The organism is Staphylococcus sp. SUC_1.2 (genome assembly GCF_026222585.1).
Genome location: NZ_JANJPM010000008.1, coordinates 1 through 57,671, shown reverse-complemented (window position 1 = coordinate 57,671; position 57,671 = coordinate 1). Strand labels below are relative to the sequence as shown.

Below are 57,671 nucleotides of genomic sequence, written 5' to 3'. Positions count from 1 at the left end.
GCAATGTTTTAGCATAAAAAGCGAAGTCTTCAGATGGCGGTTGAGGTTCGCATATTTCTACGCCTTTAACATCAGCTAATTTTGCTTGTTTAATGGTTTCTGCAACATATTCAGTAAAGTCAGGATCATTATACAATGCAGGATAATCTTTACTAAATGTAAACTCACAATTTACACCAAACGTTTCTTCCAAACCGTGAACTATTTGTTTTAAAGCCGTTTCAATACGATCACGTGTAGCATCTGTCAAAGCGCGAACGTCACCTTCAATGGTTACTTTATCTTTAATCACATTAAATTGACCTTTACCATCAAATGATCCAATTGTGACGACACCCGTTTCAAATGGATTAAGACGACGTGAGACCACTGTTTGAGCAGTAGTAACGAAATGAGCTCCCGCTACAATCGCATCATTTGCAGTATGCGGAGAAGAACCATGTCCTCCTTCACCTTTTACAATTAATTTAAAGTAAGAACGTCCTGTTTGAACGTTACCCTTATGATAATAGACTTTACCAGGCGCCATATTAGTCATCACATGGGTACCTAAAACATGATCAACGCCATCCAATACGCCATCTTCAATCATACCTTTAGCTCCACCAGGTGGCATTTCTTCAGCGGGTTGATGAATAACAATTACTTTGCCACTGAACTGAGATTTCATTTCTATCAATGTTTCTGCCAAAATAAGCATATATGCTGTATGTGCATCATGTCCACACGCATGCATGACTCCCTCGTTTTTAGAAACAAATGATAAACCAGTATCTTCTTGAATGGGAAGCGCATCAAAATCTGCTCGAATAGCAATCGTTTTCCCAGGTTTACCACTATCTATCGTCACTTTTACACCATTTTGTCCTATATTTGTTTCTACCTTACAATCTTTATCTTTATAAAAATTAGCAATATATTTGGGTGTCTCAGTTTCATGAAATGATAGCTCAGGATATTCATGTAAATGTCTGCGAACCTCGATCATACGTTTTTCCTTATCTTGTAAACGTTGCACTAATTCTTTAAACATTTCATTTCACTCCTTCTCTTTCATTCATTATATGCCTTTACGTATTAAAAATGTTGTAGAAGGGGATATTTAAAATAAAAAGGTCAGAATCATCTTTGATTCCAACCCTTATTTCATATAACTATCTTATTAATGTTTATAGTATGGATCGAATTCCATTGCTCCAGCATTCTCATCACTAACACCATGTTTATAGTAATCAACATATTGTGGTTCTAATGGTTGTTTACCACGAATGATATCAGCTGCTTTTTCAGCGAGCATTAAAACTGGTGCGTGAATATTACCATTAGTAGTGCGAGGCATAGCAGACGCATCCACAACACGTAAATTTTCCATGCCATGTACTTTCATAGTTAATGGATCTACCACTGCCATTGGATCTGACGCTGGCCCCATTTTAGCACTACAAGAAGGATGTAAAGCAGTTTCGCCATCTTTACGTACCCAATCAAGAATTTCTTCATCTGTTTGTACAGATGGTCCTGGTGAGATTTCACCACCATTATATGGATCCATCGCAGGTTGAGATAGAATATTACGTGCTACTCGAATTGCTTCAACCCATTCTTGTTTATCTTCTTTTGTTGATAAATAATTGAATACAATACTTGGTTTTTCAAATGGATCTTTTGATTTAATTTTTAAACTACCACGTGAATTTGAATACATAGGACCAACATGTACTTGATACCCATGCGCCACTGGTGCTTTTTGACCATCATATCTTACAGCAATCGGTAAGAAATGGAACATTAAATTTGGATATGCAACTTGATTGTTAGATCTAACAAAAGCGCCACCTTCAAAGTGGTTTGAAGCTGCTGCACCTTTACGTGCAAATATCCATTGTAATCCAATCCAAGGCATACGTTTTACATCTAAGCTTGGTTGTAGTGAAACTGGCTGCTTACATTTATGTTGAATATATACTTCTAAATGGTCTTCGAAGTTTTCTCCAACACCAGGTAAGTGCATGCGTGGTTCTATACCCTTAGATTTTAAGAATTCAGAATCACCGATACCAGACAATTGCAATAACTGAGGTGTATTAAATGCACCACCTGAAAGAATCACTTCACCGGCATTCACAGTATGAAGTTTACCATTACGTTTAAACGTTACACCAGTAGCTTTCTTACCTTCAAAATGTATTTTAGTAACAAATGCACGTGTTTTAACTGTTAAATTTTTACGCTTCATTGCAGGACGTAAATAGGCACGTGAAGCTGAAACACGACGACCATTATGTACTTGGCTATCAAATGGACCAAAGCCTTCTTGTCTATATCCATTGACGTCGTTTGTTTTATGATAACCTGCTTCAACACCTGCATCGAAGAATGATTTAAATAATGGATTTGTGGCTGGCCCACGTTTTAATTTAATCGGACCATCATGTCCTCTATATTTATCATATGGCGCAGCTCCAAATGTTTTTTCTAGTTTTTTAAAATAAGGTAAACAATGTGCAAAGTCCCAAGTTTCCATTCCTTCTGGTTCAGCCCAGCCTTCATAATCCATTGGATTACCACGTTGATAAATCATGCCATTAATTGAACTTGAACCACCTAATACTTTACCTCGAGCATGGTCTACCTTACGTCCCATATGCGGTTCTTCTTCAGTTTGGTATCTCCAATCGTAAAATGGATTTCCTGAAGGAAACATCAATGCTGCAGGCATTTGTATAAATAAATCCCATGGATAATCACTACGTCCTGCTTCTAGTACAAGTACTTCTTTATTTTTATCTTCTGACAAACGATTTCCTAATACTGATCCAGCGCTTCCGCCGCCAATAATTACATAATCATATGATTGATTTTTACTCATATATTGTCGTCCTCCCATAAAAATATAAATCTTCTATTTAAATACAATTTAGTTTGATTTGATACATCTTTATACTTCAAAATAAATGGACCGTAAAATAATACGCCTACGGTCCTTTATAGTTAAATTGTAAAAGTTATTTACTAAAGAAATTTACAGGTTCTGGATTTCTATTTGTAAGAATATGTTTAGAGATTAAATATTCTTCTAATCCTTCTTTACCTAACTCACGTCCAATACCAGATTGTTTATAACCACCCCATGGCGCTTGAGCGAAGTAAGGATGGAAGTCATTAATCCAAACTGTGCCTAGTTTTAATTTATTAGCTACACGTTGTGCTTTTCCTATATCTTTAGAAAATACTGCACCTGCTAAACCATAAATTGAATCATTAGCGAGTGCAATCGCTTCTTCTTCATTATCGAACCCTTCTACTGTAACAACAGGACCAAATACTTCTTCTTGAACAATTCTCATATGAGTATTGCAATTAGTGATTACAGTTGGTTCAAAGAATAAACCATCTTTTAAATCTTCATCGTCTGGACGTTTCCCACCGATAGCAATTGTTGCACCATCATCTTTAGCAACTTTCATATATTTTTCAATTTTATCTCGATGTTCTGGAGAAATCACTGGACCCATTTCTGTATCACTATCAAATCCATTACCTAATTTAATTTTTCCAACACGTTCAATTAATGCTTTTTCAAATTTATCTTTAATATCGTTATGCACTAAAATTCTTGAACCTGCTGAACAAACTTGACCTGCATGGAAATATCCGCCATTTAATGCTTGATCTACAGCTAATTCAAAATCAGCATCATCAAAAATAATATTTGGATTCTTTCCGCCAAGCTCTAATGCAATATTAGTTACATGATTTGCAGCATTCTTCATAATGTGTTTACCAGTTTCAATTCCACCCGTAAATGATACTAAATCAACTTCTTTATGACCTGATAATGTATCTCCTACTTCTTCACCACTACTTAATATTAGGTTGATAACCCCTTTAGGGAATCCAACTTCTTCCATTAATTCAAATACACGAATTGTTGTTAATGGCGTAATTTCACTTGGTTTCATTACTAATGAGCAACCAGTTGCTAATGCAGGTGCAATTTTCCATGAAGCTTGTAATAATGGATAATTCCAAGGCGTAATTTGTGTAACTACACCTACAGGTTCTTTGACAAGTTTACTTTCAGTGTTAGGTATTGGAGAATCAATAATTTCTCCTCCGTCTTTATCCGCTAAACCTGCAAAATAATTAAACACATTTGCAATATCATCCATATCTGCATAAGATTCCTCTAATGTCTTACCAGTATCTAGCGTTTCTAATTTGGCTAATTCATCACGATTTTCTGTAATTTTATCAGCAATTGCTCTTACTTTTTTACCTCTGACTTCACTTGTTTCTTGTGACCACTCACCATTTTCAAATGAACGACGTGCTGCTAAAATAGCCTGTTCTGCATCTTCCTTAGTCCCTTCAGTAACAGTAAAAATCACTTCTTGATTATATGGATTAATAATATCTCTAGTATTTTTGTTAGCGCTCTCTACCCATTCACCATTGATATATTGGCGATTAGACAATGCTTTTACAAGTTCCATCATACTACCTCCGTTAAGTTTGTTAAATTTTTATTTAACGAATTTTACAAAAGTAGCTTATCATATTTCTTACGTCATTGCAAAAATCATCTTTATATATTTTTTTATATTATTTTTAATATTGTAGAGATTAAAATTGACTTTTGAAACTCTTAAGAAAAAATCATATAATGAGTGAGAATGTAAAATTTGTGTTAATATTTCACATCTTATGCAGATGAAAATAAGTGAGGTGCAATATGAGCAATTCTTATAATATTAATCAAAAAATAGAGGAAGCGAAAGATTTAGTTATCAACTCAATTGGTGAAACCATGGATTTATATGGTACAAATCGTAGTGTTGGTAATCTTTACGGTACGATGGTTTTTGAAGGTAGTATGACGCTTGATGAAATGCGTGAACATTTGCAAATGAGCAAACCTAGTATGAGTGCGGGTGTAAAAAAATTGCAAGAATACGATATCGTTAAGCAACAATTTACCCGTGGCAGTCGCAAACAACATTTTATAGCCGAGAAAGATTTTTTTAATTTTTTTCGAAACTTTTTCACACAAAAATGGGAACGTGAAGTCGATACAAATTTAGAAGCGACGAAAAAAGCAGAAAACATTCTTCAAAACATAATACAAACTAATAATTTAAGTGAAGAAGAAAAAGAAAAAATAGATAGCATACAATCCCAATTGAACCACACAAAATTATATTATAAATGGTTAGAAAATTTAAGCTCTGCGATTGAATCTGGAGATATTTTCGAACATTATCCTATACCAAAAGAAGAAGATTTATAACTTAATTTATTATCAATATGATTCAAAAATCCTCAGAAATTAGATTTATTATCTAATTTCTGAGGATTTTTAAATGTATTATCATTTTTACATTATAAATTATCGTCTTCAGGGTCTGATTTAACTTGAACAATACGAAGTGAACGTCGTTCTACTTCTTTTAGTTTATCTGCTCTTGTTTCCAGTTTAATCCGATCTTTATTAAGTGTGATAATAAAGGATATCATCATAAACGTAAATATAAATAGAAGTGGTACACTTGCTAATAATGAAGCAGTCTTTAATACTTCAAGAGCTCGTTCTCCACCAACTAACATAAGGGAGAAAGGTAATAGACATAAAGCGAAAGCCCAGAATAAACGATTCGCTTTTAACGGTTCCCCTATTACCTTCTTCTGAGACGCAGCCGCTAAAATATAAGAACCTGAATCAAAAGTCGTTGCTAAGAATAAAAATGCAGATATTAAGAACAACACTATAATTAAAGAACCCATTGGCAATTGATGCATAACTTCTATAATTGTTGCTTCAGTACTATGTTTATTTAAAAAGTCAACAACATTAAACTGTCCACTAATTTGTAAATAAACAGCATAGTTACCAAAAATACCAAAGAATAAGACACATCCCAATGTACCATAAGCAATTGTTCCTAATATGACTTCTTTGAGACGACGACCTTTTGAAATTCGAGCAATAAATAAACCAATAAATGGTGCGTATACAAGCCACCATGACCAATAAAATATCGTCCAATCTTGAGGGAAATTTGTTTCTTTACGATTTCTAATTCCACCAAATGGCTCCATCCATGTTGCCATATGGAAGAAATCTCGCATCATATTCCCAAAGCCAGTTAACGTTGTTTCCATAATAAAGATGGTTGGACCTACAATAAATACAAATGCAAGTAGTAAGAATGATAACCATACGTTAATATCACTTAATTTTTGTATTCCTTTTTTTAAACCCGTATAAGAACTAATGGCAAAAATGACTGTGATTGTGAAAAGTATAATTGAGCGAATAACCATATTGTCTCCATCTATACCTGTTAATCGTTCAATTCCAGAAGAAATTAATGGCACACCTAATGCTAAAGAGGTTGCCGCTCCTCCTAATAGTCCAAATATAAATAAGATATCTACTAATTTACCTAAAAATTTATCAGTTTGTCCTTTCAGTACTGGACGACAAGCTTGACTAATTTTATATACTGGTTGTTTCTTTACAAATACTAAATAGCCAATAGGCAAAGCTGGTAATACATAAATTGCCCATGCAATAGGTCCCCAATGAAACATGCCATATTGCGTTGCATATGTAAGCGCCTCATCAGTCATTCCTTTAGCTCCATTTGGAGGTACTTGATAATAGAAGGCCCATTCGATAACGCCCCAATAAAGAATATCTGAACCAATGCCTGCACAAAATAGCATTGCAGCCCAACTAAAATTATTAAATTCAGGTTTATCACTTGCTTTTCCTAAAGTCACATTACCATATCGGCCGAAAGCAATATAGAGTACAAAGGATAAAACAGCTAAACCTATAAATAAGTAAACAGATCCTATCGAGTTAGAAATAGCACTATTTATATCAGTAATAACTTTCTCACTTGCACTTGGAAAGACCATCATAGGTATAACTGCTGCAAGCAAGACAATCACAGTACCTATAAAGGTGGGCCAATCCATTATTTTTTCTTTTTTCAACTAAGATCCTCCTTTGAATATTATATGTACGACTTATAATGTATTTACGTGAATGAACCACATGATGACAATATCTAAAATTAAATAAAAATGCAAATTACATTCATAAAATTATTTGAGCAAAACTGAATATTTATATATTTTATTCCATTGAAACTATCGAAAAATTTAACTATATCAATAGTGTTAAATTAAAAATAAACGTTTTAAACAAATATTAAATTATAAATATTGAATTTTTATTCACTTTTAATGAATATATATTTTTTTGACATTTTCTGTTTTAAATTAAAAATAAGAGAAAAATGCAATTCATAATAGAATTCACATTCTTCTCTTCAATATTCAAAAAGGCACAAAAGGTCTTCTCAATCTATTAAATTTTCATGAAACTTTACATTGTTTATATGACTAATACTCTATTATAAACTAATATCCTAATATTATTTTTATTATAAAACCAACAATAACTGAAACACCTATTGCAAAGAATCCTGGAATAATAAAGCTTGTAGGTCGTGTACGTCCTGTTTCATCTAAATTAACTGCGAATAATAACGTTGGTTGTGCAGGTATAACAAAGTTAACATTTAATGTTTGTACCATTGCTACAAAATACATGGGTGGAATTCCCATACTCATGACGATAGGTACCATAATCGATGCTGTTGCTGTTTGTGAAATAACAATCATCGCTACTACAGCTACAAGAATGATCACAAGCCAGGGCATGTGTTGAATCGTTTTACCTACATCATTTTGTATGATATGTAAATTATGAGGTGCGTTAAATACTGTCGCACCTAACCAACCAGGTCCGAGTACTGCAAATAATGCACCAATAGCAGATTGTGTAATATTAGAAGAGAGAATATCACTCGTATTCACTTTTAACATTAACAAATTAATTGCTGCACTTAAATACATAAAGAATTGTACAATTTCTGTCATTGATACAGTGACCTCTTTTCCATTGACATTAAACGAAGGCATGAATTGAGGAAAAATACCAAACGTAAGAATACCAAACACACAAAAAATAAATGCTAAAACACCTATCTTTACTCTAGTAGAAAAAGCATGATTTACATCAACGTCAGGTGTATGAGCAATTTCACTTTTAGTAATTGTATTTTTACGTCCTACAAACGTACAAAATATACTTAACATAAACATAGTGATTAATGATGTAGGTAAGACAATACTCAAATATTGACCCATTGAAATGTCATGACCTGCAAGTACTGAAATAATATAGGCTGTTGCGGATGCAGCTGGACTACAAAGTAAAGCCAAATTAGCAGTTAATACTGAAGCAATGAGTGGTCGCTTAGGTTGGATTTTAGCTTTTACTGCGGTTTGAGCAATAATAGGTTCTAGTGATAAAGCAATGTTTGCAGTCCCTACTCCAAATACGAAGACAAATACAATCATCGGTGCAATAAAAATAATTGATTTTGGAAACCGTTCAATGATTTTCGAAGCAAGATAGACAAGATAATCAATTCCGCCTGTAGCTTGTAACGTTCCTCCAGCTATACCAATTGCCAGAATAATTAGGACTGCTGTAACAGGGGCAGAACCAGGAGGAAGTTGAAAACCAAATATCATAATCAGTTGGGCCACAATAGCAAAAATACCACAGCCTAAAGCACCTGCTGTGCGCAATCCTAGCATAATGGCTACAATCATTATGATAATTTCTACTATAAACAGTAGCATTATAATAACTCCTAACTTTAAATAATTCATGTGAATTTTTTAACATATCTATTTTATCACTTTTATTTGTTAAAAGTATATATTTGCATAAAGTTAATTAATATAAATATTTTGATAAGAAAAAACCTTTAAAAATCAAACAGATTCTTAAAGGTTTATGAATATTTATTGTTTTTTATCATCTTCGTTGAGTGATGCACGACCTTCTTCATCATATGCTACGTCATCATCGGTATGGCCTTTTGCCATTTTAAGATTTTTCTCAATACGTGCTTCTTCTTCTTTTTCAGAACGACTTCTATAAAAGCGTTCCTCAAAAAGCGAACCCCAAATGAGACCAAATATGACGCCAATCGTAATTACCACAATTGCGATCACTAGGATCCATTGAAGTACTCCTAACGCCATTGTGAATCACCACCTTTATATTTGAACACTATAAGAACTAGTAGTTATATATTCCCTTTATAAAGCGATTTAAATCATATTAAATATAATTTTTAAAAATAAAAAAGAGCAAGGTAGAATTCGTTTTGAATTCATATACTTGCTCTTTTAAACATCTTAGTCATTATTTTAAACCAATTTTTTAATAGTTCATTTCCTTAAATTATGAAATGTAATTGTATGAACTTGCTTGACTTGCTGAAATTGTACGTGTAGATACTACACCTACGCCTTGATAGTTCATTTCAGATACTGTAACAGAACCATCACTATTTACACTTTCAACATATGCAACGTGACCATAACCACCTTGAGTCGTTTGCATTACAGCACCTGCTTTAGGTGTATTGTTTACAGTATAACCAGATTGCGCTGCTGCGTTAGCCCAGTTATTTGCATTTCCCCAAGTATTACCAATTGTGCCACCAACTTTGTCATATACATAATATGTACATTGACCCCAAGTATAGTAATTCGCACCTGAATTTGTTTTACCTAAGAATGCTTGAGTTAAAGCAGTTGATTGTGTTCTTGGTGCACTTTGAGTTGTAACTTTTACATTACTATCTGATGTTGACGCAGTGTTAGCGCCTAATCCACCTGTCGTATTATTAGTTGTATAAGATTGATTGTTGTTTGTTGTATATGAATAATTGCTATTGTAATTATAGTTATTATTATTGTAATTATTATAGTTAGATTGACTATTATTTGAATCATTAGTGTGATTTAAACGATCAGGACTCCAATTACCTTGCCATGTGTAATGATAGTTACCTTGTTGATCAATTGTATAAGAGTAGCTATATGAAGTTGGGTCATTAGGGTTATATCCATTATTTTCCGCTGCATGTGCGTCATGATGCGCAAATCCAACTGTAGCGATTCCGGCTGTGGCGATAGTTACTGTAGCGATTTTTTTCATAATTAAATATCCTCCTAGAATTTTAAAACATTCTTCTTTTATTTATCACGTGGCTACTTTCAAATGACATCTCAATATTAAATTACTTCGAATTATTTTTTCTCGTTAATTAACGACAAGACATACTTTATCAGATAAACAAGCGTTTGTGGGCGTTGTTAATACCTTGTAATTGAATCATAATAATACGACGGTTTTTGTAATTAAATCTCTCTTTTGTTACATCATCAAAACACTTTAATATCAATCTTTTTATCAATTTAATCAACAGTGTCATTACAAATGATGTAATATATCTGATTATTTTAAATATGTTTTATTTCATAACATAGGGGAATATTATTTATTATTTTCAAGAATGTATAGCAAAAAACGAGTGAGATAACATTCATTTTGAATTCGTTATCTCACTCGTTTGGTTATTCATTAAATATATTGGTGTTCTTTTAAGTAATTAAGAATATGTTCAACTGATTCATCTATACTTTGTGTTTCAGTATTAATAGTTATTTCAGGATGTTTTGGCGCTTCATAAGGTGCACTAATTCCTGTAAATTCTTTAATTTCACCTGAACGTGCTTTTTCATATAAACCTTTAGGGTCTCGTTTCTCACATTCTTCTACACTACACTCCGTATATACTTCAATGAATTCTCCGTCTTCTAGAATGTCACGTACTTCATCACGATCTTCTCTATATGGAGAAATAAATGCAGTAATTGCAATTGTTCCTGCATCTACAAGCAATTTACTTACTTCACCGATACGACGAATATTTTCTTTACGGTCTTCTGGACTAAAACCTAAGTTTTTATTTAAACCGTGACGGACATTATCGCCATCTAATCGATATGAATGTTTGCCTTCTTCAAATAAAGCCTTTTCAAGTGCCACAGAGATTGTTGACTTACCAGAACCAGATAAACCTGTAAACCAAATGACAGCACTTTTATGATCATTTTGACGTTGTCTATCTTCTTTAGTTACTTCTGAATCATGCCATGTAATATTTGTTGATTGACTCATTTTATATACTCCCCCAAATTACTTTTGTCTTAATCCTTTAATTAATACTTCTGCAACTTCAGGTCTTGAGAATTCTTTTGGTAATGATTCGCCATTACGTAATTTTTCTCTTACTTTCGTACCACTTAAATGTACATGGTCTGATGCATCATGTGGACACGTTTTAGCTGTAGCCATATTGCCACATTTTTCGCAGTAAAATGCATGTTCAAATTTTAAAATATGAATATCTAATTCATCTTCAAATTGAGAGATAAGCTCTTGTGCTTCATAAGTACCATAATAATCACCAACACCTGCGTGATCACGTCCAACAATAAAATGTGTACAACCATAATTTTTACGAACTGTAGCATGTAAAATTGCTTCACGTGGACCTGCATAACGCATCGCTGCAGGATAGATAACTAAACGTGCTCTATCTTTAGGAAAGTAATTTTTCAAGATAGCTTGATAACTTTCCATACGTACATCTGCAGGGATATCATCCGCTTTAGTTTCGCCAACTAAAGGATTTAATAATAAGCCATCTACAATTTCTAATGCAGATTTTTGAATATATTCATGTGCACGGTGGACAGGATTACGTGTTTGGAATCCGACTACTGTTTTCCACCCTAAGTCTTTGAATAATTGACGTGTTTCAGCAGGATCTAAATGATAATCTGAAAATTCATCATGTTTAGGACGATTTACTAATTGAATAGGACCTGCTAAATAAACATTTCCTTTTTCATATACTTTTTTGACACCTGGATGGGCTTCTTCAGTCGTACCGTAGACATTTTGAGCTTCTTTTTCTTTATCATACGTATATTTTTCTTCAAGTTTTAAAGTACCATAAAGTATGCCATCTTCACCATATAAAGCAATATCATCACCAATATTAAGTTCATTCGCTTGTGTCTCAGTGACAGGTAAAGTGATAGGAATACTCCATACTAGTCCATTTTCAAGATGTGTATCTTCAACAACTTTTTTATAATCCGCTTCCCCCATAAATCCAGTAAGTGGACTAAAGCCACCAATAGCTATTAATTCTAAATCTGAAATTGACCAAGGATTTAAAGTTAATGATTTAAAAGCGTTCGCTTTTTCAATTAATGCTTCTCTTTCTTTTCCTTCTACAACTCGATTAATTAACTCTCCACCATGTGGCTTAATTGTATAATTGATAATATCTTCATTTGTTGGCATCGTTGATAACTCCTTTTCTAATTATTTTGATTAGTTTACTCGGCTTTATTTATAAGAAAAAGACAATTTTTTGTTACGAATAATAGTAATAATAACTAATACAATAATCGCACAAATAATTGCGAATCGAATAACATTTGTCACTGTAGTGTCTTGGATGAAATACGTCATTAAAGCATTACTATTTGTAAAAATAATAAGACCACCTACACAAATTGCTAAAATATTAATGGGTAATATTTTAGTTAAATAGGCTGAAATTGGTGCGGCAATCATACCGCCTATACTTAATGCAATGACAAACCACCAATTAATTTGGGTAAATCCTAAAAAGATAATAAAACTTAATGATGTTGAAAGTGTTACAAAAAACTCACTTGCAGACACTGTACCAATGGCATAGCGTGGTTGAATTTTACGACTTGCAAGTAACAACGGTGTATTGACTGGTCCCCAGCCTCCACCACCAATGGCATCTAGAAAACCAGCAACGGCTCCTTGTGGAACAAGTTTCGCACTACTAAGTGTGCCTACGTGTGTATGAATGGCTTTGTGACGTTTAAATAAGAACTGATACAAAATATAAAAACCCATTGAAAGTAAGAATAGTGCTATATAAGGTTTAATATAGTCACCATGTATTTGAGTTAATAATGCTGCACCGATAAATCCACTGATTGATCCTGGTATTGCGAGTTTCAACATGGTTGGCTTATGTACATTTTCAAATTTCCAATGTGATGTACCAGATGCAGCAGTCGTTGCTATTTCTGAAAAGTGTACCGTTGCTGAAACAATCGCAGGTGCTATGCCGTATGTTAATAATATGGATGATGAGGAAGCACCGAATCCCATTCCGAGTGATCCATCAACAAGTTGTGCTAAAAATCCAGCTAATGCAAATATAAACAATTTTCTCATATATCACATATCCCTTCATACCTAAACTTGCAAATGAAGCCATCGTGTGAATTCTCGTTGCTTAACCTCATCTAAATACTCATCAGATAAAATGTGTTGTAATAACTCCTGTTTCCTAGATGGCTCGATTGATAATCGTTTAATTAGTTGTCTACTTTCATATAAAAAATCAATATACATTTCATATGATTCATCGTACATATCGCTTATTCTTGAAATAATTTTTTTATTCAATTTAGGACTTGCTCCATTGGTTGACACGCTAATAGAAAGTTTTCCACGTTTTAAAATACTTGGAATCGTAACATTTCCAACTTGGGCTTTCGAAGCATGATTACACAATGCATGATGAGGAACACTTTCTAACACCTTTGTATTGACGTCGTTATTATTTGTGGCAATCACTACAAGGTCGGCATGTTCAACATCTTGTGGCTCAAATTCTTTTTGACTCCAAGTGATATTTTCGTTATCTAATAATTCCTTTAAAGTTGTTGAAATATTAGGACTAACAATATGAACATCAGCACAATATTCGATTAAAGTTGAAGCTCGTTTCGTTGCAACTTTCCCGCCACCTACTATGACAATCGATTTCTGGTTTAAATCAATCATGAGCGGCATATGGTTCATATTGTCGTCCTCCTATATTAGATATTTTTCAAATTATGGTAATGTCATTTCAACATCTGATACTTGTTCTTTGAACCAGCTAATTTTTTGGCGCATATTTACAACATCACCAATCACAATCATTGCAGGATTTTTGATTTCAGATGCACGTTGTACAATGCTACCTAATGTTCCAGTGACTGTTTTTTGAGAAACTGTTGTCCCTAAATGTACTAGCGCTACAGGTGTATCTACTGACTTACCATGACGCACTAATAGTTCACAAATTTCAGGCAAACGTTTTACCCCCATATAAATACACAATGTTTCAGGACCATGCGCTAAATGTTCCCAATATGCTTCTTTCGTCATACCTGGTTTATTCACAGCTGTAACAAACGCAACTGAGGAACTATAATCTCTATGAGTAACAGGAATTCCTGCATAAGCAGGAGCTGCAATTCCTGATGTAATACCAGGAACAACTTCAAATGGAATTTGATTATCCGCTAATATCTCTGCTTCTTCACCACCACGTCCAAAAACGAAAGGATCGCCACCCTTTAATCGTGTAATGGTATGACCTTTTTTCGCTAAATTCACTAACATACGATTTGTTTCCTCTTGTGGCAATGAATGCTTATTTGGATCTTTACCACAATAGAAGAACTTTGTGTTGGGTTTTGCAAAATCTAAAATCTCTTTATTTACTAAGCGATCATATAAAATCACATCTGACGCTTGAATCGCTTTCATACCTTTTACAGTTATTAAATCAGGATCACCAGGTCCTGCACCTACAAGATAAACCTTTCCCATCTTATCACCCCGTTCGCCTTCTATTTCTTTAAAAATCAGCTGTGAAAATCTCTACCATCATGAACTTTAGCTACTACACCCGAACGAATAACGAAGTCGCCAAAATGTTCACCTTCGAGACGTGATTTTCCATAATCCATTAAAATTGGTCTTAAGCTTTCAAGGATTTCCTTTTCATCGATGTTTTCTTTGTATAGTTTATTTAAGCGATCACCGTTAAAGCTTCCGCCTAAATACATATTATATTTGCCAGGCGCTTTACCAATAAATGCAATCTCAGCTAATGCAGGTCTTGCACAACCATTAGGACAACCTGTCATACGTATAGTAATCTCTTCTTCACTAACACCAGCTTCATCTAATAAATCTTCAATTTTAGATAATAGCGTTGGTAAATAACGTTCTGATTCAGCCATTGCTAAACCACAAGTTGGAAATGCTACACAAGCCATTGAATTACGTCTTAAACCACTATAATTTTTACCATCAGTTAAACCGTATTTATCAATAAGAGATTGAATATCTGCTTTTTTCTCTTCAGTTACGTTAGCAATAATTAAATTTTGATTTGGAGATAATCTAAAATCACCAGTATGTGTTTCTGCAATTTCTCTTAACGCCGTTTTTAACTTATAGTCTTCTGTATCTTTTACACGTCCATTTTGAATGAATAATGTATAATTCCATACACCTTTTTCACCTTCAATCCAACCTAAACGATCGCCATTATGTTCAAATTTAAATTCACGAGCTTCACTGATTTCCCAGCCTAGACGTGTATTTAATTCTTTAACAATATTATCTACACCAAAACGATCTACTGTGTATTTAAAACGTGCATTTTTACGATTTGAACGATTACCAAGATCACGTTGAATTGTAAGTAATGCTTCACATACATCTATGACTTTATTTTTAGGAATAAATCCAGCAATGCGTCCTACTTGAGGGTATGTATCTGGATTACCATGCGTCATACCCATGCCGCCACCAATAGCCACATTAAATCCAACGAGTTCATCATTTTCTACAATTGCAATTAAACCAATATCTTGTGAAAATACATCAATATCGTTTGATGGTGGTACGGCAATACCAATTTTAAATTTACGTGGTAAATATTTTTCCCCGTACATTGGTTCTACTTCTTCTTTAGAATCAAGCACTTTCTCTCCATCTAACCAAATTTCATGATAGGCATTCGTTTTAGGTAATAAATGATCACTGATAGCTGTAGCATAATCAAGTATTTCTTTATTAATATTTGATTGATATGGATTTGGGTTACACATTGTATTACGATTAACATCCCCACATGCTGCAATCGTATCTAACACTGATTCATTAATTTTTTTCATAGATGATTTTAAATTTCGTTTTAAAATACCATGAAATTGGAATGTTTGACGTGTTGTTAATTTCAATGTATGATTCGCATAATTATTAGAAATATCATCCATTGCAATCCATTGTTCAGGTGTTGCTTTACCTCCAGGTAGTCGCACACGAATCATGAAAGCATATGCAGGTTCTAATTTTTGTTTACGACGTTCATCACGTACATCTCGGTCATCTTGTTGATAGCTCCCATGAAACTTAAGTAATTTGGTATCATCATCAGAAATAGCACCAGTTAAAGGATCTGCTAAACCTTCTTCAATCGTACCGCGTAAATAATTACTTTCAGTTTTTAAATGTTCTAACGCATCAAGGTTTTCATTTAACTCATCAGCAATTTGTTTAATCGTTTTAGCCATTCACTCTCCACCCTTTCTTTAGTACACGTCACGTTGATAACGTTTATCTTTTTTCATTTGTTTTAAGTAGCTTTCAGCATCTTCTTCAGTTAAATTTTGTTCTTTCACTAATACATTGCGAATAGCTTGATGTACATCTTTAGCCATATTTTTTTCATCACCACAAATATAGATAGATGCACCTTTTTCTAACCACTCATTAAATTCTTTACTATGTTCAGCAATGCGATGTTGTACATATACTTTTTGATCTGTATCACGGGAGAAAGCGACATTCATTTTTTCAAGAACACCATCTTTTAACCATTCTTGCCATTCTGTTTGATATAAGAAATCAGTAGTAAAGTGTTGATCGCCGAAGAATAACCACGTATTACCTTTATAACCATATTCTTCACGTTCTTGCATATGTGCTCTAAATGGCGCAATTCCTGTACCAGGTCCTATCATAATAACAGGCGTATCTCCATCTTTAGGAAATTTAAAGTTTGGATTACGTTTAAGATAAATTGGAACAGTATCTCCTGGTTGAATACGTTCAGCAAATTGAACGGAACATACACCTGAACGATCTCTACCGTGTGTATTATATCTTACTGCACCAACCGTAATGTGAACTTCATCAGGTAATGATTGATAACTACTTGATATAGAATATTCTCTAGGAGGTAATTTTCTAAGGATTTGATATAAATCTTCAGGTTCTAATTCTTCAGGTGGGAAATCATTGAGTAAATCAATAAAATCTCTACCTTCAATATAATTTTGTATCCACTCACTATCTTGAACTTTGTCTTCTAACGCTTCATTATCAAAATATGCTGCTGCATTTTGAAGTAATGGTCTCGTTAATTTTGTAATTTCAAAGTAAGATGTTAATGCTTCTTCTAAAGAAATCGTATCTCCATCTTCTGAGATTTGAATTTGATCTCCCGGATCCCATCCTAATGTACTCATCAGTAATTCAACTAAAGCTGGATCATTTTGTGGTAAAACGACTAAGCAATCTCCTACTTCATATTCTTCACCAAAATTATCTAATAAGAATTCAATATGACGTGTTTCTTTATTAGATCCTCTACCATTTAAATTAATATTTTCTAATACTTCAGCTTGGTATGGATTCGCTTTTGAGTATTTTTTCTCTTTCGCAGATTTAATTGATTCACTTACAACTTGTTCACTTTGTGTACCTTCAGGTGCTGAGTCAATAGTATTAATGACATTAGCCATCCATTTTTCGGCATCTTCTTCATAATCCACATCACAATCAACACGTTCATATAATCGTTCGGCACCAAGTTCTTCAAGTTTTTTATCAAAATCTTTACCTGTTTGACAGAAGAACTCATAAGTTTGGTCACCTAATGCAAGTACTGAAAATCTTACTCCCTCTAATTTAGGGGCTTTTCTACCATGAATAAATTCATGTAATTCGGCTGCATTATCCGGTGGATCTCCTTCACCTTGTGTGGAAGTAATAATAAATAAATCTTCAACATTTTTAAGATTTTTAGGTTTAAATTCATCCATGGCTTTTAACGTTACATTATGTCCAATATTTGAAAGACGTTCTTCAAATATTTCTGCTAAACCTTGTGCATTTCCTGTTTCTGAACCATATAATAATGTAATCGCTCGTTTTTCAGGTTGAATTGTTGGTTCATTTTGTTGAAGCATTGTTTCAGTATCCTTTGAAACAGCTCCTATTTGTGAACCTTGTGTGTCAGATGTTCCTGATGTAAGTTGTTGATTTGCGACTAAATAGCCACTTAACCATACTTTTTGTTCTGGTGTAAGTGTTTGTAATAATTCATTAATTTGTGTGGCTTGTCCTTCAGTAAAAGGACTATTGGTAACACTTAGATTCAATTCATCCACCTCTATCATTTCAATCTTTATTTTATTTTAAAATACTTACTATCTCTATATTATGTAATCTATATTCGACTTTCCAGTAAAAATCGAATATAGAATATTTTTTAAATCCTTATCAGAATACTATGTTTTTTGTATAAAATTTTTTAAACCTTACATCACGGTTTATCTGCAACATGAAGTCCACATTCTGTTTTTTCAAAACTTGACCAACGTCCTGCTCTGGAATCATCTGAATTGAATACTGGCGCTGTACAAGGAATACAACCAATACTTGGATAATGTTGGTCATGCAGTTCATTATAAGGTAAATCGTGCTGTTTAATATAATCCCAAACGTCATCTTCCGTCCAATAAATTAAAGGACATACTTTAATCGATTTAAAACGTTCATCTTTATTAATGAAATTTGTTTTAGCACGAGTCGGAGATTGATCTCTTCGTAGTCCCGAAATCCAGGCAATCGCCCCACCTAGTACCTCTTCTAAAGGTTTAATTTTACGAATATAACAACATTGATTTGGATTATTTTTCCATAATGCAGGATTGTATTTCTCAGCTTGTTCTTCAAGCGTCAATTCTGGTTTCTTCATTTCAATACGTAACTTAGGAAAACGTTCTTTTACTCTATCAATTAAATCGTATGTTTCTTGAAAATGTAAATCTGTATCTAAAAATACAATTTGAGCATCTGGTTTAATTTGATAAATCAAATTAATAAGTACCATGCTCTCTGCCCCAAAACTACATGAGTAAACGATATCTTCACCATACGTAGTATAAGCCCATTTTAAAATTTCATAGGCACCCTTTGTCGCGTCGTCAGTAGAAATGGAGTCAATAAATGGATCACCATCAAAACTCTCATACGTTATCTTTGATACTGACATAAACCTATGGTCCCTCCTCAGTATTTACAAATTTATTAATCTAATACCTATCAGAATTGTCAGAATAATATGCTAATACTTTAACGAGTTTTGAGGAGAAAGTCAAGAAAGTTTAGGGAATATTTGCTTTAAAATAAAAATACATTTTTTATTCGAACTAAAAAAATAATATTAATAAAAAAAGTGCAATATCCTATTATGGACTCGCACTTTTTTATTAATATTCTGGAACCGCAAATATAAGTCCCACCTTATCTCCATCTAAATATACTACAATTTCATAACCATTTCCTTTGATATTGTTATAAACAATATCTCTAAAATTTCTTTTATCATAATTATTGTAATGACTTATAAATTCTTCTTCACTTATATTATTTGGAGCAATTCCCACTGAAGTGACAATCTTTTCTTTAGAGTGTGGATCGTAATTAACTGCCAAATCTCCATACTTAATAGATTCATAATCCATACCATCAATATGAATTTTTCCTGTTGATTTTCCAACTATCCTCTCAACTTCCTTTTCAGTCATTCCTGGCTTTATCCCCATATATCCGTTCAATGTATTTTTATGCATGAAATTTTCTAAGAAATCATCACTCATTACATTAATCTGTGGTGATTTCTTATTCTCTATCGTTTCTTTCCCTTCCTTATCAGGATCATTTGGAACTTTACCTTCTTCACTATCTTTTTTAGATACTTGATGCACTGGTGTATCTTTTTTAGGTGCATCTACTGGTCTGACAAAAAAGTAATAATACGTTGAACATGCTACGACAATCATTGCAATAACTAAAATGACAATTACAATAAAAGACCATTTTTTTCGCTTTGAATTAGTGATCATTTGATTTCTATATTGCTCAAATGCTTCTAGATCATTCCCACATTGATTACAAAAGCGTTGAGTTTCATGAATATGACTCCCACAACGTGGACAATATTTCATTTTATTACCTACTTTCACTTCTTGAGGTTAAATTCTTAGATGCTTGTGAATATGTTGATATCTGTTTTTATCTTTCAGCTAAGCACTGAATTTTTGCAATATGATTGCCATCAATATCAACTGCAACTAAATATCCGTTACTTTTATCATTGTTATAAATAATTTCAGTAGGTGTATAACTATCATATGAATAATAGCGACTTAAAAAATCATCTACTTTTACATTATCTGGGCTTACGCCTACTGCTATTACCTTACCTTCTTCATTATTAGGGCTATAATCTACTGTAATATTTCCATATTTCGTTGATTTCCATTTGAACCCTTGCACTTCCAATATGCCTGTAGGTTTACCTATTAATTTTTCAACTTCATTTTTTGTCATACCTACCTTAATACCATAATAGCCGTCTCTACAATCACTCTTTAAATATGTATTTTCAAAATCTTCGGACATCACATCAATATTTGGAGACTTCATACGTGTCTCTTTATCATTTTTTTGTTTAGATTTTTTCTCTCCTTGTCTCACTGTCTTTTTGATGTCTTCTTTAGTTTTATGATGTGTGCTTGTCACTTCCTCACTCTTTACCATTTCTGGTTTCACAAAAAAGAAATAGTATGTTAAACCTCCAGAAATTAAAATAGCTACTATAAGTATTACGAATAAAATATATGACCACCTTTTGTTTTTTTGAGATGCCGCACTTTCATATAATTGAGTCTCTCTATATTGTTTAAAAGCTTTTAAATCACTACCACATTTATTACAAAATGATTGACCTTCTTTAATTTGATTTCCACATTGTGGACAAAATTTCATGATGTTACCTACTTTCTTTCTTATGATGCACATAATTCTGTTCGTGTTGTAGGTTGTCTGTGTCTTAGTTTAATCCATTCACACTTATATTTATTCATTATTTTAAATGACTTTAAAGATGTTTTCTATAAATTTATTATATTATATAAAAAAATAATAATGAAGTGTTTCTCACTTCATTATTACTAATTAGTTATTCTTTTCATAACGTACTTTTTGACGGTAACCATATGTGCTTTCTTTAATTAATTGATCATTAAGCAAACCTGCACCTATTGCTCCTGCAACAGTAGATATTGAGGTTGCAAACCAAGGAATACTTAAATAAAGTTGAACACTGGCTGGTCCTTTTAAACCTACTTGTTGTCCTAAGAATCCTGGAGGTAATAAAACAATCTCTGCTATTAAGAATAATGAATATAAAATCATATAATATATAACAATGGCTATAAATAAAGTCATGATAGTTGTTAAATTATATAACATTACAATTCTTTTATGCTTAGCTTCTTTTGTAGATTCCCATAAACCATGGGATACCATTATCCAAACGAGCATACCTAAAATTGCCATGATGGAAATTCCAAATAATCGCCATACAGAAAAATCAAGACCCATATTCCACATGGTTGAAAAAATCAATCCGAATGCACCTGTCGTAAAAGCAATCGCTACAATATTACTTAAACTTGCCATCATATTCAGTGGGTTATTCGCAAAGGTCATCCCACTGACAAGTCGCATCATTCCAAGACTACGTGAATTTGATAAATATCTTAAATGATTGTTTCCTGTTTCTTTTAAATGTACTTCAGTTTTCTCAATACGTGAAAAAGGAAATTGTTTATTAATTTCTTTCTTAACTCTATTATTGTCATCATAACCCACATGCGCTCTTTCAGAATAATGAAGTTCATTAATAATGGTTACGATAGCATGTTTAAAACGATTCTTTACAGGACGCCATCCAAAAGCAGGATATGAAAATATGGCAGCGCCATTTTTTTTATTAATATCTAAAGCAAGTACGTTTTGATGATAGAACATAGGTAAGTCTGTAATTCCTACAATATAATCCCATTCTCTTTTATCATGATAATCTTGAATTTTTTTGAATATTTCTTCCACACTTTCCGCAAAACCAGTAAGAGGATCCACCACGAGATCAACTTGCCAGTCACGTTGGTGATTATCTTGTTCTGATAATATATTGGGTATGTCATCAATTAAACTTTGTGCTAATTTCTCTGTCACTCCTGGCGCCACCACGAGACCAATTGTTTTCTCTTCACTCATGTTGTTTCCTCCTCTCTATGATCTTGTTTTTTATGTTCATCTTGTTGATTATCATTATTTTGTTTATTGGATGCACTTTCTTCAACTTGTTGATTTGACGCATCATGAGAAGATGATTGAGCTTGTTCTTTTTCTTTCTTCTCTTGTTCTGCTTCTTTATAACGATGATATTGTCGATACGAATAAGTAATCTGACGAATCTTCTCTTCATTCTCTACAGTAGAACCCATTGCCCCAGCAAGTAAACCTAGTGAAGATACAAACCATACTAATTTTACATAATTTATAAACGTAAAATGAGGATGTGCACTAGTCCATTGATTAAATAAACTTGGTGGAACAAACAATGATACACTTATCGCTAATAAAAGATATAAAATAATATAATTTAAAAGTGTAATAATAAATAATGTGAATATGGTAGTGAAATTATAAATATAGCGATACACACGTTGCGATTTAGCTGTTTTACGTTCAATCAATTGATGTGCATAGAGTAACCAGCCTGTCATACCTAGGATAGCAATAAGCATAAGTATAATAAATCTTACTATGGAGTACTGTATACTCAGTTCCCAAGGCATGGAGAAAATCGATACATAAGTCCCAGTTGCAAAAGCAACTGAAATAATCTTTTTGAAATTAAAAATATTTTTCCATGGTTCATTTGCACGTGTTAACCCTAAAATAAGTTGAATCCAACTGAGAATAAACCATCGATGAATATAACGTTGCTTTGGCGTTTCATCTTCATTTGGTTCTACTGCTTTAGGATGTATAAGCGGATGAATCTTGGGAGCCACTCTTGAAGTTGAATAATACAATTGTTCAATAATAGAAGTTAAACTATTTCTTAATTTTCGTCGTAGGTCTATCCAACCTAATGAAGGTAAAGATAGCATCGCTACTTGTTTATCATTATTAAAATCACTAATCACTACTTTATTTCCAGAAATACTTGGTAAATCTGTAATACATACAACAAAATCCCAATCATGTTTCTCTTTCATTTTTGCCGCTTTATCAATACTTTCATGTACATCTTCAGCTGAGCCAATCATTAAATCAACGTGGAGCTGAAATACCCATTCTTGTTGATCATTCACACGTTGATTCAGCTGTTCTTTTACATCTGGAATAACAGCTTCTACGTGTTTATGAGATACACCCGGTGAAGGTATCAAACCGATTTTGTGCATTGTGTTATCCTCCTTTCTTTATAAATATATAAAGTAAGGTGTACGTCGAAAAAGTCTACTCTTTTCAAACGTACACCTATTTATAAATAATTATTTAGCAAGTACAAGTGGTGAAAAGATAATGTAAGCAAGTACTACTAAACCTAGAACAATACCGCCTGTAATATATCGATATTTCCAAGGTGTCAGATCCACTTTAGCTTTATTAGTATTTAAGTCAAACGTATTGGAAGGTTTAAATTTATTAAAGACAAGTATAATAGCTAAATCAATAAAGAACATAAAACTAAAAGTATATAGATAATTTAATTGTGGCACCATAAAACTAATTGCAGCATATAACACAATGTGTGTAACTAAAGCTACTTTAGCGCCTAGTTTAGATGTATGCTTAGAATAAAATGCAACTAAGACCAATGCAAGTACTGGCATACTATATACACCATTGAACTGTTGCACAATCGCATATAATCCACTTGGGAAAAGGGCAATAAGTGGAGATATACCTACTACAATAATGCCAATCACAACTGTCGCGATATGACCGACACGTGCAATATGTTGATCTGAAGCACGCTTACCAAAAATAGGTTTATAAAAGTCTAAAGTAAAGAGTGTTGTTGTACTGTTTAATGATCCAACAAATGAACTTAATATGGCTCCAAAAATAACTGCTCCGAATAGACCATAGCCCCAATCAGGTAAAATCGCCTGAATCAATGCAGGATAAGCATTATCATTAGATGTTATACCCCCATTGAAATAATTATATGCAATAACACCAGGAATCACCGTAAAAATAGGACCAAATACTTTAAATAAACTTAAATATATCGCACCTTTTTGTGCTTCTTTTAAATTCTTACCAGCTAATGCTTTTTGTACAATCATTTGGTTCGCACACCAAAAGAATAAATTATTAAAAAACATACCAAAGAATAACGTTGGCCATGGAACAACATCTGAATCAATGGCCCCAAAAGCGTTTAGTTTTTCAGGCGTACGTTGGACCATATGGTCGAATCCTTTTACAAAATTCCCATCACCTAAATGATGTAAACCTAAAATTGTAATAATCAAACCACCTATAATTAATCCGACACCATAGATTGAATCACTAAATGCACTCAGTGATAAACCACCAATGAATAAATAGATAACACCTACTGCACCAATGACAAATGCAATAATAATTGTTGCTGTTGCATCACTTACTCCTAAGTATTTCCCAATATTAAACATTTTATTAAAAATTAATGAACCAGAATACAAGACAACGGGTAAAAATGACACAACATAAGTAAAAATAAACAATATAGAAACGAAGCGTTTAGTAAAGGTACCATAACGCATTTCAAGTAATTCAGAAATGGTATCCACACCGTACCTTAAATATTTGGGTAAGAATATCCATGCAAGTAAGACAACGGCTACAGCAGCTGTGACTTCCCAAGCCATAACTTCCATACCCTTGCCATAACTTTGACCATTCTGTCCTACAATTTGTTCTGTAGATAGATTGGTCATAATAATTGTTGAGGCAATCGTAAATCCTGTTAAACTATTGCCTCCCATAAAATAGCCACCTGCACTATCAGTCTTTATTTTCCTTGAACGCCAAAATGCATAAAGGCTGACTCCAATAACAACGGCTAAAAATAAAATAATTGCTAACCAATTCATAATAAATGTCGATCTCCTTATTTTTTAAAATAAAAAAACGTTAAACTTTCATTTAACGTTGGATAACTAATCTATTCTATGATGTACATGTCTTGTGCCTTATTTATTTTAAACACAGAATATCTAATTTTCAATTATCATATTTAAATTTATTATATAAATAAATTATATAAAATATTATCTTTAAATTTGATGATATTTTTTATGTTGTTGAATATTATATGGAAGCGCTTGACTTCTCATAATAGAAGTCATAAAGTGAAACTATAGTTAAATCATATGCACTAGGGGTGTTTTAAAACTGAGATGAGGTGTAACCTCAAACCCTTTGAACCTGAACTAGCTTATACTAGCGTAGGAAAGTGTCGTATAAAATAAGATAACCTGTTGAGATGTGTCAAACTGTTCTCAATAATGATATATCTATTTTAATGCAACTTTCCTAATGTGAAGGTTGCATATTTTTTTGCTGTAAATGAAGTAAATGGAGGCACGATATTTATGACGAGAACAGTATTAGTAACTGGAAGTAGCCGTGGTTTAGGTGCGGTCATTGCAAAAACATTAGCTAAACAAGGATTTGAAGTTATCATTAATTACAATCAAAGTCGTGAAGCAGCTGAACAATTAGCACATGAGATTGGTGAAAATGCCATTGCTTTACAAGCAGATGTCACACAACGTGACGAAGTCGATCGTTTAGTTAATGAGGCAACACATCATTTTGGAAAAATTGACATTGTTGTCAATAATGCATTAGTTAATTTTAAATTTGATCCAAATGCGCAAAAGGCATTTAAAGACTTATCATGGGAAGACTACCAACAACAAATTGATGGTACACTAAAAGGCGCTTTTAATGTTACTCAAAGTGTCATTCCACAATTTATAGAGCGTGGTTCTGGCACCATTGTAAGTATTGGCACAAACTTATATCAACATCCTGTTGTACCATATCATGAATACACAACAGCTAAAGCTGGGTTGATTGGGTTCACACGTAATATTGCAGCCGAATTAGGGCAATATGGTATTACTGCTAATGTAGTGTCAGGAGGATTGCTTAAAACAACTGATGCTAGTGCCGTCACTACACCAGACGTTTTTGATTTAATTGCACAGACTACGCCATTACGTAAAGTGACTACCCCACAAGATGTTGCTAATATGGTTGCTTATTTAAGTAGCGAAGCAGCAGATGGTATGACTGGTCAAAATATTACTGTCGATGGTGGTTTAACCATGAATTAATATATAACTGGTCTTCCTTATCTTAGAATAGAAATAAAATGAACATTGGAGTGAGAAATTAAATTGACTCATCAACATCAACTTCATCTCGGTGTATTAATCTATGGATGTGGTCATCATCAAGCTGCTTGGCAACTTCCCAATTCAAGTATTGAACGTATCGGTGATATTCAATACTATCAAGAATTAGCTCAGTTATCTGAAAAAGGGTTGTTAGATGTAGTCTTTTTCGCAGATAATCAGTCTTTTATCCCTAGCTATACTTCTATGCCAAGTTTTTGGTTTGATCCACTGATTAACTTAACTGCTATATCTCAAGTCACACAACATGTTGGATTAGTTCCTACCATTTCAAGTACATTTTCTAATCCATTCACTGCAGCACGTCAGTTACTTAGTTTAGATCATATTAGTGGTGGACGAGTGGGATGGAATTTAGTCACTTCCATGACAGATGCCGAAGCTCAAAATCACAGCATGGACCATCTACCCAATCATGATGAACGCTATAAGAAAGCAGAAGAGTTTGCTCAAGTCATGAATGGATTGTTTGATTCTTGGCATACTGAAGATTTCAAACCAAATCGGCATCATCATACAATGATAAATCGCAATATCAAACCGCTTCACCACAATGGCAAATATTTTCAAGTTCATGGACCATTAACAACACCAAGTAGCATTCAAGGAAAACCTGTGGCGATGCAAGCAGGTGCATCTAAACAAGGTATTGCATTAGCTACAAAATATGCAGATGCAGTATATTCTGTTTCTTGGAATATGAAGCAAGCAAAACGTTATCGCGAGCGCTTAGATAGTGAAATGGCACAACATGACCACAAGCGTTATATTAAAGTCTTTCCTGGACTAGTCACTTATGTAGGTCATACACATGAAGAAGCATTGAAAAAGAAAGCAAAACTTGATCAACGACTTCCTATCAAAGCCGCTTTAAAGCAACTCAGTTTTTTCATTCAACAAGACTGTAGTCAGTGGGAATTAGATGCTCCTGTGCCTAAACTACCTTCTTTAGAAGAGTTTAACGGTCCCGTCGGTCGATATGAAACCATCTTAGAAATTATTCAAGATAAGCAACCTACTGTCAGAGAACTGCTAAGTTACCTTAATGCGGGGGGTGGACATCTGACACTCATAGGTACGCCAAAAGAAATTGTAGATGAAATGGAACGCTGGTTTAATGCGGGTGTTGCAGATGGATTTAACTTAATGCCACCTTCTTTACCAGATAGTTTAGACGACGTGGTTACACTCATTGTACCTGAATTACAACGTCGTGGCTTATATCGACATCAGTATAAAGGTTCTACACTAAGAGAACACTTAGATTTAATTTAATATTAAAATCATTTATCTAATATATTTTATCCAAACCATATAGTAGAAATTGTAGAAATTAACGTAAAAAGCGATGGTATTAACTTAGGAATACCATCGCTTTTATATATCATATTATTAATATTTGTATGGATCGTTATCTTTTTCTTCTTGAAGCTTTCTTGCTTCATCTTGAATAAAATCATTACTTCGTTTATTCGTTTTATGATTTGAATAACGTTGATCACGATAGTCGTCATCATTTGAATCATTTACGTGTGTATCGTGGTATCTTTCATTATTATTGTCCGCTGCTTGATTTTTATTTGAATAATGATCTTTAATATAACGTTGTTGTTGTCTTTCTTCTTCTTCATTCAAAATGAATGCATTATTATTTGCATTTACATCATGATGGTCTCTTCTGTAATGATCATTATAACCGCCATTGCCATACATGTCATGCTTAGGTTTACGAACAAGTAACATAATACCAGCAATTAACCATAAAATTAAACTAATCCAGTTTGTAGCAATCGCTAAAATACCTGCAATAATTAATAAGATACCTGCAAGTTTAGGTTTTTTATTAATTAAAATACCGCCAATAATTGCAAGAATTAATGGGATGAACGCGCCCCATGTAAAGAAATTAAATAAACCACCTAATGCATCCATACCATTATTTATTTCTGTTATAGAAACCTCATTGCCTTGTTTTTGTGTTTCATTAATAATTTGTTCTTTAAAATCAGCATTACCAATAAAGGGTTTAATCATTAAAAACATAATTGCAACTAATGCTTGAATCGCAACACCTATCCAAGTAAGAACGTGTTCCCCTGTACGTTTAATGTTATTGTTACTATTTCTATTTGTTGTATCATCATATTGTTTTACCATTATTCCGCCTCCTTTTTTTATCCTTATACCCTACTGCCTAAAGTCTTACACTCATTTATATATAAGAATGAGGATTTCTTTTTACTAATATATCAACGATGAATGAGACGATAATATACACGAGACGTCATTACATACATCAAAGCATAGATTATCATTACAAACACTAAGACACCGATATAAGTTGTTAAAAATAATTTTATATCATTAACATCTAAAATACCAAGCAAAGTATAAATCATTTTAGAAGCACATAGTACATGTATCATAGATATTATAATAGGTAAAGTAAAAATAATAACTACTTGGTCATTAATAACAGATTTAATTCGTTCTTCTTCTAAACCTACTTGACGCATAATTCGATAGTTTTTTCGATCTTCATATCCCTCAGCAATATTCTTATAATACATCATCGTAAATGTGCCAATCATTAAGACTAAAGAAACAATAGTTCCAACAAAAATGAGACCACCATAAATATCAAACATTTCCTTATTTAATTCATCTTTTTTATCAATTTGAATATCATATTGTTTCATTAATTGAGACTCAATATGGTCTATGGATTGTGTATCTTTTGTTTTAAGATTAAAAGCAATGTATGAGTTAATATCTGCTGTTGTTTGATAATAATGAATCAATTGACGTTGTTGATTTACATTATGAGTAACAAGTGTGACTGCACCTGGAACTGGAAATGAAAAATGATCACCTTTTAACTGATTTGTTTTAAATGTTTGATTCATTAATTTGATATGGTCTAATTTTTGAAACATGAAATGATTCGCTAATATTCCCATTTCATTATGTTTCAGTCGCAGGTGCGTATGATTGATTGTATTGTAATCTTTCTGATTCATTACAATTAAATATACACTATTTAAATCCAATGGACTGTTCTCATTATCTCGCTTTACAAATGAACCCTTCTTATAAGTGACTGCAACACTTCCACTTGTATATTCTCTGAAAGCATCAACATCAGCATGTCTCTTAATCTCATTTTCTAGCTGACGTACTTTGTGTTTGCTCGTAGTACTATGATGCACATCTCCACTCAATTCAATACGATATTGTGTTGGCATTAAATGATTCGCACGTTGGTCTACACTACGATATGTAGCAACGCTCATTCCTAGAGTCACAATAAGAAAAGTACATAGCATGGTTAAACTAGCCAAACCAATAGAATTAGAATTCATTCTTGAACTTAAACCAGAAATAGTAAAAAAATATTTAGGTCGATAATAAACACTCGGAATCTTTTGAAGCCAATCTATCACTAAAACACTCAATGATATAAATAAGCAATACGTTCCTATTGTCACTAAAATAAGAGCAATAAAAATATTACGTAGAGAAACCAAAATAAGTGTATCTTTTAAGGCAATCATATAACTATCAACAACAGTTATGATCCCAACAATCAATAAGACATAGAGTAAAGGTTTGGGCCATTGTTTTTCCGTTGGATGTTGCTGCTGTATTAACTTAATAGGACTTTGAAAAGTGATTTTTATATTATTAACAATAAATAAAAATAGCATCATTATTGCTAACATCAACAAGGTGTATCTCATTGCACTTATATCAAATGGATATTTTTTTAAAGAGACCTGCGTATAACCTAATATTCTATTTAACGACATATAAGTTAATGCACCAAATAAATAACCACCTATAATACTCAGACACCCAATGATAATATATTGATATATTCCTTCTATAAACAGCATTAACCTAAAATGCTTTTTTTCCATACCCAAAATCATATTCATGGCCAGCTCTTTTTGACGACGTCGCATAATAAAACGATTAGCATAAAGAATAAAAAGTAGTCCAAACAGACACATAAAAAAATTTCCGATACCAATAAAAACTGGAATAACATCACTATGCTTATGAATCGAAGCATTCATGTTTAAGGATAATAAAATAAATTCAATACCAAATAATGTACTGATTACTAGAATAAATGGAATCATAATATGTCGCTGTGTTTTAAAATTCTGAGTGACTAATGTCCAAAGCAAGCGAAAGGTCATTTTAATCACCTCTTTCGTGAAGCATTGCTAAACTATCAGCAATACGTTTTTGAAACTCTGATTGTAGTTCCTCCCCTCGATAAATTTCATGATATAAACGGCCATCTTTAATGAACAAAATACGTTTGGCATAAGAAGCATCCACAGCCGAATGTGTCACCATTAAAATGGTTTGCTCATTTTTATTAATATCTCTAAATAGTTCCATAATCGTTTTAGATGTTTTAGAATCAAGTGCACCTGTAGGCTCATCTGCGAGTAACAAATCCGGTTCATTAATCAGTGCTCGACAGATAGCCACGCGTTGTTGTTCTCCTCCTGATATTTCAAAAGGATATTTATTAAGCAGTGGTTCAATATGTAATTGATAACTTAAGCGATAGAGACGATGACGCATCATCTGATGTGAGCGATTCGCAAGTACAAGCGGCATTAAGATATTATCTTTATTTGTCATTGTCGGCAAAATGTTAAAGTCTTGAAAGACAAAACCTAAATGATCTCGACGGAAATATGCGATTTCTTTATTACGCAATTGACGGATATTTTGCTCGTCAATCGTTATCGTACCTTCAGTAGTTTTATCATAAGTTGCAATTAAATTAAGTAAAGTGGATTTCCCAGATCCAGATTCACCCATAATTGCTACAAATTCACCCCTATCCACATTAAATGAAATGCCATTTAATGCGGTAGTAGCATTCAGACCTCTCCCAAATGTTTTTTTTACATTATTCACGTCTAACAACATGATATCCATGCTTCCTTTCTTTTCATTAAACTCTTTAATTTATCACTTACTACTATCATAAAACAAAAAGAAACCAGTAACATTAATCATTTCTTAAAAATGTTACTGGTTGTCCTTACATTATTGAAAGTTTAATTATTTTCTGGGAAATGTATGTCAAATGTAGTTCCTTCATTGAGCGTTGAAGACACTTCTACTTTATGATGTAAATGTGCCGATATATGTTTAACAATAAATAATCCAATGCCACTTGAATGTTGATTAAGTCTTCCGTTATAGCCCGAGTAGCCTTTATCGAAGATTTTGGGAAGATCGGCTTTACTAATTCCTACACCATTATCTCGTATAGATAGCACACGATTTTCGTTGTTAAACGTAATCCAAATGTCTTTACCACGTGCATATTTCAAAGCATTATTAAGAATTTGTTCTATCATGATTGTACACCATTGAACATCAGTAAGTACTTCATCTTCACAACGTGTGTAATGAATGTTTGTTTTTTGGTCGATGAATTGAATCGAATATTTCATAATAAGAGGTTTAACGAGATCATTAATGACTACTTTCGAAAAGGACATATCCGTTTCTTGATTCATTAATTTTAAATAGCTAAGTGCAAGACTCGTATAGTTATCAATTTGTATAATTTCTTGACGCACGCGATTCACTACATTATCTTCATTTCTTTCTAAAAGGAGTTTCGAAGCGGTAATAGGTGTCTTCATTTGATGCACCCATGTTAAAAAATAGTTCTCAACATTGACTTGGTATGCAGATTGTTCATTTTTTACACGTTGTAATTCATCTTCTAAGTCAGCAACTTCTTCTTTTAAAGACACTGCTTCTTGAAATCCACTAAGTTGAATCAACCAAAAAATAATCATTATGAAAAGAATAATTGCCATACCTAGAAAGAAGGCATTGAAAGGCAAATTAAAAAGAAAGAAAATCACCAAAAAAAGTAATAGAAATAATGCTACTATCATCATTTGATGACGTATCGATTTTATAAATGCTTTTAACATCATATTTACACCTTATATCCTACATTTTTCTTTGTCTCAATGAAATCAACAATACCGATAGATTGCAGTTTTTTACGTAGGCGTGTCATATTTACTGCTAACGTATTATCATCAATAAAATTCTCCGATTCCCAACATTTTTCAATAATTGCTGTACGATTGACATATTTTCCTTCATTTTGAAATAATTTATTCAAAATTTGTAGTTCAGTAAACGAAAGTTGTACAGAGTCATTGTTGTAGTATAGTGTGGCTTCATCAACAACGAGCTTACACCCTTTAACAGTCATCTCATTATTTGAAACCGTTAAATCATATGTTCTACGAAGCAATGCTTGAATTTTCGCTATAGTAAGTGACAAATTAAATGGCTTTTCAATAAAGTCATCTCCACCCATTTGAATTGCCATAATTTGATCCATATTATCAGTACGCGAACTAATGAAAATAATTGGGACATTAGATACTTTACGTATCTCTTGGCACCAATGATAACCATTAAATGTAGGTAAATTAATATCTAATAACACAAGTTCAGGTTCTGCAGTTTTAAATTCTTCAAGAATATTATCAAACTGCTTAGCAATACTCACTTCATAGTTCCAATGTGAGAGTTCATTCCCTAGACTTTCTGCAATGACGACATCATCTTCGACAATCAATACTTTCATTTTTTTCATCCTTTATTTTGCGTCATGATCATTATTGTCATTAGGATTAGACATTTTATTTTTTTCTTGTTCAAATTTATTTTCTTTATGTTTTGTTTTTTTCTTACGTTTTCTTTCTTCCATAATAGATAATGCGATAAATACAACTATCAGTAAAGGAGATAACATTACGAATATCATTATTGATTCACCTCTATATATTTATTAATGACATGATTTCTTTAACTTTATTTTAACGCTTTTTCTTTAAATTGAATATATTCGAGATTAACTGTTTCATAAAAAAGTAAGGAGCGAGATTCGAATTCATTTTGAATACGCCGTCTCACTCCCATGCTTCTTTTACTTTTAATCTTCTTTATTTAAAATATACTTTCTAATATCTTCTATGGTGATCGCTTCTTTAATTTGTCTTTTGATATCATTGATTTTTGCTGTTCTTCCCATACTTCCTGCCCAACTTTTAGGACTATGCTGTTCCCAATTATCTAATTCTTTAAATAGTTCTTGTAATGTTGTCATATGTTTACCACCTTTTTTTAATTTGGGTAAATAAAATAGCCCTCCTTAAATAAGAAGCGCTTGTCGACATCTTCTTATCTTTCAGGAAATCCTGTTGGATGTAGCACCTCACGCAAAGCGCAGTTGCTGAAGTTTCATAGGGCCAATTCCCTCCACTTACTCTTAATAAGATTAAACTATTTTATTTAATACTATTATAACATACATTTTCAATTCTTTATATTAAATTAATTTATTAAATCATAGAATAGGATAAGTTAATAATTTTTTACAATACCTTAAACTAAAGTTTACTAAATACTTACTTCAAATCAAATAAAGTTTCTTAATATAAAGATGTAAGTAATCTATATTTTACATATTAGGGGGCTTTTTTAATAATGAGTTTCATCAATAAATTTGGAAAAACCACAGTAGCAACTTCAATTCTAGCTGCTTCAGTATTAGGTACAACACATGTGTCATTCGCATCTGGTGCTGGACAAGGTGCTCAAGATCAACAAGGTCAAAATGGCGATTACATGGCCATCGGTAACACTAAAAATCCTAAAAATGTGATTTTCATGGTTGGAGATGGTATGGGTCCTTCTTATAATTCAGCTTACCGTTATTATGCAGATAATCCTAATACCAAAGAATTAGATCAAACTGCTTTTGATAAATATTTAAAAGGAACTAACCGTACTAATCCTAACGATCCTAAAGAAAATGTCACTGACTCAGCTGCAGGTGGCACAGCTTTCGCTACAGGTCATAAAACATATAATGGTTCAATCTCTGTAGATAATGATAAAAAACCTTTAAAGTCAGTATTAGAATATGCTAAAGAACAAGGCAAATCAACTGGTTTAGTGACAACAGCAGAAGTCACTGATGCAACCCCAGCTGTGTATGCGGCACATGTAGATGATCGTGATAAAAAAGATGAGATTGCACAACAATTTTATAATGATAAAATTAATGGCCAACATAAAGTAGACGTTCTTTTAGGTGGAGGCTCTAAATACTTCGGTAAAGAAAATGGTCATTTAACTGAGAAATTTCAAAAAGATGGGTACGACTATGTAACCAATAAGACTGACTTAGCTAACTCAAAAAGTGACCAAGTATTAGGTTTATTCGCTGAGAAAAATATGCCGTTACAAATTGATGCACCACAACAAAATCCATTATTAGCAGATATGGAAGAGAGTGCATTATCTAAATTAGAAAAAAATGATAAAGGATTCTTCTTAATGGTAGAAGGCGCTTCAATTGATAAATCTGGTCATCCTAATGATATCACTGGTGTCATGTCAGAAATGAGCGGTTTCGATAAAGCATTCCAAAACGCTATCGACTATGCAAAAAATCATAAAGATACATTAGTTGTCGCAACTGCTGACCACTCAACTGGCGGTTTATCCATCGCTAAAGGCAAAGATTACGTATGGAATCCAGACGCTATTCATAAAATGAAACATTCTGGCAGTTACATGACTGAACAAATTGCTAAAGGTAAAGACCCTGAAACAGTGATCAATGAAGGTTATGGTGTCGACTTCCCTAAAAAACAATTAGATAAAGTTAAAGATGCAGCGAAAGAATTAAAAGACGTTAAAGATAAAGCTAAAAATGACGATGATCCAAAAATTGCAGAAGCAACAACTCAATTACAAGATGCAATTCAAAAACCAATTAATGACGAATCTCATACTGGTTGGACAACATATGGTCACACTGGTGAAGATGTAAATACTTATGCATATGGTCCAGGTGCTGATAAATTCCGTGGTAACATTGATAACACAGATAGTGCGAAAAATATCTTCGACTTCTTTGGTCAAGATGTCACTTCTAACCAAAATCAACAATAATATTTAGCTCATAGATAAGACGCTCTCTATAATTGAAGAGCGTCTTGTTTTATAGTCAGATAAAGCACTTTAGCGATTCAATCATCGCTAAAGTGCTTTTAATATATGATTATTTAATTTCTAAATTATCTTTAATTTTTTGTTTTACTTCATTTAAGCTATCTTTATTGGAATAGAGCTTAAAACTGGTATATTAAGGTCTCGTTTGATATCTTTTTCAATTATGTATTTTTTTACTTAGTAATATTTTTAGTTGTAAATGATTTAATTATAATTAATTCTTTCGTATATCAATACATTAAAACAAAAAACCGAGATATTTCAATCTTAGAAATATCTCGGTTTATATGATTAATATTCAATATTTGGCATTTCGTTTACTTTGTTTTGGTATTTTTTGAAAGCAATATAGCCTACAAAACCAATAATAGTTGTAACTAAAAGTTTTTTCATTATTGTCACTCCTTTTAATTTTTAGCGTAAATTAGATTTGTTTTGTCAAAAAACAAGTCTAGACTAAATATATTATACACTCAATTGCTATTAATTTTAAAGTCAATCGAACAAATTGCATTATATTTATGTCATTTTAGAGAATGTACTTACAATAATATTTAATTTTTCATCACAAATAAACAAATATATATTGCAACAAATTCTAAGAAAGTAAAAAGATAAATATATTTTAAATTCAACTTTTCTTTAAGTGGTACCTCCCAATGTGGATACTGACGTTCATAATATACATTTTGAACAAAAAACAATCCTAAACCTAATGGTAAATAAGTAATCATATTTTTATACTTTGACTCTAACTCTATTTTATTAAGAAAATATCTAATTAGCACTTGCAATATAATGACAATGACTAAGAGGAGTAGTATGTGAATCATTTTATTAATCGTACTCCTTTCACAAATAATATCACAATGGTTTGTAATAATACCACAAGCATAATAAAAATAACACTTTTTAAATCGATGGCATCAAAAACGTGATACGTAATGGTTAACGAGTGTGTGAATAAATAAATCGTATGAAATCTCAAAACATGTTCTACAAATATTCCTATTCCATTTAGAAACTTTAAAAACAATACTAAGTAATGATTAAGGTCATATATTAGAAGTATAATATGATAAAGTTATAAATATAAAGATTATACAATTTATTTTATTGCAAAGGAAACACTTATTAAGTAACTATGTAAATACTGCTCATCTAATTAAATTTATTTCATGTAATTAACTAAATTTAATCAATAACCATATAAATGTTTCCTTGCAATATATCAGTCCCACTTTCTTTCTATAAATAAAATAAGGTTAGAAAATTAAAATGCTAATAGGTGATATCTTAACATTCTACTTTACTCTAACCTCTTTTATATTAAAACATATACTTTCGAATTGCATTCTTTATAACTGTTGTAAAGGAAGACATGGCTAGCGCTCAATTGTTTTCATTTTTTATGTACTTTTCACAAATAACCGTTATGCGTGAAAAATATTTATTGACAGTCTAGTGTTAATTTTAATTGAACCACTTAACATTTTATAATGTAATCTACAATATTATTTGGTTTTATTACAGTCAAATATCCTATCGTACGTTGTACATTAAATGTAAATATCTTTATTTTGAAATAAGTTGAATTAACTTTTCATTGTTATTGATCATAGTCAGTATATTTTCTCCTTAAAATGGTATAGAAACAGCTGAACTTTCAATATACATCAGTTCAGCTTCTTTTTTAAGATTCTTTTTCATCTTTTAAATGTTTAATATCTTGAAACCCTTCTCGATAATTCGATAATTCTTCCATAATCGCATACCAATCTTTTCCAACTTTTTGGAACGTTTGTTGCATTAATTCATCTTGAGCTTTGTTTAATTTTTCTACTAGTTTACTTCCTTTAGGCGTTGGAAATAATTGTTTTACTCTGCGATCTTCTTCAGATTGTTGTTCGATAATTAATGCCTCTTCTTTTAACTTTTTCAATGTTGCATGAGACCCTTGCTTTGATATTTCTAACGTGTTTAGTAACTGCTTAATCGTAATACCAGGCAATTTATTGATAAAAAATAAAAAGCGATGGTGTTGTCGACTCATACCATATTTTTCGATAATTTCATCTGCAGTCGTCACAAACGTTTTATAAGCGAAATAAAATAGCATGTGTTCATAATCATTTTTATTTCGATCCATATTCACTCGTTCCTTTTCAAAGTCATTATTAATTATTATAGTAAATTTTCTAACGACTTTCATCAAAAGGTCAATAATGTTGACTTTATTTATAACCAGGCTTATCCTATATATGTAAACAAAAGCAATACAAAGGTGGAATTGAATATGAAACAACGTGTAGGACAATATTTAATGGATGCAGTACATGAAGCAGGAGTTAATAAAATATTTGGTGTGCCAGGAGATTTTAACCTAGCATTTTTAGATGACATCGTAAGTCACGAAGGCGTTGAATGGGTTGGAACAACGAATGAACTAAATGGTGCTTATACCGCTGATGGTTACGCACGTATGAACGGACTAGGCGTACTCGTAACAACATTTGGTGTTGGAGAATTAAGTGCCGTCAATGGTATTGCAGGCTCATATGCAGAACGTGTTCCGGTCATTGCTATCACAGGCGCACCAACAAGAGCTGTTGAAAAGGGAGGCAAATATGTGCATCACTCTTTAGGTGAAGGACGCTTTGATAGTTATCGACATATGTTTGAACCGATTACAACAGCACAAGCCTATATCACGCCTGAAAATGCAACAACTGAAATCCCTAGAGTAATCAATGCTGCAATTCAAGAACGTCGACCTGTACACATTCACTTACCAATCGATGTAGCAGTGTCAGATATTGAAGTTGAACAACCATTCAAAGTTGAAAAAACACCTCAACAAGATGTATCTCAATATGTAGATATGGTGGCTGATAAGTTACGTTCAGCTAAACAACCATTAATTATTACTGGTCATGAAATCAATAGTTTCCATTTACATGATGAATTAGAACAATTTGTAAATAAAACGAATATTCCAGTTGTTCAATTATCGTTAGGTAAAGGGGCATTCAATGAAGAAAACCCACACTATATGGGTATTTATGATGGAGAAATTGCTAAAGATGACATTAAAGACTATGTCGATCATAGCGATGCTATTTTAAATATTGGTGCCAAATTAACTGACTCAGCTACTGCAGGCTTTTCATATAAATTTGATATTAACGAAGTGGTCATGATTAATCATCGTCTATTCAAATTAAACGATACGATTGATAAAGAAATTATATTGCCTGAATTCTTAGAAGCGTTAAGTACGATAGATTATACAAATAAACATTCATTCCCTTCTTACCAACAACCAGAATCAAATGACTATGAATTAACTGATGATATGTTAACTCAAGACACTTACTTTAAAATGATGCAAGACTTTATTGGTGGCGATGATATATTAATCGCAGAACAGGGAACATCCTTCTTTGGGGCTTACAGTTTAACTTTACCTAAAAATATGTCATTTATTGGTCAACCTTTATGGGGTTCAATTGGTTACACATTACCAGCTACATTAGGTTCCCAATTAGCTAATCCACACCGTCGTAATATCTTATTAATTGGTGATGGGTCATTCCAATTAACTGTTCAAGAGTTATCAACGATGATTCGTCAAGATATTAAACCTGTGATTTTTTTAATTAATAATGATGGTTATACTGTTGAACGTCTCATTCATGGTATGGAAGAGCCCTATAATGATATCAACATGTGGGATTACAAAGCATTACCAAACGTATTTGGTGGAGATAGCGTGAAAGTCCATGATGTTAAGACTTCAAAAGATTTAAAGGCTGTCTTCGATGAAATAAACGAAGATCAAGAACACATGCACTTCACTGAAGTGACAATGAAGTGGGATGATGCACCACAAACATTGCGAGATATTTCCAAAGCTTTTGCTAATCAAAATAAATAATGTGCCTTGATAGAATATTTAAATAGATAAATCAAAAGCGACTGTACGTACCATTTGCACATGTACAGTCGCTCTTTTTTATAAACTTCTTTCATTTAAAAATGTTCGATCGATTACATCCTTTGTAATCTCCTGTAAATGTTTGATATTCCATTCACTGTCTGAATCATACTGTAATCCATGTTTCTGTGCTAATTGTGGTGTGTAATCATCAAGATTATAAATTTTAAAATGTTGTCGTGTTTGTTTGTTGGTAGGACGTGCTTGTTCGTAATGATTGACCATGCTTGTCCATTTAACATTTTCTAAATGTACACCTTTAGGTTCTTTTACTACATCGAAGTTTATCCTTCCTAACAATTGATTATTTTCATCTCCACTATACTGTCCATTTAAAAAATTACCTAAAGAATAGGCTACCAACGTTTTATGATGATGGTTTTTTGCTTTAACCCACTTTACTGGTTGAATCACATGTGGATGCGTACCAATAACGACGTCTACACCCTCATTTGCAAATAATTGAGCGTACTTTTTCTGTGTTTTATTTGGTGTATGGTGATTTTCATTTCCCCAATGTGCCGACACCATCACTACATCGCTTTGTTGTTTTGCCTTTCGTATATCCCGTTTAATAGTTGCTTCGTCAAACGTTTTTACTGTATATGGATAATTTGAGACCATATCATTTGTTCCATATGTATAACTTAATACACTGATTTTCACGCCATTTTTAGAAATGGTATGTACACGATTCGCCTCTTTTTTCGAATTGTATATTCCTGTAAACAATACGTTATGATCAAATTTTTCCCAAGTCTGTATATGATTTGTAACCCCTTGATCTCCTTGATCTAAGGAGTGATTATTTGCACCATTAATCACATCGAACCCTGTTGCAACAATGTCACTTGCTACCTGACTAGGTGTGTTGAATCGTTTAAATCCTGAAAATGGAATATCATCCCCACCAAGTGGAGACTCTTGATTGACAAAAGCTAAGTCAGGTCTAGCTATGTCTTTCTTTATATTAGAATACATTGGTTTAAAGTTATATGTACCATCTGAATATTGTGCATCATGATAGACGACAGGATGAATTAAATTATCTCCTACTGCCACAACGGAAACTTTTGTACTATTGTCCTCAACAAGCGCCATGCCACATATCAGCGAAAATACTAGAAAAATAACGATCGAGGTTATGTAATATTTGTACACTAAACTTACGCTCCTTATTGGGTTAAAGTGATATTTTTTGCGTTTATAAAATACTTTTTAATAAATAATTTTTATGTTATATCTTTACAAAAAGTGCCAACTTGTTAGATGAGTTGTTTAAGTACTATTTCCAAACCAACTAATTAATTACATTAAAAACGTAAAATCATATTTAGATTATATAAGTAAAGAAGTTCATTTCTATACATTAATTAAAAAAGAAATCATCGATATCTTCCAAATCTTCAACTATTTCATTTTCTTTGACATTCATCGTAGAAGCATAAATGGCTGTATTGGTCAATCTTTCATTGGCGCTTATTTTCATGTCAAATGCCTTTAATGTTATCTCATTTAACTTCAAATATTCTCTTCTGATTCTTTTCAGAATAATAGTATATTCTTCATCTATTTTATTCAACAATTCTTCAAATTTAGCTTTCAATTCTTCTTGAGAATATTCATCTTTCTTAAATATACCTTTCAAAGAATCTATAAATCCTTTGAAGTCATCAATCATATACATAGTTGTTGCAACAGTCATTCCTGTTAAAATACCACCTACAGTTGCACCAATTAACTCTGCAAAAATTGAAAAAGGTGTAGTTCTTAAGTAGGTAATTAAACTTTCTGTCATAATTCCACCTAAAGCTCCAATTACAGTAGCAGTAAAAACTTTGACTGCTTCTTTATACTTTGTTTCATCATTTTCAGCCGTTAGTAATAACTTAACTGATTTAACTACCCCATTAAATGTCTCACCGATTAATTTCGCTAATCGTTTATAAGTTGTTTTGAATGTATTTATAATAACTGTTAATATATTGCCTAGAAAACCACTAATAAATCCTGTACTAAATCCTACAAAATAAGATTTTGCTCTATTAAATACTTTATCTTTTATTCTATTGAAGCATAATGTTAATTCTTGCCATTTAACTTTATTTTTATGAAAATTTTTAAAATTATTAAAGTAATACTTCATCTCTTTAAAAAATTCATTTTGCAAATCATAAAGTAGCATTCCTAGCATTTCTTTCATGCCCATTTTAGCACCTGAACTAAAACTAGTTGTAACAACTTTACTTTGTTTTTTTAATTTATTTACTTTTATTTTTTTATTTAAACTTTTTTTTGCTCGCTTTTCTTTTAATTCTATTTCTTCAATATTTTTATTAAATCTTTCTGCATTTGTTCTTCCATCTTTATTAATTTTATTGCCCCATTTAGTACCCTCTAATTCACCTTTTGACTGATTAGCAGGACCAGTGGTAAATGTTAAATTTTGAGAACTATTTACAAATTTCTTTTGTTCATCTCTAGGTAAGTAGAAATTAAATGCATCATCAGTACTTAATTTTTTCAAACTCAGAATATGATCATTATGAACGTTGTCTTTGTTATTTTGTTTAACACTTAATAAATTTTCACTATTATATCCATCTTTAATTATTCCTTTACCAACCATATGATTATTAACTAACCCATTAAGTTGATTTTTTGAATTCCTACTCTCCTTGTATTTTTTAGATGTTTCTTGATTACCGTTTATTTCTTGGTAAGCTCTTTTATTAAGATTTGATAAACTTCGAGAGATAATTACATCTTTCCCAAACCTTTTCTTTTTAATTACATCTTGATCGTAATCACTTCTTTGAAAATTTGTTTTATTTTTCTGTTGAAATTCATATTTTTCTTTACTTTCTTTATCGCTAAAAATTTTATTTTTATAATTATGAAAAGTAGTTACATTACCGCCATCTTTATAAATATTTAGTATTTTGTCTAATCCAAAATTTTGAATAACTTGATTGACGGCTATTTCTTTGTATTCTTCTAGTAGTTTATTTGTAGATTCATTAACATTTTTAATTTTAAATAGACTATCTTCTGTTAAATAGTTTAGGTCTAGAAATTTTTCAAAACTAATCGCTTCTTCCATAATTATTCCGCCTTACCTATGGCTCTATTTAATAATTCAGTAGCACCTTTTGCTTGATTTATTAAACTACCTAAGTCTTTAATTAAATCTGTATCGCCCGCTTCTTTAATCAGTTTATAATCGGCTTTATATTTATTAGTTCTATTTAATACATCATCATAGAATGGGTCGATTAACATATTCGTAGTTTCTGTTAAATCTGTAGTTTCAATAATTTCTTCACTTGTACCTTTTAACATTTTAATTTGAGCTTGAACTTCTACTTCTTTTGTTCTTGCTTCGTTAGCTACTTTTTTATTTTTTGAATTTCTAAGCAAGCCAGCTGTAGCTATACTAACTCCTCCAATTGTCCATCCTATTGGACCCGATAGAGCTAACAATGCTGATCCTGCAGCAGTTCCCCCTCCACCAGCTGCTAAAGCGCCTCCACCTAGCCATGCTAGAGCAGCATTAGTTGCAGCAGCACCACTTAAAGTAGAAATTGCTGTACCAGTAGACGCTGTACCAAAAGTTGTAGCAATAGCCATAGCTGCTGAAGGTCCAAAAGCTGCTACACCTACACCAGCCGCTATACCACTTCCAGCTCCTCCAACTGTCTTTTTCCTTGAAGCTTCTACTTCTTCATTAATTTCTTGAACAAAGCCTTCAAATTTTTTAAATTCAATCTTTAATTTTTCAACTTCCACCTTTATTTCTTCAGGTTTATTTCGCATATTATTCAAAAACTGCCAAACTTTTTTTATATTATCTTTTAAAATTAATCTTTCAGCATATAATTTCTCTGATTGAGTTACCATATTAGCTTTTTCTTCTTCAAATTTTTCTAAGGCTTTTTCTAAACTTTTAACTGCTTCAACTCTGTTTTTTTTATTTAACATAATTTTTCTTCCTTTTTAATTTATTTACTCATCAAATCTGATATCGTCTTTTTGCTTTCTATAAAATCTTTTATATAGATAAATCCCAACTCCAATTAGTAAGAAAATTACTAAATATTTAAAAATAGCTACTATTATAAAAAAGAAAATAATCATCATAATTGCTATTATTATTGCTAAATATAAATTGTATTTTTTTGAATTTTTGAATTTTTTAAATACAATTATCCCTAAAGCAATTATAAATAAAAATATAAATACTCTCATATTCTTCCTCTCTCCATAACTTTTTACTTTACCCCATTAATTCTTTTAATTTATCCCATCGTGGGTCTTGTTTTTCTTTTTTGTATGTTTCGTTTTGCTGTTTCATTTTTAGTTGTTTGCTATCAACTAGTTTTTTTGATTGGATTTTTTCATTAAAGCTTTTACTGTAGTTATCTAGAATGTTTGTCCAATTAACAAAGGTAAAGTCTTCGTCAATGAAATCTTCTACTTCAACCTTAAACTTGTGATCATTTGTTTTAAATCTATGTATATCTTTGTGTAAGGCGTAAAGTAAGCTTGTAAATTCGCCTTTGTTTTTTTCTAAAATACCAACTTCTTTTAGTCCAAATTCACTCAACGTATGATTAATACTCGCTTGATCTAAGCTATCAAAACTATCAAATTGAATGATTTTCACATTTCCTTTTGCTTTTAACTCCGAGAACTTGTTTGCAATCTCTGAAAATTCTTGCTTGTTTTTCTGCCAATTCATAATTTCTTTTTCTACTACATCTGAAAATTGCAAATATCCATAATACTCAATAATCCGTTTATAGTACCCTGATAAGATTAGATACACCCATATATCTGTATCTACAATTGGTGGCGTAATAACGTTATGTTTCATTATTAAGCACCTCAATTCTCTGAATCATTTCATTAATTTTAGCGCCAGTTGTTAACCCATCATTATAATTTTTTTCTAGAATTGTCATAATATTTTGTGAAATTTGTATATCATTTGTCGGCTCTAAAATGCCAGTTTCTAAATTATTTTCTGTGTAAATTGCATATAACTGTTTAGAATGATCCTTTCGAGATAATGCTTTGAGTTGTTGATATTTTTCGTAAGGTATCGGATTCAATTGCATAGCACGAATCATCACTGCATTAAAACTCATCTGATAGTAGACACTCATTCGTGCAAGTACTTCAGGTCTCATAATGCCTTTTTCTTTATCCATCCATTTTTCAATTTCTGAATTAGGTAAAAGCACAATACCTGCAAATATTTCCGCTTCACGTTCTACTAATGACTCGGGATTAAACTCACTAATTCCATTTTGATGCCCCATATAATGATGATAGACTTCATGCCACAAGGAAAAATTCTGACGTCCTTTACTATGACTTGTATTCACAAAGATAAATGGATATTTATCTTTCTTCATATAAAAACCTGATAAATTATTTGGCGCTTGTGCTTTAATAATGTAATAACCCATATTAGACAGTAATTCTACGCTATCTTTAATCGGATATTGAATGTTATAGTTTGAGATAAATTGCTTTGCAATTGGAAGAATACGTTCAATCGTTTCTTTATATGCCTCAGTCATGAGTATCACTTCCAATCTTCAATTGATATGTAAGTAGTTGAAAAATTTGATCTAGTTGTTGTACTTTATTGTTGATTTCTTCCGTATTCTCTAAGGCGCGAAATGAAATGCTATCTAATTCCTCTTGAGGTAATGATGCTAAGAGTTGCTTAGGAGTAGTGTGAAGTATCGTAGCTGCGAGTTGATAATCTTTTGCAATCCAAATTAGTGTCGGATGTAAAAGTCGTTGGAGTCTTGTGATGTCATAACAATATTGTTTAGCATATTCATCTATATTTAAATGGCTCGAATCAATTGTAGATTGAATACGTTTACTGATTTCTATTTGCGTATATTTTGGTATCAAATTCATTTCCTTCTTTCACATGATTGATACATTTTTATTATAAAATTTTTATAAATATTTTGCTATACCTTTTAATTTAAAAATATAGTTATTTATACAGTTATTTATTCACTTTTTTAAATATTTTCGGTTTTTATTTTTAATGTATCTTTCGTTTTGATACAAATATATATTTACTTGTTCTTCTAGCGTGCTAAATATACTCGGTTTCAATAATGCTTTCACCGCTTTTTTTCTTGCTACTCGATCTAATTTAATCATAATGTAGCCACCTTTTTGTATGTTTTATCTTATTGTACATTTAGAGTTGGTCAATTTTTGTCTACCTATAATTCTCTATTATCTTCTCAACTTCATTAATATGTTTTTGTTTTAAATCTGTAGGAGACAATACTTTAACACGTGCGCCCTGAGATAAGAACCACATTAATATCCCATCTCCTATCACTTCTATTTCTACAGTAAAACGATTATTAATATAATCTTTTTTAATCAACTTTGCAGTCGGAAAACGATCTAATACCGATTCAATAATCCCTCCATTAAATTCGAATGCAACTTTCTTCCATTCACCGCCATACATAAAATAAATCCGTTTTTTCAACTCTCCTTCTCTTATATATGGAGAATGCGGCACCTTAAATTTATCATCCGTAACCTTAAATTTGTCATCCGTAACTTTAAACTCTTGTATTCGATCTACTCTAAAAATAATAACTTGCTCTTTCTTATTGATACCTACAAGGTAAAAATAGAGTTCTGAATAAGTAATATACATAGGTTTAATTTTATGTATTCTACCGCGATTCATCGCATTAAAATATTCAAATTCAATGATTTTCTCTTGTTGAATCAATTCATTTAATTTCCATAACTTGTGAAACAATGGTTCTCCATGATTCATAGGCACATAATGTATCATTTCAGACTTAATCGCCTTTTCAATAATTTTATAATTTTCATCAGAAACCTGTTGTTTGAGTCTAGTAATAACATACTGAATTTCTTTTTTAGATAAACCACGAGAAGCAATAAGAATTTTTAAGATGGCAAGAAGCTGCTCTTTATCAAAGGATACATTATCATCCCGTATCAATTCATATTTTTTGTCTACTTGATTCATAACAATTTTTTTATTTTTATCTTTAAAAAATGTATTAAGATCAGCAATATAGCGTTGAACGGTGCGTTCTGATTTATTTTCAAGTATATCCTTGATTTCTAGTTTCGTTAGACGTTGACCTGCCATGAACTTTAAATATAGGTCAAGTACATCTGTTGCTTTAGTCATTGATACCCCTCTTTTACATAGTCGTTTCTTTCATTAAACAATATTTTAATTAAAAATGTAAGTTGCAATTAAATGATGCGACAAAAATTGTCGTAATGTCTCGATATACTATGCTTAAGTATTTTAAATTTCTAAGAAAGTTGGGACAAAAAATTATGAATTTACAAAATCAATCTAAACATCCTCATGCATTTACAAATGTATCGCAAAATGAAAAAACGATGGGCATGTTAATGTGGTTACTGTCTTTAGTTACTGGGTTTATTGCAGCACTTGTCATCTGGATTATGAAGAAAGATGAATCTGAATATTTAAATCAACAAGGAAAAAATTATTTAAATTATGCGATTAGTTATACAATTTATGGCATTGCAAGTTTAGTTTTAACTGTAGTGTTAATTGGTTACTTAACTTTATTCGTTGTAGGTATTGCTGGTTTTGTCTATACTATTTTAGCTATTCTTGCAATGAATAAAGGCGAAGATTTTGTTGTTCCATTTACGATTGAAATCATTAAATAAAACGAAACATCCCTTTGTGACGTATCATCACAAAGGGATATTTTTATTTCTCTACTAACCATTCAATTGTACGTTCAATTGCTTTGTCCCAAAAAGCATAATCATGTTCCCCAGGTCCCTCTTCATATTTATAATGGATACCTTTTTCATCTAAATATTTCATAAATCGTTGATTATCATCATATAAGAAATCTTCTGTGCCACATTGAATAAAGAGTTCTGGAAGTGTTGCGTCTTTATCAACCGCTTCATCCACTAAGTGATAGGTATCTAACTCTGTACCTTTAACTTTTAAAGCTTCACCGACAATGGCTTTGGGGTCAAAGTCATTCCACTCAATATCGAGTAATGATTGTACATCAAATACCGCTGACAATGGCGCTGCTTTAGAAAATAAATGGCTTTGAGTTAAAGCGAATTTTATTGTTCCGTAACCACCCATTGAATGACCTGCAATAAAATTATCTTCTCTTTTTTTAGATACTGGTAACACTTGATGTGCATAATTGTAAATTTCTAATATATAGTCATAGTAGCTATGACCAAACGCCATATTCGCATAGCCACTGTGATCTGCATTCGGCATAATCACTGCCAACTGATGTGCTTCTGCATAACGTTCAATACTCGTTAGTCGCATATACGATGTCGCATCACTTGATAGACCATGGAGCAGTAATAACATTTTTAAAGGTTTTACAGGTTCATGTTGTTTAAAAAAGCTATCGTCTTCTGGAACGATGGCTGTAAACGATTGATTCATCCCAATCGTAGGTGATTTATAATTAATAGTCATAAATGCCATATTGTTTCGTCCTTCCATTTTATAAGTATGATATCTATTTTACACTTTTTGTAGACTAATGGAACGTTTTTTAATATAAAAAGACGCTAGCCAAATGACTAACGTTTTTGATTATAAATTGTTTCACGTGAAAACATTATATATCTTCTCTAAATAAAGGTTGACTCATACATCTTGGACCTCCACGACCACGTACCAATTCACTACCTTTAATTTCAATCACTTTAATACCTTTGTCACGTAATAATTGATTAGAGACATAGTTTCTATCGTATGTCACCACAACGCCTGGGCGAATACATAATGTATTAGATCCATCGTTCCACTGTTCTCTAGCACCGTCTATGACATCTCCATTACCAGTAGGTATAAATTCTACGTTATCTACACCTAATGCATTGGCTAACGTTTCTCGTAGCTGTCTAGAGTGTGTGATTTTAATATCATCTTTCATTTCATCTTGCTCAATTGTAAAGATATTCATGTGATTCTCTTCTTTAAAAATAGCTGCATGCACTGTAAATTTGTCATAATCAATCATTGTAAATACAGTATCTAGATGCATAAATGTACGACTATTAGGTATTTCAATCGCAAGTACTTTTTTAAATGTAGTGTATTCGTCTTTAAATATATTTCTTGCTAGCCGCTCAATGGCTTCAGCTGATGTACGTTCTGAAATACCGATAGCTAATACTTCTTTAGAAAGCACAAGCTCGTCTCCGCCTTCAATGTTAAACGGTGAAGTACGATCAAGCCACACCGGTATATCTGCATCTTTAAAACGAGGGTGATATTTTAAAATATACGTCATAAAAATAGATTCACGACGTCTTGCGCGCCAATACATACGATTGATCGACATACCTCTACCAATACTTGCTTGAGGATCCCGTGTAAAATATAAATTGGGCATCGGATCTAAATAGAATGGATAACGATCATCTAAATATTCCACTAGATGCGTTGTTTCAAGTTGAATGTCCTCTTTACGTATCCCAGACATCATTGTTTCAATTAATGCTTGATTTGATAATGTTGAAAAATATGTTTTAATTTCTTTCTCATGACCTAAAATTGTTTTTTGAGATTCTGATAAAATATCATCAATCAATTGCTGTCTTACATCTTCATTTTCAATCGCTTCAGCAGCAAGTTGTTCTAGATAAACGACTTCTACCCCTTCACTTCTAAGTGTTTCTGCAAATTGATCATGCTCTTCTTGTGCCACTTTTAAATATGGAATGTCGTCAAACAACAATCCACTTAAATGATCAGGTACTAAATTTTCTAACTCTTTACCTGGTCGTTTTAATAGCACTGTTTTTAATGTACCGATTTCATTATTAACTTGAATTGGCCCCTTTGTCATTTGTATTCCTCCTTCAAGTAAATGGTATATTTATTGTAATTATCATGAAGCAGTGGTTCATAATATACATTTCATGTATATAATTCTATCGTAGCACTAAATGTTAATTTCCAATAATAAAACCTTTTAATTATCGATCAGAAGACGATTTTAAAATTTTAACTTGAAATACCTTTATATAATCATTTAATATTTATTCGCCTATGTGTATAAAAAATGATTGAAGCGAATACGTTCACTTCAATCACCCATTTAATTCATTGCTTTTTGTACTGTACTATAGCCTAATACGACGCGGTCTACTTTACCTTTATTAACATCAAACCAAACTGTCATACCATTTTGTTTAGGTTGATAGTAATAAATACCTGTTGTGTTGTTGTTACCATTATCAATTTTTTGTAGCTCTTTACTATATACTTTTTTTAGTTGTGTTAATGAAAGTTGACCTTTGACTTCCATATCTAATAACGAGGCAGTTTTACCATCTTTAGATACATTTCTGAAGTATTGATCATATTTCAATACCGATTTATTAGATGTTGTCGATTTAATTTTAATGCCATTAAATTTAACATTTTCAGCTTTAATCGCATTTTTAAAATTTTTATCTAATACGAATGAAGCATTTTGACCCGCATAACCATTATAGTTGTAATATGATGACGTTGCTGCGTGTGCAGTCGGCTGTTGAACAAGTGCACCTGTGACGCTAGCACCTAATAGTGTACTAAACGCTATTGTTGTAGCTACACATACTTTTGTTGTCTTTTTCATATGCGTCTTCCTCTTTCTCTTTAAACTACTCATATCATACTTCATTACTCTTATCTATACAATCTTTATAGTAATTAGCCATCTATTTAAATATTTTTTTATAAAATTGTGGTATACTATAATTAGGAGTAATAGTCCTATTCACTCCTTCATAAAATGTTATATTACATAACAATACTAGGCCACGAGTTTACTTCCCCTTTGTTAAACTTGTGGTCTTATGATATATAAATTCATTATTTTAATTTTTAAATATAAAATTTACTTATATTAGGAGAAATCACTTCAATAATACGAACGTATGTTCTATAATATTATCGAGGTGGTTTTAATGATTCTTGATCAATACAAACATGAAACAGATTATCGCAAAATTCCTAGAGAATATTTAGACGCTAATATACCACAAGGACGTGGCATGATTAAGTGGGCGCCTTTTGCAGTGATGCCTGAACAATATGAACGAATAAAAACTTTTATCGAAAATCAAAATAAAATAACGATGCCCTCTTTGTCGGATGATCAATTCAATATTCTGAATAGACGATTAATTGAAAAATATACAACGCATCAACTCGCTATGATTAGTTATTTTAAAAATGGTACGATTCATTCTATTGCAGCTTATATTAAACGTATTGATACATTAAAGCGGTATATTACAATTAGTAATGAGAATGGCTCACAAACAATGCAACTCGAATTTGCAGTATTATGTCACATTGAATAATAAAAACGAGCGAGAATTGAACTCAATTCCGCTCGTTTTTTTCATTTATTTACTTGTTGTGACACCTTCATAGCCAATATCTACTTCTACTGTTCTTCCATGTGTTATAACAAAAGAAACAATTAATCCATCTTTCTTAGGTTGATATTCGAAAATACCACTTTTTTTATCACTTGGAGTACCCTTTACTTTTTTAAAATCTGAGCCATACGCTTTTTTCAATTGATTATATGTCAAATCCCCTTTAACACTAAATTGAACTTTATTCGCCTTCTTGGCATCTTTACTTACACCAGTAAATTTTTGGTTATATTTTTCAAGTTCTTTATTACTGTGCACTTTTTCAAATTTTATTCCATTCATTGTTACATTTCCATATTTAACTGCTTTAATAAATTGTTTATTTGTTACAAATTTTGCGTCTTTATCTACATATCCGTTATATACATAATATGGCTTTGTAGCTGCATGAGCTGTATCCTCGATTGGTAAAACAGTTGTACTTACGCCTAATACTGTCCCAAATGCTAAAGTAACTGATGCTATAGATTTAACTATTTTATTCATGATTGTCCTTCTTTCTCTAATGGATTTTTATTTCACTATTATTATCTCATACTCTTTATCTTAATTCACTGTACTTTAGATGTATCTATCACAGAATTATGTAAATAAAATGTAATATGATTTGGTTATATAAATACTACCTATTTGTTGAACTTTGATTATAATAAACTAAAGAAATGAATTAAAAATGGAGGACTATAATTTGAAAAAAATATTAGCAACTATAGTCATTATATTACTTGTTGTGGCATTAGGATGCTCAATCTTTTTTGCAGCCACTCATTCTAATCAATCTGACCCAAATCAAACACAATCTACTAAAAAGAAAGATAAAAAAGAAACTACTTCTGAAAATCATGCAGTTCAATCTAATGAAACAAGTCAGTCTGACAATGGTACCACGGCGCAATCTGAGTCAACAAGTCAATCAATACAAGAACACCAACAAACGACACAACGTCACTCTACTGTTCAGACTACACAACCAAAAACAAGCGAATCATCAACTACATCACAATCACAACATAGTTCAGAAAGTAACACATCAAAACGCCCTACATCTCAAAGCACAGAAGAAAAACCATCTTCAGAGCAAACATCAACTGAACAACCTTCAACAGAAGAAAAACCTTCATCACAACAAAGTACGAAGTCTTCTACTGAAAGTCATACTAATCGTAGTAGTGAATCTAATAACAAATCTAATTAAAAATAATAGCCTGACTGATAATGATGTTTCATTATCAATCAGGCTATTTTATTTTCTATTCTGTTACTTTACTTTCTTCTACGCGTTTTGCAATCTTAGTCATAATTGGATCTAAGAATGGTTTAGCAATAAATCCAATTAAGAAGAAACCAAGACCGAAGAGTCCAAATATGATTAATTTTGTAATTAAAATTTCCGGTACAATACCACCGACTACTTCACGTAAACAATCAATTAAATACGTAAATGGTAAGTACGGCGAAATGTTTTGGAAGAACTTAGGTAGTGTAGCCACTGGAAAGGTACCACCGCCACCTGCAATTTGTAATACTAAAAGAATAATGGCTACAGCTTTACCTGGGTTACCCAGTATAGACACACACGTATAAACAATGGTATTAAACACAATGGCTCCAAAAAGTGCCACAAGGACAAAGAGCAATGGTGATTCTACTTGTGCACGAAGTAAGAATAAGTCACCTGTTGTAACAATAAGTGTTTGCAATATTCCCATTGTTATAAAGAACATCCCTTTACCAAGATATTCTTGACGTTTTGTTAATTGATCAGCAAGTTCTTCATGTTTGTTGTGTACCGTTAATAAACTTACTAATAATAAAGCCCCTACCCAAATAGATAATGCTGTATAGAACGGTGTCATACCTGAACCATAATCTCTGACTGGGAAAACATCAACTGTTTTCTTATTGATTGGGTTTGCGATAACATCTGCTTGTTTTTTCAAGTCGTTTTTCAGACTATTAACAAGCTTATCTACTGCATCATCATCGTCCAATTGATTGAATATATCATTAGCCTTATTTAAATCTCTTTCGATGCCAGGTAATTTTGTTTGTGCAAAATTCGCTAAATTCGCTAAAGCTTCTTTTGCTTTTGGCTGATTCTCATCTAATAAATCTACTGCGTTATCGTATTTATCAAATAATGTTGGTAAGTTAGCATTAACAGTAGCTGTTGCATTTGCAAGACGTTGTTCTAAATCAGGTAAATCATTACGTACAAAGTCTGCAGCTTTTGCTACATTTTTTCGTACTGTTGGGAAGTAATTTTTAGCAGTTTGAGTTGCTTCAATATATCCCGCTTCAAGTGATGGTAATTCACTTTGAAGTGTTGCAATACGAGTTTGACCATTACCTACAATATCTTGACCTGCTTGAATCACTTGATTAATCGTATTTAATTTAGATTGCACATCTGATAATACAACTTGGCCTTCACTTAATTGTTTTGTAATATCATTAGAAACTACAAGTAAACGATGATTTAAATTATCTTTAATGTAATCTCTATAACTACCTAAACCAGAATTTAAAGCTGGCAAGCTTCTTAATACATTAATAGACTCCGCACTACCTTTACCACCACTTGATAATGCATCAATCAATTGGTTAGTAGAACGTAACGTATCATTAATACGGTTATTGGTACTTTCGATTCGTTTAATTTGTGGTGCTAAATTCACATGTTCACGTTGTTGTAATTCTTTTAATACATCAATCAATTGTTGATTGTATTTTGAAGTGTTTTCTAAACGTCCTTTAATATTTCGAAGCATGTCATTATATTCTGTTGGACGATTAGAGGCAATGACACCATACGTTATATCTCTTAATGCTTTTACATCAGATTGTGATGCCTTAGCTTGCTTATCCGCATTTGAAGATAATGCAAGTAATGCTTCAGCAAGTCCACTATTCATTGATTTAACATCTTCATTCGAAAGAATCTGACCATTAGGTAATTGATCATTATTCGAACTATTACTTAGTTTTTGAATCGTATATTGAGGCATACCGTTGTCATTAGTTGTCGCACTTTGTTGTCGTAAATTATTATTCACATTACCATTAACTGCTTGTGCTCGCCTAGTTGCCTCTTGATAATCCCCAACACGTTGCTTAGCCATACCTAAATAACCTTGCGCATCATTAAGTTGTTGATTCGCTAAGTCTAATCCTTGACTCGCAATCTCTACCCCTCTATTAATTTTAGGGAATGTCTGAGGAATATCATCTGCTGCTACATTCACTAATTTCTGAATGTTAGGCATATATTCATTCAATGCGAGAATTAGTTTTGCTTTTTGATTTAAAGAAGGAATCGCTGCATTGACATCATTTAATTTTTGTTGAGCATTTAAAATATCATCTTTATAGGTATCTAAATCACGGAATTGATTCGCATATTGATCAAGCTGATCTTGATGATCATTAAGATAAACAATTCTATCTGCAATTTTATTCAATTTAGGTAAAGATTGATGGGCAGTATAGACTGCATTTTTAATTTTATCGATAGTTGGTACTTCGTCTTCAATTTGAAGACCTACTTTATTTGCTGCTTTCAATAATGCTTTCGTTACAGTAGTATTAAATTGTTTATTGGCTTCATCAACAATAATTGTCGAACCGGTATCAGTCATTTTAGGGGCGACAGCATTAATTTTTTGGTTCACTTTATATGTAATATCTGCTTTTTCCGGATGTTTACGAAGTGTTCCCGTAATTTGATGTGTAAATTTCTTAGGTATATAAATTCCTGCATAATATTTACCCATTCGTATTTCATGATCTGCTTTCTCCCGACTGACAAATTGCCAATCAAATTTATCATTGTTCTTCAATGTGTCTTCGAGCGTATTACCTACATTAATTTTCTTACCTCGAATTTTATCGCCTTGGTCTTCGTTTACAACTGCCACTTTAATATGACCTGTATTACTATATGGATCCCACATTGCCCATAAATTAAACCATGCGTAAAATGAAGGTAAAATTGCCAAACCGCCTAGAATTACCCAAGCAGCAGGTGTTTTAGCGACACGCTTTAAGTCTGTCAAAAATAGTTTAAACGCGTTCTTCATTTTCACTCTCCTAAAAATGAAATATTAAGAATTTATATCAATATGATTTAAAACATTGTTTTTTATATCGTAGAATTAGTATAATACTTTTATCACGAATGCCATAATTAGTTGATATACGTCAACAATTAAAATGGTACTCATGCATTATAGCAGAAAATAATTTTAACGACAAAGCTAATGCTACGTTAAAATACGATAGAAATCGTCTGACTTAAGACGGATTTATAAAATATATTATACAAAAGTAAGGAGCGTTTATTGATGTCGAAGCAAAAATTCATGATATATTTGCTAACTACAACTCTGGTTTTACCAACATTTACGTCTAGTGTTGCTCAAGCTGAAGAGACTACAAAACAAACTAAAACATCTGAATCAAATAATGAGGATTCAACTTCTACATCAGAAACAACACGTACTGAAAGCAATGAAATTCCATCTTCAGAAGATTCAACTTCTGATAGCTCTGATAATAATAAAAAGCAAGACTCTCAGTCAAAAGAAAGTCAATCAGACACAGTTTCAAATGAAGATGCCGCTTCTCATTCTAAACCATCATCAACACATTCGAAAAATAATCGTTCATCTAATACTAAAGATGAAGACACGTATCATACACCATTATCTGTATTTAGCATGAATGGTTCAAATCATTCATTCTCATCAAATTTTTTAGATCCTAGTCACTTTGAAAATGGCTTTAGTTTAACAAGTTTGATTTCATCTTTATTCCATTTTGATGATGATATTTCTAAATATGAACATGTTGAAAGTGATTCATCTTCATCTAATACTAATGATGACAAAAATGCAACGAATATAACTTCTTCAGATGAAGATCGTACTGAATCATCACAGCAACACACAACAATCGATGCATCACCTCAAGACTCATCTGACAAGTCAAATAGTCATACCACATCATCAAATCAATCTGATGTACTAACAGAAAATAATCAATCAGATCAACCGTCTGAGTCATCATTTAAATATAGTAACAGTAATAACAATCATTCAACTGATGATTCTAGCGTAAGCAAAGCTTTAGATTCATTGAATCAATTAGCTTCCGATTTAAATGATTCTAATAATAATGAGTCATCGACATCTGAAAGTAGCAATCAATCAACATCACAGCAAACAACAAACAACACAACATCTCAAACCGCTCAGGAAGATCAAGCAACGTCTAACAAAGATCGTCAACAATCAGAGGATGTACTAGATGCGCTTCTTGATAAATATAGTGATAAAGCACAACAAACTCATAAAGACTATACATCATCTAAAAAAGACAGCACATCTCAAGCATCACAAAATGAAGATTCAAAAAAAGATACATCAACAACTCAAGACCAACTAGACACAAATAAAGACAATCCACAATTACCAACGGAGAAACAACTAAAACATAAACAAGAAGCACCACAATCATTTGAAAATGATTTTAAACAAAGTAATACACGCGCTATAAGTTTATTCCAAGACGTACCACAATTAGATGGGAACAATGTTACTAATGGAAACATGGCAGTGGTAGAAAATAAAGCAACACGTGAATTTATTACATCTATTGCTAAAGATGCGCATAAAATTGGGCAAGATAATGACATTTATGCTTCTGTCATGATTGCGCAGGCCATTTTAGAATCAAGTTCAGGTAATAGCGCCCTTGCACAAGCACCAAACTACAATTTATTCGGTATGAAAGGTAGTTATAAAGGCGCTTCAGTTAACTTCAATACACTTGAAGCTAGTAGCGATAATAATATATTTAGTATTAATGCTAGTTTCCGTAAATATCCAAATCTTAAAGCTTCATTAAAAGATTATGCTGATTTAATCAAACATGGTATTGACGGTAATCCTACAATTTATAAATCATCTTGGAAAAATATTGCACCAAGTTATCGTTCAGCAACACGTCATTTAAGCCAAACTTATGCGACTGATCCAAACTATGCAACGAAATTAAATAGCTTAATTGAACATTACAATTTAACTGATTTTGATAAGAAACACATGCCTGATTTAGATAAATACTCAAAATCAACAGGAAGTAGTGGCACAGATGTTTCAGGAAGTGCATTTAAGCCATTTTCAATTTCAGATGTTTCTTCACCATATCCATATGGTCAATGTACTTGGTATGTGTACGAACGTGTTCAACAATTTGATAAACATGTAGGTGGTCATTGGGGCGATGCACATAACTGGGATAATAGCGCTGAAGACGCAGGTTATAGTGTAAGTACAACCCCTAAAAATCATACAGCTGTTGTATTTGAAGCAGGTCAATCTGGAGCAAGTGCGTTATATGGTCACGTTGCTTTCGTTGAAAAAGTCAATGATGATGGCTCAATCATTATTTCAGAATCAAATGTAAAAGGATTAGGTATTGTATCATATCGCCAAATTGATGCGGATACTGCCTCATCTTTACACTATATTCAACCTAAATAAATGCAGAACAAAAGCCATTGAGTTTCAAAAATTTGAAA

The 57,671-nt window shown here is 32.1% G+C and carries 54 protein-coding genes and 2 riboswitches (1 of these 56 running past the window's edge); of the genes, 9 read left to right on the top strand and 45 right to left on the bottom strand.

Translation table 11 applies throughout. The features are described from left to right. The 3 genes from NR218_RS04315 to betB all read right to left on the bottom strand — a co-directional run. Positions 1–1,033, bottom strand: partial view of an amidohydrolase gene (locus tag NR218_RS04315; RefSeq protein ID WP_070491883.1) — the 5' portion only. Its footprint begins 149 nt before the window's first position; the window shows 1,033 of its 1,182 coding nt (coding positions 1–1,033); it begins with the start codon at positions 1,031–1,033; its stop codon lies beyond the left edge, outside the window. Between the two features lie 129 nt (positions 1,034–1,162). Beyond that, a complete protein-coding gene (gene betA, locus NR218_RS04310) occupies positions 1,163–2,869 on the bottom strand; it encodes a choline dehydrogenase (protein WP_002488224.1) in 1,707 nt (568 codons plus the stop codon). A 136-nt stretch (positions 2,870–3,005) separates the two neighbouring features. Further along, the gene (betB, locus tag NR218_RS04305) at positions 3,006–4,496 is read right to left on the bottom strand and encodes a betaine-aldehyde dehydrogenase (protein ID WP_049414267.1); all 1,491 of its coding nucleotides are present in this window, start codon (positions 4,494–4,496) and stop codon (positions 3,006–3,008) included. A gap of 239 nt (positions 4,497–4,735) precedes the next feature. Here betB and cudC point away from each other — a divergent pair, with 239 nt between their 5' ends. After that, the gene (gene cudC, locus NR218_RS04300; protein WP_019835178.1) at positions 4,736–5,290 is read left to right on the top strand and encodes a choline uptake/conversion transcriptional regulator CudC; all 555 of its coding nucleotides are present in this window, start codon (positions 4,736–4,738) and stop codon (positions 5,288–5,290) included. 92 nt (positions 5,291–5,382) lie between these two features. Here the strand turns inward: cudC and NR218_RS04295 are convergent, their stop codons facing one another. From NR218_RS04295 to NR218_RS04215, 17 genes are all read right to left on the bottom strand, one after another. Next, the gene (locus NR218_RS04295; RefSeq protein ID WP_019835179.1) at positions 5,383–7,005 is read right to left on the bottom strand and encodes a BCCT family transporter; all 1,623 of its coding nucleotides are present in this window, start codon (positions 7,003–7,005) and stop codon (positions 5,383–5,385) included. A gap of 429 nt (positions 7,006–7,434) precedes the next feature. Next, entirely contained in the window at positions 7,435–8,727 is a 1,293-nt protein-coding gene (locus NR218_RS04290) for an anaerobic C4-dicarboxylate transporter family protein (protein ID WP_019835180.1), read from the bottom strand. A 165-nt stretch (positions 8,728–8,892) separates the two neighbouring features. Then, positions 8,893–9,135, bottom strand: a complete 243-nt coding sequence (locus NR218_RS04285; RefSeq protein WP_019835181.1) for a hypothetical protein — start codon at positions 9,133–9,135, stop codon at positions 8,893–8,895. A gap of 202 nt (positions 9,136–9,337) precedes the next feature. Then, positions 9,338–10,099 carry a CHAP domain-containing protein gene (locus tag NR218_RS04280; RefSeq protein ID WP_265848399.1) on the bottom strand — a complete coding sequence of 254 codons (762 nt, stop codon included), beginning with the start codon at positions 10,097–10,099 and terminating at the stop codon, positions 9,338–9,340. 426 nt (positions 10,100–10,525) lie between these two features. After that, the gene (gene cysC / locus NR218_RS04275; RefSeq protein WP_048680071.1) at positions 10,526–11,125 is read right to left on the bottom strand and encodes an adenylyl-sulfate kinase; all 600 of its coding nucleotides are present in this window, start codon (positions 11,123–11,125) and stop codon (positions 10,526–10,528) included. A gap of 18 nt (positions 11,126–11,143) precedes the next feature. Next, complete coding sequence (gene sat, locus NR218_RS04270) at positions 11,144–12,322, bottom strand: sulfate adenylyltransferase (protein WP_049379419.1); 1,179 nt, start codon at positions 12,320–12,322, stop codon at positions 11,144–11,146. Positions 12,323–12,367: 45 nt separating this feature from the next. Beyond that, positions 12,368–13,243, bottom strand: a complete 876-nt coding sequence (locus tag NR218_RS04265) for a sulfite exporter TauE/SafE family protein (protein WP_048761805.1) — start codon at positions 13,241–13,243, stop codon at positions 12,368–12,370. Positions 13,244–13,264: 21 nt separating this feature from the next. After that, positions 13,265–13,876, bottom strand: coding sequence for an NAD(P)-binding protein (locus NR218_RS04260; protein ID WP_054105909.1), 612 nt, complete (start codon positions 13,874–13,876; stop codon positions 13,265–13,267). A gap of 33 nt (positions 13,877–13,909) precedes the next feature. Next, a complete protein-coding gene (gene cobA / locus NR218_RS04255) occupies positions 13,910–14,674 on the bottom strand; it encodes a uroporphyrinogen-III C-methyltransferase (RefSeq protein WP_048761808.1) in 765 nt (254 codons plus the stop codon). A 35-nt stretch (positions 14,675–14,709) separates the two neighbouring features. Then, the gene (gene cysI / locus NR218_RS04250) at positions 14,710–16,431 is read right to left on the bottom strand and encodes an assimilatory sulfite reductase (NADPH) hemoprotein subunit (protein ID WP_070508439.1); all 1,722 of its coding nucleotides are present in this window, start codon (positions 16,429–16,431) and stop codon (positions 14,710–14,712) included. Between the two features lie 18 nt (positions 16,432–16,449). Continuing rightward, positions 16,450–18,303: an assimilatory sulfite reductase (NADPH) flavoprotein subunit gene (locus NR218_RS04245; RefSeq protein WP_049419645.1), complete on the bottom strand. Its 1,854-nt coding sequence runs from the start codon at positions 18,301–18,303 to the stop codon at positions 16,450–16,452. 164 nt (positions 18,304–18,467) lie between these two features. After that, positions 18,468–19,199, bottom strand: a complete 732-nt coding sequence (locus tag NR218_RS04240; protein WP_049379416.1) for a phosphoadenylyl-sulfate reductase — start codon at positions 19,197–19,199, stop codon at positions 18,468–18,470. Between the two features lie 217 nt (positions 19,200–19,416). Next, the gene (locus tag NR218_RS04235) at positions 19,417–20,154 is read right to left on the bottom strand and encodes a zinc-ribbon domain-containing protein (RefSeq protein WP_049419646.1); all 738 of its coding nucleotides are present in this window, start codon (positions 20,152–20,154) and stop codon (positions 19,417–19,419) included. Positions 20,155–20,221: 67 nt separating this feature from the next. After that, a complete protein-coding gene (locus tag NR218_RS04230; protein WP_265848398.1) occupies positions 20,222–20,977 on the bottom strand; it encodes a zinc-ribbon domain-containing protein in 756 nt (251 codons plus the stop codon). 189 nt (positions 20,978–21,166) lie between these two features. Further along, positions 21,167–22,273, bottom strand: coding sequence for a 5,10-methylene-tetrahydrofolate dehydrogenase (locus NR218_RS04225; RefSeq protein WP_265848397.1), 1,107 nt, complete (start codon positions 22,271–22,273; stop codon positions 21,167–21,169). Continuing rightward, entirely contained in the window at positions 22,270–23,472 is a 1,203-nt protein-coding gene (locus NR218_RS04220) for a 5,10-methylene-tetrahydrofolate dehydrogenase (RefSeq protein ID WP_265848396.1), read from the bottom strand. Before NR218_RS04220 ends, NR218_RS04225 begins: the two co-directional genes overlap by 4 nt. Before the next feature lie 90 nt (positions 23,473–23,562). Continuing rightward, positions 23,563–25,155 (bottom strand): solute:sodium symporter family transporter, encoded by a 1,593-nt coding sequence (locus NR218_RS04215; protein WP_265848395.1) that lies wholly within the window; start codon positions 25,153–25,155, stop codon positions 23,563–23,565. A gap of 276 nt (positions 25,156–25,431) precedes the next feature. After that, positions 25,432–25,533, top strand: a riboswitch (TPP riboswitch). A gap of 123 nt (positions 25,534–25,656) precedes the next feature. Between NR218_RS04215 and NR218_RS04210 the strand changes: the two genes are divergently transcribed. Further along, the gene (locus NR218_RS04210) at positions 25,657–26,406 is read left to right on the top strand and encodes a 3-oxoacyl-ACP reductase (RefSeq protein ID WP_145433626.1); all 750 of its coding nucleotides are present in this window, start codon (positions 25,657–25,659) and stop codon (positions 26,404–26,406) included. A 63-nt stretch (positions 26,407–26,469) separates the two neighbouring features. Next, positions 26,470–27,762, top strand: coding sequence for an LLM class flavin-dependent oxidoreductase (locus NR218_RS04205; protein ID WP_070582677.1), 1,293 nt, complete (start codon positions 26,470–26,472; stop codon positions 27,760–27,762). A gap of 117 nt (positions 27,763–27,879) precedes the next feature. Here NR218_RS04205 and NR218_RS04200 read toward each other — a convergent pair whose 3' ends face one another. From NR218_RS04200 to NR218_RS04170, 7 genes are all read right to left on the bottom strand, one after another. Beyond that, positions 27,880–28,644 carry a DUF4064 domain-containing protein gene (locus tag NR218_RS04200; RefSeq protein WP_265848394.1) on the bottom strand — a complete coding sequence of 255 codons (765 nt, stop codon included), beginning with the start codon at positions 28,642–28,644 and terminating at the stop codon, positions 27,880–27,882. Between the two features lie 92 nt (positions 28,645–28,736). After that, positions 28,737–30,692 (bottom strand): FtsX-like permease family protein, encoded by a 1,956-nt coding sequence (locus tag NR218_RS04195; protein WP_265848393.1) that lies wholly within the window; start codon positions 30,690–30,692, stop codon positions 28,737–28,739. A 1-nt stretch (position 30,693) separates the two neighbouring features. Continuing rightward, a complete protein-coding gene (locus NR218_RS04190; RefSeq protein ID WP_049382136.1) occupies positions 30,694–31,443 on the bottom strand; it encodes an ABC transporter ATP-binding protein in 750 nt (249 codons plus the stop codon). A gap of 131 nt (positions 31,444–31,574) precedes the next feature. Beyond that, positions 31,575–32,471 carry a sensor histidine kinase gene (locus tag NR218_RS04185; protein WP_049382137.1) on the bottom strand — a complete coding sequence of 299 codons (897 nt, stop codon included), beginning with the start codon at positions 32,469–32,471 and terminating at the stop codon, positions 31,575–31,577. A gap of 5 nt (positions 32,472–32,476) precedes the next feature. After that, positions 32,477–33,142: a response regulator transcription factor gene (locus NR218_RS04180; protein WP_002454771.1), complete on the bottom strand. Its 666-nt coding sequence runs from the start codon at positions 33,140–33,142 to the stop codon at positions 32,477–32,479. A 12-nt stretch (positions 33,143–33,154) separates the two neighbouring features. After that, entirely contained in the window at positions 33,155–33,322 is a 168-nt protein-coding gene (locus NR218_RS04175; protein ID WP_002488268.1) for a hypothetical protein, read from the bottom strand. A gap of 168 nt (positions 33,323–33,490) precedes the next feature. Continuing rightward, positions 33,491–33,664, bottom strand: a complete 174-nt coding sequence (locus NR218_RS04170; protein WP_176744383.1) for a hypothetical protein — start codon at positions 33,662–33,664, stop codon at positions 33,491–33,493. Positions 33,665–33,735: 71 nt separating this feature from the next. After that, a riboswitch (SAM riboswitch) is annotated at positions 33,736–33,836 on the bottom strand. A 208-nt stretch (positions 33,837–34,044) separates the two neighbouring features. Between NR218_RS04170 and NR218_RS04165 the strand changes: the two genes are divergently transcribed. Next, positions 34,045–35,520, top strand: coding sequence for an alkaline phosphatase (locus NR218_RS04165; RefSeq protein ID WP_070491863.1), 1,476 nt, complete (start codon positions 34,045–34,047; stop codon positions 35,518–35,520). A 351-nt stretch (positions 35,521–35,871) separates the two neighbouring features. Here NR218_RS04165 and NR218_RS04160 read toward each other — a convergent pair whose 3' ends face one another. From NR218_RS04160 to NR218_RS04150, 4 genes are all read right to left on the bottom strand, one after another. Next, positions 35,872–35,973, bottom strand: a complete 102-nt coding sequence (locus NR218_RS04160; protein ID WP_017175470.1) for an SE2200 family small protein — start codon at positions 35,971–35,973, stop codon at positions 35,872–35,874. A gap of 161 nt (positions 35,974–36,134) precedes the next feature. Continuing rightward, complete coding sequence (locus NR218_RS12715; protein ID WP_070491860.1) at positions 36,135–36,413, bottom strand: hypothetical protein; 279 nt, start codon at positions 36,411–36,413, stop codon at positions 36,135–36,137. Further along, entirely contained in the window at positions 36,410–36,616 is a 207-nt protein-coding gene (locus NR218_RS04155; RefSeq protein ID WP_242536632.1) for a DUF1361 domain-containing protein, read from the bottom strand. Before NR218_RS04155 ends, NR218_RS12715 begins: the two co-directional genes overlap by 4 nt. Before the next feature lie 657 nt (positions 36,617–37,273). Further along, positions 37,274–37,729 carry a MarR family winged helix-turn-helix transcriptional regulator gene (locus tag NR218_RS04150; protein WP_017175474.1) on the bottom strand — a complete coding sequence of 152 codons (456 nt, stop codon included), beginning with the start codon at positions 37,727–37,729 and terminating at the stop codon, positions 37,274–37,276. A 147-nt stretch (positions 37,730–37,876) separates the two neighbouring features. On the opposite strand from NR218_RS04150, the gene NR218_RS04145 reads away from it, so the two are divergent. After that, positions 37,877–39,517 carry an alpha-keto acid decarboxylase family protein gene (locus tag NR218_RS04145; RefSeq protein ID WP_265848392.1) on the top strand — a complete coding sequence of 547 codons (1,641 nt, stop codon included), beginning with the start codon at positions 37,877–37,879 and terminating at the stop codon, positions 39,515–39,517. A gap of 78 nt (positions 39,518–39,595) precedes the next feature. On the opposite strand, the gene NR218_RS04140 is transcribed toward NR218_RS04145, so the two are convergent. The 9 genes from NR218_RS04140 to NR218_RS04100 form a co-directional block, all read right to left on the bottom strand. Next, positions 39,596–40,738, bottom strand: a complete 1,143-nt coding sequence (locus NR218_RS04140; protein WP_414114554.1) for a CapA family protein — start codon at positions 40,736–40,738, stop codon at positions 39,596–39,598. A gap of 208 nt (positions 40,739–40,946) precedes the next feature. Further along, on the bottom strand, positions 40,947–42,680 hold the full coding sequence (locus tag NR218_RS04135) for a hypothetical protein (protein ID WP_265848389.1): 1,734 nt from the start codon (positions 42,678–42,680) through the stop codon (positions 40,947–40,949). 2 nt (positions 42,681–42,682) lie between these two features. Continuing rightward, positions 42,683–43,558 (bottom strand): hypothetical protein, encoded by an 876-nt coding sequence (locus NR218_RS04130; RefSeq protein ID WP_053092400.1) that lies wholly within the window; start codon positions 43,556–43,558, stop codon positions 42,683–42,685. A gap of 24 nt (positions 43,559–43,582) precedes the next feature. Beyond that, positions 43,583–43,825: a hypothetical protein gene (locus NR218_RS04125; RefSeq protein ID WP_242554082.1), complete on the bottom strand. Its 243-nt coding sequence runs from the start codon at positions 43,823–43,825 to the stop codon at positions 43,583–43,585. A 28-nt stretch (positions 43,826–43,853) separates the two neighbouring features. Beyond that, complete coding sequence (locus tag NR218_RS04120; protein WP_265848388.1) at positions 43,854–44,453, bottom strand: hypothetical protein; 600 nt, start codon at positions 44,451–44,453, stop codon at positions 43,854–43,856. Continuing rightward, positions 44,443–45,165 (bottom strand): ImmA/IrrE family metallo-endopeptidase, encoded by a 723-nt coding sequence (locus NR218_RS04115; protein WP_079335497.1) that lies wholly within the window; start codon positions 45,163–45,165, stop codon positions 44,443–44,445. Before NR218_RS04115 ends, NR218_RS04120 begins: the two co-directional genes overlap by 11 nt. Then, a complete protein-coding gene (locus NR218_RS04110) occupies positions 45,158–45,511 on the bottom strand; it encodes a hypothetical protein (protein WP_406846241.1) in 354 nt (117 codons plus the stop codon). The genes NR218_RS04115 and NR218_RS04110 overlap by 8 nt, the downstream gene beginning before the upstream one ends. A gap of 108 nt (positions 45,512–45,619) precedes the next feature. Next, complete coding sequence (locus NR218_RS04105) at positions 45,620–45,772, bottom strand: hypothetical protein (protein WP_265848386.1); 153 nt, start codon at positions 45,770–45,772, stop codon at positions 45,620–45,622. Positions 45,773–45,833: 61 nt separating this feature from the next. Beyond that, complete coding sequence (locus NR218_RS04100) at positions 45,834–46,802, bottom strand: helix-turn-helix transcriptional regulator (protein ID WP_265848385.1); 969 nt, start codon at positions 46,800–46,802, stop codon at positions 45,834–45,836. Between the two features lie 155 nt (positions 46,803–46,957). On the opposite strand from NR218_RS04100, the gene NR218_RS04095 reads away from it, so the two are divergent. Beyond that, entirely contained in the window at positions 46,958–47,323 is a 366-nt protein-coding gene (locus NR218_RS04095) for a DUF4870 domain-containing protein (RefSeq protein ID WP_077700702.1), read from the top strand. Positions 47,324–47,366: 43 nt separating this feature from the next. On the opposite strand, the gene NR218_RS04090 is transcribed toward NR218_RS04095, so the two are convergent. The 3 genes from NR218_RS04090 to isaB (NR218_RS04080) all read right to left on the bottom strand — a co-directional run bounded on the left by NR218_RS04090 (position 47,367) and on the right by isaB (NR218_RS04080) (position 50,277). Then, the gene (locus tag NR218_RS04090; protein WP_265848384.1) at positions 47,367–48,128 is read right to left on the bottom strand and encodes an alpha/beta hydrolase; all 762 of its coding nucleotides are present in this window, start codon (positions 48,126–48,128) and stop codon (positions 47,367–47,369) included. 136 nt (positions 48,129–48,264) lie between these two features. Continuing rightward, positions 48,265–49,500, bottom strand: coding sequence for an arginine deiminase (gene arcA / locus NR218_RS04085; protein WP_019834625.1), 1,236 nt, complete (start codon positions 49,498–49,500; stop codon positions 48,265–48,267). Between the two features lie 252 nt (positions 49,501–49,752). Next, positions 49,753–50,277 (bottom strand): immunodominant staphylococcal antigen IsaB family protein, encoded by a 525-nt coding sequence (gene isaB, locus NR218_RS04080; protein WP_019834626.1) that lies wholly within the window; start codon positions 50,275–50,277, stop codon positions 49,753–49,755. 331 nt (positions 50,278–50,608) lie between these two features. On the opposite strand from isaB (NR218_RS04080), the gene NR218_RS04075 reads away from it, so the two are divergent. Continuing rightward, positions 50,609–51,007, top strand: a complete 399-nt coding sequence (locus tag NR218_RS04075) for a YolD-like family protein (protein WP_232133106.1) — start codon at positions 50,609–50,611, stop codon at positions 51,005–51,007. A 45-nt stretch (positions 51,008–51,052) separates the two neighbouring features. Here the strand turns inward: NR218_RS04075 and isaB (NR218_RS04070) are convergent, their stop codons facing one another. Beyond that, positions 51,053–51,574: an immunodominant staphylococcal antigen IsaB family protein gene (isaB, locus tag NR218_RS04070; protein WP_232133107.1), complete on the bottom strand. Its 522-nt coding sequence runs from the start codon at positions 51,572–51,574 to the stop codon at positions 51,053–51,055. Between the two features lie 202 nt (positions 51,575–51,776). On the opposite strand from isaB (NR218_RS04070), the gene NR218_RS04065 reads away from it, so the two are divergent. Then, entirely contained in the window at positions 51,777–52,283 is a 507-nt protein-coding gene (locus NR218_RS04065; RefSeq protein ID WP_019835124.1) for a hypothetical protein, read from the top strand. Between the two features lie 55 nt (positions 52,284–52,338). Here the strand turns inward: NR218_RS04065 and NR218_RS04060 are convergent, their stop codons facing one another. Continuing rightward, positions 52,339–55,167, bottom strand: a complete 2,829-nt coding sequence (locus NR218_RS04060; protein ID WP_232133108.1) for a YhgE/Pip domain-containing protein — start codon at positions 55,165–55,167, stop codon at positions 52,339–52,341. Between the two features lie 264 nt (positions 55,168–55,431). Here NR218_RS04060 and NR218_RS04055 point away from each other — a divergent pair, with 264 nt between their 5' ends. Next, entirely contained in the window at positions 55,432–57,633 is a 2,202-nt protein-coding gene (locus NR218_RS04055; RefSeq protein WP_019835125.1) for an amidase domain-containing protein, read from the top strand. Positions 57,634–57,671: the final 38 nt, after the last annotated feature.

What these genes read in the sequence shown, in the direction of transcription:
- betA (WP_002488224.1), bottom strand. Translation starts at nt 2,869, where the DNA reads ATGAGTAAAAATCAATCATATGATTATGTAATTATTGGCGGCGGAAGC.
- betB (WP_049414267.1), bottom strand. Translation starts at nt 4,496, where the DNA reads ATGGAACTTGTAAAAGCATTGTCTAATCGCCAATATATCAATGGTGAA.
- cudC (WP_019835178.1), top strand. Translation starts at nt 4,736, where the DNA reads ATGAGCAATTCTTATAATATTAATCAAAAAATAGAGGAAGCGAAAGAT.
- NR218_RS04290 (WP_019835180.1), bottom strand. Translation starts at nt 8,727, where the DNA reads ATGCTACTGTTTATAGTAGAAATTATCATAATGATTGTAGCCATTATG.
- NR218_RS04285 (WP_019835181.1), bottom strand. Translation starts at nt 9,135, where the DNA reads ATGGCGTTAGGAGTACTTCAATGGATCCTAGTGATCGCAATTGTGGTA.
- NR218_RS04280 (WP_265848399.1), bottom strand. Translation starts at nt 10,099, where the DNA reads ATGAAAAAAATCGCTACAGTAACTATCGCCACAGCCGGAATCGCTACA.
- cysC (WP_048680071.1), bottom strand. Translation starts at nt 11,125, where the DNA reads ATGAGTCAATCAACAAATATTACATGGCATGATTCAGAAGTAACTAAA.
- sat (WP_049379419.1), bottom strand. Translation starts at nt 12,322, where the DNA reads ATGCCAACAAATGAAGATATTATCAATTATACAATTAAGCCACATGGT.
- NR218_RS04265 (WP_048761805.1), bottom strand. Translation starts at nt 13,243, where the DNA reads ATGAGAAAATTGTTTATATTTGCATTAGCTGGATTTTTAGCACAACTT.
- NR218_RS04260 (WP_054105909.1), bottom strand. Translation starts at nt 13,876, where the DNA reads ATGAACCATATGCCGCTCATGATTGATTTAAACCAGAAATCGATTGTC.
- cobA (WP_048761808.1), bottom strand. Translation starts at nt 14,674, where the DNA reads ATGGGAAAGGTTTATCTTGTAGGTGCAGGACCTGGTGATCCTGATTTA.
- cysI (WP_070508439.1), bottom strand. Translation starts at nt 16,431, where the DNA reads ATGGCTAAAACGATTAAACAAATTGCTGATGAGTTAAATGAAAACCTT.
- NR218_RS04240 (WP_049379416.1), bottom strand. Translation starts at nt 19,199, where the DNA reads ATGTCAGTATCAAAGATAACGTATGAGAGTTTTGATGGTGATCCATTT.
- NR218_RS04235 (WP_049419646.1), bottom strand. Translation starts at nt 20,154, where the DNA reads ATGAAATATTGTCCACGTTGTGGGAGTCATATTCATGAAACTCAACGC.
- NR218_RS04230 (WP_265848398.1), bottom strand. Translation starts at nt 20,977, where the DNA reads ATGAAATTTTGTCCACAATGTGGAAATCAAATTAAAGAAGGTCAATCA.
- NR218_RS04225 (WP_265848397.1), bottom strand. Translation starts at nt 22,273, where the DNA reads ATGAGTGAAGAGAAAACAATTGGTCTCGTGGTGGCGCCAGGAGTGACA.
- NR218_RS04220 (WP_265848396.1), bottom strand. Translation starts at nt 23,472, where the DNA reads ATGCACAAAATCGGTTTGATACCTTCACCGGGTGTATCTCATAAACAC.
- NR218_RS04215 (WP_265848395.1), bottom strand. Translation starts at nt 25,155, where the DNA reads ATGAATTGGTTAGCAATTATTTTATTTTTAGCCGTTGTTATTGGAGTC.
- NR218_RS04210 (WP_145433626.1), top strand. Translation starts at nt 25,657, where the DNA reads ATGACGAGAACAGTATTAGTAACTGGAAGTAGCCGTGGTTTAGGTGCG.
- NR218_RS04200 (WP_265848394.1), bottom strand. Translation starts at nt 28,644, where the DNA reads ATGGTAAAACAATATGATGATACAACAAATAGAAATAGTAACAATAAC.
- NR218_RS04195 (WP_265848393.1), bottom strand. Translation starts at nt 30,692, where the DNA reads ATGACCTTTCGCTTGCTTTGGACATTAGTCACTCAGAATTTTAAAACA.
- NR218_RS04190 (WP_049382136.1), bottom strand. Translation starts at nt 31,443, where the DNA reads ATGTTGTTAGACGTGAATAATGTAAAAAAAACATTTGGGAGAGGTCTG.
- NR218_RS04185 (WP_049382137.1), bottom strand. Translation starts at nt 32,471, where the DNA reads ATGTTAAAAGCATTTATAAAATCGATACGTCATCAAATGATGATAGTA.
- NR218_RS04180 (WP_002454771.1), bottom strand. Translation starts at nt 33,142, where the DNA reads ATGAAAGTATTGATTGTCGAAGATGATGTCGTCATTGCAGAAAGTCTA.
- NR218_RS04175 (WP_002488268.1), bottom strand. Translation starts at nt 33,322, where the DNA reads ATGATATTCGTAATGTTATCTCCTTTACTGATAGTTGTATTTATCGCA.
- NR218_RS04170 (WP_176744383.1), bottom strand. Translation starts at nt 33,664, where the DNA reads ATGACAACATTACAAGAACTATTTAAAGAATTAGATAATTGGGAACAG.
- NR218_RS04165 (WP_070491863.1), top strand. Translation starts at nt 34,045, where the DNA reads ATGAGTTTCATCAATAAATTTGGAAAAACCACAGTAGCAACTTCAATT.
- NR218_RS04160 (WP_017175470.1), bottom strand. Translation starts at nt 35,973, where the DNA reads ATGAAAAAACTTTTAGTTACAACTATTATTGGTTTTGTAGGCTATATT.
- NR218_RS12715 (WP_070491860.1), bottom strand. Translation starts at nt 36,413, where the DNA reads ATGATTCACATACTACTCCTCTTAGTCATTGTCATTATATTGCAAGTG.
- NR218_RS04150 (WP_017175474.1), bottom strand. Translation starts at nt 37,729, where the DNA reads ATGGATCGAAATAAAAATGATTATGAACACATGCTATTTTATTTCGCT.
- NR218_RS04145 (WP_265848392.1), top strand. Translation starts at nt 37,877, where the DNA reads ATGAAACAACGTGTAGGACAATATTTAATGGATGCAGTACATGAAGCA.
- NR218_RS04135 (WP_265848389.1), bottom strand. Translation starts at nt 42,680, where the DNA reads ATGGAAGAAGCGATTAGTTTTGAAAAATTTCTAGACCTAAACTATTTA.
- NR218_RS04130 (WP_053092400.1), bottom strand. Translation starts at nt 43,558, where the DNA reads ATGTTAAATAAAAAAAACAGAGTTGAAGCAGTTAAAAGTTTAGAAAAA.
- NR218_RS04125 (WP_242554082.1), bottom strand. Translation starts at nt 43,825, where the DNA reads ATGAGAGTATTTATATTTTTATTTATAATTGCTTTAGGGATAATTGTA.
- NR218_RS04120 (WP_265848388.1), bottom strand. Translation starts at nt 44,453, where the DNA reads ATGAAACATAACGTTATTACGCCACCAATTGTAGATACAGATATATGG.
- NR218_RS04115 (WP_079335497.1), bottom strand. Translation starts at nt 45,165, where the DNA reads ATGACTGAGGCATATAAAGAAACGATTGAACGTATTCTTCCAATTGCA.
- NR218_RS04105 (WP_265848386.1), bottom strand. Translation starts at nt 45,772, where the DNA reads ATGATTAAATTAGATCGAGTAGCAAGAAAAAAAGCGGTGAAAGCATTA.
- NR218_RS04100 (WP_265848385.1), bottom strand. Translation starts at nt 46,802, where the DNA reads ATGACTAAAGCAACAGATGTACTTGACCTATATTTAAAGTTCATGGCA.
- NR218_RS04095 (WP_077700702.1), top strand. Translation starts at nt 46,958, where the DNA reads ATGAATTTACAAAATCAATCTAAACATCCTCATGCATTTACAAATGTA.
- NR218_RS04090 (WP_265848384.1), bottom strand. Translation starts at nt 48,128, where the DNA reads ATGGCATTTATGACTATTAATTATAAATCACCTACGATTGGGATGAAT.
- arcA (WP_019834625.1), bottom strand. Translation starts at nt 49,500, where the DNA reads ATGACAAAGGGGCCAATTCAAGTTAATAATGAAATCGGTACATTAAAA.
- isaB (WP_019834626.1), bottom strand. Translation starts at nt 50,277, where the DNA reads ATGAAAAAGACAACAAAAGTATGTGTAGCTACAACAATAGCGTTTAGT.
- NR218_RS04075 (WP_232133106.1), top strand. Translation starts at nt 50,609, where the DNA reads ATGATTCTTGATCAATACAAACATGAAACAGATTATCGCAAAATTCCT.
- isaB (WP_232133107.1), bottom strand. Translation starts at nt 51,574, where the DNA reads ATGAATAAAATAGTTAAATCTATAGCATCAGTTACTTTAGCATTTGGG.
- NR218_RS04060 (WP_232133108.1), bottom strand. Translation starts at nt 55,167, where the DNA reads ATGAAGAACGCGTTTAAACTATTTTTGACAGACTTAAAGCGTGTCGCT.
- NR218_RS04055 (WP_019835125.1), top strand. Translation starts at nt 55,432, where the DNA reads ATGTCGAAGCAAAAATTCATGATATATTTGCTAACTACAACTCTGGTT.